Source organism: Castellaniella sp., assembly GCF_004321985.1.
In the GTDB taxonomy this organism is placed as follows: domain Bacteria; phylum Pseudomonadota; class Gammaproteobacteria; order Burkholderiales; family Burkholderiaceae_B; genus Castellaniella.
The window spans coordinates 170,594-211,619 of sequence record NZ_SCQN01000044.1 but is presented as its reverse complement, the minus strand read 5'-3'; the positions used below and the strand labels follow the sequence as shown (position 1 = coordinate 211,619).

Here is a 41,026-nt window from a genome sequence, read left to right as displayed (position 1 = left end):
TTTCCTGATTGTTGAGAGCAGCCATGACCTCGTCCAGCAAAAGGAGTTTGGGCCCTGTGCACAGTACCTGTGCCAATTCGACTCGCGCTTTTTCCGGGAAGGACAAGTCGCTGCTCTGTTTATCGGCGATCCCTGGGAGCCCGACCCTTTCCAGATTGCGAAGGGCCATGTCGCGGGCATCCTGTATTGACAATCGCAACAGGCCGCCGACCATTACATTCTCCAGGACAGTCATGTCAGGAAAAAGGCTGACGTTCTGGAATGTCTTGGTCATGCCATGCTCACAGACTGCATGGGGGCGCATCCCGGTTACGTCAACGTGATCAAACAAAATCTTTCCGCTATTAGGCCTGTGCAGACCGACCAACAAGTTGAACAATGTGGTCTTCCCCGCGCCGTTCGGGCCTATCAACCCCAGAATGTCGCCCGGTTGAACAGAAAAAGAGACTCCGTCCACGGCGACCAGTCCACCAAATCTCTTGACGACATTTTCGATACTTAACAGTTCACTCATATCGACGAGCACCTATCCGTGGGAACTTAGTTGCGCCTGTCGAGAATGCCGTACAGCGTCCCTGAACCGCGAACCCAACGCGACAACGCCGCGCGGCTCGACCAGCACGATGATCACGAGGATCAGGCCATAGAAAAGCTGCGCATAACCAGCTCCCGCTTGGCCTGTGAACAAGCTGTTCAGGACCTCCTCTGCGGGAAGGATCAGAAACGCCCCGATCAAAGGCCCCACCGCTGTTCCAAGGCCACCGATGATGCAGATGAGAGCGATGTTGATGGAGATGCCGATCAACGAAAATGCGCTGTCAGGGTCAAAAAAGAAATTGAACTGGGCGTAGAGCGTGCCACAGGCGCCGATCAAGCCTGCAGAGATGCAGGAAGCAACAACCTTCGTACGCGCCGTATCGACACCCACGACTTCGGCCACCTCGGGACTGGCTCTAAGCGCTCTTAGCCGATAGCCGAGTTTGGAACGGTTGATGGCGATAAACACCGCCGTCACGACAAGGAAGGCCACGAGGAAAATATAGTAGTACGGCGTCGATGAATCGAACTGCAGCATCGTGAGACTGTTGTCCATGACCGGGACGGAAATGCCAACCGGCCCACCAGTCAAAGAGCCCCAGCTGTTCGCCACGACACGCACGGCTTCGCCAAATGCCAGGGTGGCTAGCGCGAAATAGTGACCACGCAAGCGCATCGTGGGAATGCACAGCAAAGCACCGATGATTCCACTGAGGCCCATGGCACACAGCATGCCAATCCATGGCGAGATGCCGAACCGGATCAGCAGAAGTGTCGAGGTGTAGCAACCAACTCCGAAAAAAGCCGCATGCCCCAGAGATATCTGATTGCCCAGCCCACCCACGATATTCCACGTCTGGGACATCGCTGCAAACAGCATCGCCATCGCAATGACTCGCATCAGATAGGACTGATCACGCACCAGCGCAGGGAGAATCGCCGCCACAATGGTAAAGGCGGCCCACTTGGCGAGAGTTCGGTTCAGATTCATGGTTTATGCCCTCCTCTGCAACAGACCCTCAGGCCGTACAGCAAGGACGAGGATGAAAATGACGAACAGGACGAAGTTCTGCAGCTGTATGGGCAGTACCAGCGAGGATATGGACTGAATCAACCCCGCCACGATGCCACCCACAACCGCCCCCAGGATATTGCCGAGCCCTCCCAAGACGACGACCGTGAACATGAGCACGGCAAATTGGTTCCCAACAGTCGGAGACGTCGTCACGAAAGGCAGAATGATGGCGCCACCCAGGGCCGTCAGCCCAACCCCGAGCCCGAAGGCCGTCTGATAGATTCTGGATGTGGAAATACCCAGGAGCTGGGCAGCCATCGAATCCTGCGCGGTCGCGCGCACAGCGCGCCCCCACCACGTATTGTTCAACACCGCCCAGAGCAGGAACCCGACCAGTATGGAGATGATGAAAGCAAGAAGATAGGGCACGCTGAACAGCAGGCCGCCGAGGTGCAGCGCACTCGTCTGGTAAGAAGTGTGAACGGTACGGAAATCGGATCCAAAAACAATCAACGCAAGATTTTCCAGGACGATCAACAACCCAACCGTCAGGAAGATTTGCGCGACATCAGGCGCCCTGAGCACACGATTGATGACGAATCGCTGGATCATTACGCCCAGGACAAAAACCCCCGCAAAGGCCAGCAGAGATCCTGCGAGCGGATCCAGATCGAAATACCGCCAGCAATAGTAGGCGATGAACATCCCCACCATCATGAACTGAGCCTGCGCAAAATTCACGATCCCGATGACGCCGAACACCAGTGTCAGACCTATGGATATCACGGCATACACGCCACCCAGCAGGATCCCGTCGATGATTGCCTGTAGTAGTTGCACGGTGTTTTCCGGCGGAGATTTTCCATGCGCGACCCCCGAGGCGAGGTCGCGCGACCCTTGACGCTATACGTGACCCGAGACCTTGATTGCTCCTTTTGCCACGGCTTCCGGGTATACCGTAACCAGATTGTTGTTTTGCCACTGGACCAGGATGGGTGTCGCCTTCGCGTTCAGGCCATGCTCGTCGAACTGGACGGACCCCCCCGGCATGGCCGTTGCCCACCCGGTCGTGAAATGCGTGGCTGCCAGGGCGTCTCTGACCGCTTTGGGATCCACCGATTTGGCAATATCCACCGCCTGCGCCAGAACGTACATGCAAGCGGCATTTTCTATAGCCTCATGCGTGGCGAACACTCCGTATTTCTTGCGGTACACGTCCGTGTATTCCGGCTTTCCGTCATCATTCGAGGTGTCGATCGACAAGATGCCTTCGACGGTGTTGCCCAGGGCCTGCGCAAACGCGGGGATCACATAGCCCGCAGCACCACCAATCACCGGGGTGCTGATGCTCTGCTGCCGCATGGTGCGTATGATCAGTATGCTGTCGTTGAAGTACGAGACCGGAAATACCATCTCCGCCCCAGAGCCACGCAGTTTGTTGATGAGCGGGGTGGCATCGGATATCCCAGGCGAATAGGCCTCGTCCATGACGAGATCGACATTGGCTTTCTTGGCTGCGCTACGCAGGCCCTTTGCCTGCGAGGTGCCGTACGCTGTGTCCTCGTACATGATCGCTGCCTTCTTGATTGAAAGCTTCTCGATCTTGGACAACGCGGCCAGCGGGTAGTTGAACTGGGCTTCACCGATCACCGAGGCCTTTGGCACGATCTGGAAGACATATTTATAGCCGCTGCCCGTGATTTCATCAGAAAACGACATGGTCAACAGCGGCACCTTCCGACGCTCGGTCACCTGCATCACAGCGAGTGTCAGCGAGGACGCGTACGCCCCCAGGATTCCAACGCACCGATTCTCTGTGACCAGGCGCTGCGCGACCGTGGCTGCCGTGGTTGGTGTGGAGGTCGAGTCGGCAACGATCAGGTTGATTTTTGCCCCGCCCAGAGACTTGATGCCGCCCGCCGCGTTGATCTGATCGGCTACCAGCTGGATACCACGCTGAGAATTTTTTCCGAATTCAGCATTGGCTCCTGACAGAGGAACTACCACGCCAACGTTCACTTTTTCGGTCTTGCTCCACGCGAGGGAAGGAACTGAAATGACGGCAGTCGCCGCAACGGCCTGCCTCAGAAAATCCCGACGCTTTAGCCCCGCGCCAGATCGTGTGACGGCTTGGATCTTTTCTTGCATGGTCATGTCTCCTGAGAATTTTTTGCGGATCCGCCGATCGGAAACCACCTCCAAATACCCGATCCAACCGTTAACGATGCGGCGTTACTCCGATAACCACATGCGGGCCAAGGGCCGCCCGCGTGCCTGTCCCCACGCGTTTTAGCAGCGCGTGATGTACGTCAGTGGCGTCAAATATAGGTCACTGACATCCTTGTGTACAGCTTTAGTTGATACAATACGATTGTACGACAATCAGATCATGAAAAATATGTGGGAACAAACTCAAGATAGTCCAAAACCCATGGATAGCGGCGCACTTTCTATCTCTCGCGAAACCAGCTCTCTTCGCAACCAGGTCGCAAGCAGCATCCGGGAAGCCATCCTGAAAGGCCAGCTGCCACCAGGAGAAAAGCTGGTGGAACGTGATCTGTGCGAGACGCTCGGCGTTAGCCGCACATTGCTGCGCGAAGCCCTGCAACATCTGCGAGCCGAAGGTCTCCTGACAGGATCCTCCTATCGCAGCACCTCGGTCGCCGAACTCACGAAACAGGACGCCAAAGACATCTACAGGGTCCGGGAAGTCCTGGAAGGTCTAGCGGGTGAAGGCTTCGCCAGACATGCCAGCCCGGAACAAATGCAGCGACTGCGCGCCACGATCGAAAAACTGAGGCATATCGACCCTCTGGCTGCTACGGACGAGCTCTTGCAGGCAAAAAACCTCTTCTATGCCACTTTGGTCGAGGGGTGCGGCAACAGACTTGTCGGCCAGATACTGGTGCAGCTCAACAATCGAATCACGCTCCTCAGACGCATGTCGCTGGCGCAACCCGGTCGATTGCCGCAAACTCTCCAGGAGATGACCGAGATCATGGAAGCACTGGAATCAAGAGACGCCCGTAAGGCAAGGGCGCTCTGTTCCAATCACGTCCGCAAAGCTGCCAAGGCCGCCGAGAAAAGGTTCTTAAGAAAGTCTACCGATCACGCAGAGGTTTGAATTGAAGAAGCTTCGCACACAACCCAAGGCCGCACGCTCATGAAGCCGACCCCTACAACCTACGTCCTCGTCCACGGCGCCTGGCATGGCGGCTGGTGCTGGTCGCACGTGGCCGAGCGCCTGCGCGCAGCCGGTCACCACGTCTACACGCCCACGCTCACTGGTTTGGGCGAACGCAGTCACTTGCTATCGCCTGCCATTGGTCTGGATACCTTTGTCGAGGACGTCTGCAACGTGCTGACCTGGGAAGATTTGCGCGACGTGGTGCTGGTGGGCCACAGCTTCGGCGGCCTCGCAGTGGCCGGGGCTGCCGATCGAATGCCCGAGCGGATCCGGTGCCTGATCTTTCTGGACGCTTTTCTGCTCCCGCCGAATACGTCAGCCTTTGATACCCTGCCCGCGGAGCTGGTCGAAAAATTCGAGCACGGTGCGGCTGCAACGGGCGGGATCGCCCCGCCCCGTCCCACCAGTCTAGGACTGGCGGCACCCGAGGACATCGCGTTCGTGCAGGGCCGACTGACACCACACCCCATCGGCACCTACCGCGAGCCGCTGCGCCTGGCGCACCCCATGGGCAACGGCTTGCCAGTCAGCTACTGGCAATGCACCACACCGCCCTTTCCGGCCGTGCACGCGTCCAGGGACTGGGCGTGGCAGACATTCGGGGCCCAATGGGACTGGAAGGATCTGGCCTGTGGCCACGATGCCATGGTGGCTGCTCCCGGTCTGGTGGTCGATGCCCTGGTTCAATCTGCCCGATAGTTCGGGGCTTCCTTGGTGATCTGCACGTCATGGACGTGGGATTCACGCACGCCAGCCGCCGTGATTTCCACGAATTCCGCCTTCTCGTGCAGCTCGGCGATGGTGGCGCACCCGCAATAGCCCATGGATGCCCGAATCCCGCCGATCAGTTGGAAGATGATGGCGATCACACTGCCCTTATAGGGAACACGCGCCTCGATACCTTCGGGTACGAGCTTGTCCACGTTGTTGTTTGGATCCTGGAAATAGCGGTCGGCCGAGCCGGCAGCCATCGCACCCAGGCTGCCCATGCCGCGGTAGGACTTGTAGGACCGTCCCTGGAAAAGCACGACTTCGCCAGGCGCCTCTTCGGTGCCCGCGAACATGCTGCCCATCATGCAGGCTGCCGCACCAGCGGCCAGCGCCTTGGACACGTCGCCCGAATAGCGGATACCACCGTCCGCGATGAACGGCACGCCCGTGCCATGCAAGGCATCCGCCACATCTGATATGGCGGTCATCTGCGGCACACCCACACCGGCCACGATGCGAGTCGTGCAGATGGAGCCAGGACCGATCCCGACCTTTACGCCGTCGGCGCCGGCTTCCACCAACGCCAGCGCCGCCGCTGCGGTCGCGATGTTACCGCCAATGACCTGGATGTGCGGGTAGTGCTTCTTGACCCAATGGACGCGCTCGATCACCCCTGCGGAATGGCCGTGGGCGGTGTCCACCACGATCACGTCCACCCCTGCTGCGGCCAGCTTCTCGACGCGTTCATCGGTGCCTTCGCCCACTCCGACGGCCGCACCCACGCGCAACTGGCCCTGGGCGTCCTTGGAAGCCAGCGGGTGTTCAGTGTTCTTGACGATGTCCTTCACCGTTGCGAGCCCGCGCAACTGGAACTTGTCATTGACGATCAGCACGCGCTCCAGGCGGTGCCGGTGCATGAGCCTCTGGGCCTCTTCCAGCGTCGCGCCTTCGCGTAGGGTGACCAGACGATCCTGGGGAGTCATGACCTCGCGTAGCGACTCATCCAGCCGGTCTTCAAAACGCAGATCCCGGTTGGTGACGATACCGACCAGCTTGCCTGCCTCGACCACCGGCAGGCCAGAAATCCCATGCTGGCGCTGCAACGCAATGGCGTCGCGCACCTTCATGGTCGGGGTGACCGTGATGGGATCGATGACGATGCCGAATTCGTGGCGCTTGACGCGGGAAACTTCACGCGCCTGTTCGTCTGCGGAAAGGTTCTTGTGAATGATGCCGATACCGCCTTCCTGCGCCATCGCAATGGCCAGGCCGGATTCGGTGACCGTGTCCATCGCGGCGGACACCAGCGGGATATTGAGCTGGATGCCGCGTGTGAATTGGGTGGTCAGTTGGGCGTCACGGGGCAGGATTTTGGAATAGGCAGGGACCAGCAGAACATCGTCGAAGGTCAGTGCTTTTTTGATGAGCCGCATAAACAATTTTGCTCCGGGCAAAAATAGATTATACGGGTAACCCCCAGCACCGCGCAGACGACAATAGCGTCTTCCAGCCTCGCCCCTACCCTAACCAGACCCTGGCATTCCGGAACAACCGCATCCAGGGTGTGTAGCCACCATGCGCAGTGTCATTGCCTCCCCGATCCGCAGCCCCCCAGCGCTCGGGGCGCCACGACATCGCAGCATTGCGCGTGACCCGTTCCGGGTGCGGCATCATGGCCGTGAAACGGCCATCGGCTGTCGTGACTGCCGTCAGGCCGTCTGGGCTGCCGTTCGGATTGGCCGGATAGGTCTGGGTGCGAGCCCCATGATGGTCCACGAACGCCATCGTGGACACCACCTTCGCGGCATCTCCCTGGCGGCTGAAGTCCGCGAAACCTTCGCCATGCGCAACGGCGATAGGCACCCGCGTACCGGCCATCCCGGCGAACAGTATGGACGGCGAATCCAGGACCTCGACCAGAGACAATCGTGACTCGTACTGCTCAGAGCGATTGCGGGTGAAGCGTGGCCAGGCCTGAGCGCCTGGAATCATGTCCGCCAGGGCGGCCATCATCTGGCAGCCGTTGCACACGCCCAGCGCAAATACGTCAGGCCGGGCAAAGAATGCCGAAAACTGATCGGCCAGGCCGGTGTTGAACCGGATCGTCCGTGCCCAGCCCTCGCCCGCGCCGAGGACGTCGCCGTAGCTGAAGCCGCCCACCGCTACCAATCCCTGTACGTCGGACAAACGGGCCCGACCGGCCAACAGATCCGTCATATGAACGTCGACCGCCTGGAAACCGGCCACGTCAAACGCCCAGGCCATTTCTACTTGACTGTTGCAGCCCTGTTCCCGCAGCACGGCGATCCGTGGGCGCACACCGGTCGCAACGAACGGAGCCGCCACATCATCTTGCGGATCGAATGCTACATGCGAGGAGAGCCCCGGGTCTTCCGTGTCCAGCCAGGTATCGAATTCCGCCTGCGCACATTCGGGGTGATCCCGCCGGACCCGGATGCGGCGGGTGGTTTCGCTCCAGACCTGCCCCAGTTCGGCCAGCGGCCGTCGATAAATGACGGACCCATCCGAAAAAATCTGGAGTTCCTTCTTATCGTTGAGCATGCCCACGACATGAGAGCAGGTCGACAGGCCAGCCTGGCGCAGGGCATGCAACACGTCATCACGGCGTGCGCGCGGGATCTGCAGCAGCCAGCCGGCCTCTTCGTTGAATAGTGCCGTCAGACCACGCTCTCGGTGCTGGACCGCGACCTGGTCGATATGAATCTTATAGTCGCCGGCATCGGCAGTGTGAATGTCAAAGGTCAGCATGTCCAGATTCAAGGACACACCCGTGCGGCTTGCAAACGCCATTTCTGCGGCGGTCGCGAGCAGTCCGCCATCGGAGCGGTCGTGGCAAGCCAGCACCAGCCCCTGGTGCGCCAGATCCCGCACCGCCAGGAAGGCCGTACGCAACAGCGTGGCATCATGCATGTCGGGCGTCTCCGCACCGATGCTGCCGTAGACCTGGCCAAGCACTGAACCGCCCATCCGTTGGCGACCCTCGCCCAAATCGATCAGCAACAGAACGCTGTCGCCCACATCAGTGCGGAGCTGTGGCGTGAGCGTCTGACGGGCATCAGCCACCGGTGCAAAGGCCGTCACTACCAGCGATACAGGGGACACCACCTGGTGCTCGCCCTGATCATCTTGCCATGCCGTCCGCATGGACAGGGAATCCTTGCCGACCGGAATTGACAACCCCAGCGATTCACACCAGTCGCCGACAGCCGACACCGTATCGAACAGGGCGGCATCCTGCCCAGGAACACCGCAGGCCGCCATCCAGTTGGCAGACAACTTGACGTCCTCCAGCCGGGCGACATCCGCAGCGGCAAGATTGGTCAGCGCCTCGGTCACCGCCATCCGGCCAGAAGCAGCCGGGTTCAGAATCGCAAGCGGGGACCGCTCGCCCAGCGCCATGGCTTCGCCGGCGACACCCTCGTAGTCGCGTAAGGTCACCGCACAATCCGACACTGGGACCTGCCAGGGACCAACCATCTGATCACGCGCCGTCAGGCCACCCACCGTGCGGTCGCCCAAAGTGATGAGAAACGACTTGTTCGCCACCGTGGGATGGCGCAACACCCGATCCACGGCCTCGGACAAATCGATGTCGACCAGTTCCATCGGCCGGCCCTGCACGGAGCTTCGCCGGACATTGCGCTGCATGCGCGGAGGTTTGCCCAGGATGACCTCCAGCGGCACATCCACAGGCCGTAGCCCTGTGGGGGGCTGTCCGGCAGCGGGTTCGTCCAGGCCGGGCAGACCCTCGCCCATGGTGACACGCAGCCGGCGATCTTCGGTCGCCACGCCCACCACGGCGTATGGACAACGCTCGCGATCGGCGATGTCGGCAAACCGTTGGATGTCGTCCGGCAGAACGGCCAACACGTAGCGCTCCTGTGACTCGTTGCTCCAGATTTCTGCGGGCGAGAGGCCTGAAGCCTCCAGCGGAACCCTTTGCAGCTCGAAGTCGGCCCCCCGGCCGGCATCGTTGACGAGTTCCGGGAAGGCGTTCGAAAGCCCACCCGCCCCCACGTCATGGATGGCCAGGATGGGGTTGGACGGCCCCTGTTGCCAGCATCGGTCGATAACCTCCTGGGCGCGGCGCTGCATCTCTGGGTTGCCCCGCTGAACGGAATCGAAATCCAGCTCCGCCTGATTCACCCCGGCCCCCAGGCTGGAGGCTGCGCCTCCGCCCATGCCGATGCGCATGCCCGGCCCACCCAGTTGCACCAGCAGCGCGCCAGGCGGCAAGGGGTCTTTATGCACCAAGCGGGCATCGATCTGGCCCAGGCCACCCGCCAGCATGATCGGTTTGTGATAGCCCCAGTGCACGTCCCCAACCACCTGCTCGAAACTGCGGAAGTACCCCAGGAGATTGGGCCGGCCGAACTCGTTGTTGAAGGCGGCTGCCCCGACTGGCCCTTCGATCATGATGTCCAGCGGCGTGGCGATGCGGTCCGGCGCCATGGCGGCAGTCTCCCAGGGTTCCACCGCGTCATCGACCCGCAGGTTTGAGACGGTGAAGCCAGTCAGCCCCGCCTTGGGCTTTGAGCCACGACCCGTCGCACCCTCGTCGCGGATCTCGCCGCCCGCGCCGGTGGCCGCCCCCGGAAACGGCGCGATCGCCGTCGGGTGGTTGTGCGTCTCCACCTTCATCAGCGTGTGCAGGAGCCGGCTGCTGCGCGCATAGGCACGGTCGCCAGTGGCTGCCGCATGGAACAGCGAAGCCGAACCACCGGCCATCACGGCTGCGTTGTCTGAATACGCCATGATGGTGCCTTCGGGCTGGGCAGCATGCGTGGCACGGATCATGTCAAACAGTGTATGCGCCTGCGCCTGGCCGTCGATCGCCCAGTGCGCGTTGAAGATCTTGTGGCGGCAGTGTTCGCTGTTGGCTTGCGCGAACATCATGAGTTCAACGTCCGTCGGATCGCGCCCGAGGTCTTCGTAGGCCCGCACCAAGTAGTCGATTTCATCCGGGGACAGGGCCAGGCCCAACCGCTCGTTGCAGGCGCTGAGCGCGGCCCGGCCTTCGGCCATGATGGGTACTGGACGCACCGGTTCTCCGGACACCGCCGCAAACAGGGCCAGGCCGTCGAAGTCGGCTGCGACCACGGACTGCGTCATGCGATCATGGACAAGCGCCGCCACCGCATCGATCTGGCCAGCTTCCAGCTCCCGCGACGCCAGCAGGCGACGCTGCGGCACAACGGTATATCGAATGGCCCGCTCGATCCGAACGATCTGCGGCGATCCGCAATGGTGAGCAATGTCGGTCGCCTTGCTGGCCCACGGCGAAATCGTGCCAGGACGCGGAACCACCAGGAACGAGGCCGCATGCCGGTCGGATGGAGCTTTCGGCTCTGACCGGCCATCGTCCAGCAACGCTGTCAGCCTGTTCCGCTCTACTGCCGAAAGATCACCCTGCACGCCCACGAAATAGCAAGCGCGGGCCTGCACATCCGCAACCGGAAGCCCCTTCGCCTCCAGCATGTGCAGCAGGCGATCCCGACGGAAGTCGGACAGGGCGGACGAACCAGGGATGAGCAGGACAGTAGTCACGACGGTGCAGCCTAAATACGAACAGATTGAGAAGCGGCCATTTTAGCCGTGAACCAGGGCCGGATCAGGCCAGTAACAGTGGAATCAGTGCGGGTTACGGTTCCGGATAGCGGACTTCCAGGATGTCCAGTTCCTCCACGCCACCCGGGGTGCGTAAGCTGACGGTATCGCCTTCGTGCGCCTTGATCAGCGCTCGCGCGACAGGTGAAATCCAGCTGATTCGCCCGACAAGCGGCTCCGCCTCATCCACGCCGACAATGGTCACGGTGAATTCGTGTCCCTGGCTATCGCAGTAACTGACGGTCGCCCCGAAGAAGACCTGACCGCGATTGGGCTGCTGAGCAGGATCCACGACCTCGGCGCTCGCCAGCCGACGCGTCAGGAAACGCATCCGCCGATCGATCTCGCGCAGGCGCTTCTTGCCGTAGATGTAGTCGCCGTTCTCGGACCGATCGCCATTCGACGCGGCCCAGGACACGACCGACACGACCTCGGGGCGCTCGACGTTCATGAGCCGCATGAGTTCATCATTCAGCGCACGGTAGCCCTGCACCGTCATGTAGTTTTTGTTGCCAGCCGGAAGCGCCTTCGCGGGTTCCAGGTCATCATCGTCGTCCGACTCGTTTTCCTTGACGAAAGCCTTGTTCATATCAACCTCCCACCCAATCATGCCAGACGGGAACCAGGCCAGGCGGCAAATCAGGTAGGCCACCCAGATCGACCCGCCCGGCGCCCGGGGCGTGAAAGTCCGAGCCACGCGACGCTTCGAAGCCATATTCACGCGCCACGCGGGCGTACTGTCGGCACTGTTCCTGCGTGTGGCAGCCGGTGACGATCTCCATGCCCTGCCCACCCAGATCCTTGAAGGCCGAAAACAGCGACCGGCGCCGGGCAGGTTTATAGGGATATCGTCCCGGGTGAGCGATCACCGCCTTGCCACCCGCTCCCAGGATCCATGCCACTGCGTCTTCCAGACTGGCACCCTGCATGACGACACAGGCACGCTTGCCGTCTCCCAGGTATCGCTCGAACGCCTGCTGCATGGTGTCGCACACCCCCGCATCGACCAGGAAGCGGGCGAAATGAACCCGCCCGATCAGACTGGGATTGGTGGCATGGCGTAACGCGCCTTCAAAGCCGCCCTCGATCCCACAGGCCCGCAGGCGGTCACCGATTTGCCGGGCACGTTCGAGACGCGCGCTGCGGATATTGGCGAGTCCGGCCTGCAACCTGGCGTCTTGCGGGTCGATGTGAAGGCCCAGGATGTGAACGCTGACGCCCAGAAAATTGATCGAGATTTCGACGCTGGGCACAAACACCATCCCGAGCTCGCTGGCCGCGGCTGCAGCTTCCGCCAGCCCCGCAAGCGTGTCATGGTCGCTGAGCGCCCACCACTGGACCCCTCGGGCATGCGCCCGCCGGGCGACTTCAGCCGGCGGGATCGCGCCATCGGAGAAGGTGGAGTGACTGTGCAGATCGGCATTCAACATGATGACAACGAAGTCCTGGTGGGCGGTATCAGGCCGCCAACAGGAAATCCCGCACGGCCGCAATCTGGTCTGTACTCCGGAGGGTCGGCGCATGACCGACGCCGGCAAATTCCACACTGCTGACCCCGGAGTTGCGCGCCAGCATCTGTGTCAGTGCGGGCTTGGTGAGGATATCCGACTGGGCACCGCGCAGCACGAGTGCGGGGCAGGACAAGTGATCCCAGGCCTGCCACAGCAGCTGTTCGGCCATCGCCAGGGCCTCTGGTGTCTGGCCGATAAAGGGCTGCGCAATGCGCAGGTCATAGTGCTTGACCCATTGGCCATCCTGTTCATGAAAAACGAACCGTGTCAGGTCCTGCCAGCCGTCCGAATCGTGCGGCCCGAACCCCGCCGACACGGCCTGCACATAGGCCACCGCCGCCTGAAAACTTCCAAAATGCTGATCCTGCCCCACATAGCCGGCAATGCGCGCAAGACCGGGGCCATTCAATTGCGGACCGACGTCGTTGAAGACCATCCGGGTCAGGGGAACATCGGTGGAGTCGCCCAGCCCCCAGGGGCCGCGCGCGGGCCGCAGGGTCGGTGAGGCCGCCAGCGTCCCGGCCAGCGCCAGACCAATCAGCCCGCCCATCGACGTACCGACCCAGTCCAGGCGCTTTGGCTGCAGCCGGGCAATCAGCGTCACCATGTCCGCAACATACTGTGGAACGACGTAACCGGCGGAGTTGATGAGCCAATCGGACCGCCCTCTGCCAACCACGTCAGGACAGATGACTCGATAGTCCTGCTGCAGCGCCCGAGCCAGGGGGTCAAAGTCACGCCCTGTACGCGTAAGCCCGTGGACACAGAGCAGTATCCGGTCGTTGTCCGGGTCACCCCATTGCCAGTAGGCCATGCGGTGCAGGCCGACAGGATCAGCGCACGTCACATAGCACAAGTGCGGTACCTCGCCCGAAGCCTGGTCCGAAGACGGCAGAGAGGAAACAACGACAGACATGCAGCACCCCGAACAAAGACCACGGACCTTTCGATTGTAGTCGTTGCTGGAATTGCCGCCGACTGCCGTATCAGGCGCCAGCGGCGGTCGGCCGATCAGATGTGAATGGCCTCGCCCAAAGCCCGCAAAGCCGCCTCCTGGATGGCTTCGCCCTGCGTCGGGTGCGCATGGATGGTATGGGCTACGTCCTCGAGACGCGCGCCCATTTCGATGGACTGGGCAAACGCCGCAGCGAATTCAGAAACCCCGCGTCCCACGGCCTGCCAACCGACGATCAAGTGATTGTCACGCCGGGCCACCACGCGCACGAAGCCGTCCGTGGATTCCAGTGTCATCGCCCGGCCGTTGGCCGCTAGCGGGAACACCCCCTCGATCGCATCCATGCCGGCCTTTTCGGCCTGTGCGGGAGAGAGCCCTGCCGTCACGACCTCGGGGTCTGTGAAGCAGACAGCTGGAATCGCTTGCGGCACGAATTGCCGCATCTGGCCGGCAACCTGTTCCGCCACACACTCGCCTTGAGCCATAGCGCGATGCGCCAGCATCGGTTCACCCGTCAGGTCGCCGATGGCCCAGACTCCATTCATGGAGGTGCGGCAGCGATCATCCACGCGAACCGCCAGGCCGTTCATGTCCAGCATCAGCGAACTGAGCCCGAACCCCCGGCTGCGCGGCTTGCGGCCGACAGCCACCAGCACCTGATCGGCAGCCAGTACCCGCTCCTCGGACTTTGGCGGCTGAATGCGGATACCCTCCCCGTCTTCGGCAAGGCCCAGAACCTGGGTCTGCAGATGCAGCCCTACGCCCAAGGCTTTCAGGGATGCATGCACGGGCTTGACCAGTTCGGCGTCATAAGCGGGCAGAATGCGGTCCTGAGCTTCCACCACATCCACCTTGACCCCGAACTTGCGATAGACCACGCCCAATTCCAGGCCGATGTAGCCAGCGCCCACGATTGCGAGGGCCTTGGGCAATTCCCGGGGCGACAGAGCATCGGTGGAGGAAATGACCTTGCCGCCAAAAGGCATGAAAGGCAGGGCCACCGGCTCGGAACCCGTAGCCAGCAGCATGTGCTCGCAGCGAATGCGCTGCGGCGCGCCCGCCTTGCCTTTGGCGCCTTCGGATGTGACATCCACCGTCTTGCCGTCCACGATATGCGCCCAACCCTGAATCACCGTCACCTTGTGGCGCTTCAGCAGAGTCGCCACCCCACCTGTCAGGCGCTTCACGATGCCATCCTTCCAGGCCACGCTGCGCGCCAGATCCAGCTCGGGCGCCCGGGTGCGGATGCCCAGGGGCGAATCACCAGCATAGGCCTGAAGCGCATGAAATTGCTCAGCCACATGGATGAGCGCCTTCGAGGGAATGCAGCCGATGTTCAGGCAGGTGCCGCCAAGCGATGCGCCCTCGACCAGCACGGTGGGCACTCCCAGTTGCGCTGCCCGGATGGCCGCCACGTAGCCGCCGGGGCCGCCGCCGATGATGAGCAAAGTGGTATTCACGGAACCGGACATGCTTACTCCACAAACAAGAGTGCCGGGCATTCCAGATAACGCCGGATGCACTGGACGAATTCGGCGGCATCCATGCCGTCGACCACGCGATGGTCAAAGGATGAGGACAAGTTCATGAGCTTGCGCGCCACGATCTGGGTCCCCTGGAAGACCGGCCGCTCGACCACCCGATTGATGCCGATGATGGCAACCTCTGGCCAATTGATGACCGGCGTGGAGACGATCCCGCCTAGCGGCCCCAGGCTGGTGATCGTGATGGTGGAGCCGGTGAGCTCATCGCGGGCAGCCTTGCCTTGGCGCGTCGCCTCGGCAAGCCGGGAGATTTCCGCTGCGCAGGACCACAGGTCCAGTGTCTCGGCGTGGTGCACCACCGGCACCATGAGACCGGATGGCGTCTGCGCCGCAATCCCCAGGTGAACGGCGCCGTACCGGGTCACAACACCGGCATCGTCGTCAAAACGCGCATTGATCTGCGGGAAGTCGCGTAACGCCAGCACCAGCGCACGCACCAGGAACGGCAGCAGCGTGAGCTTGCCACGCTCGAGGCCGTAGCGGGCATTCAGGCGCGCACGCAGCGATTCGAGCTCGGTAACATCGGTCTCTTCGACATACGTGAAGTGTGGAATGTGACGCTTCGATTCCTGCATCTTCTGGGCGATCTTGCGCCGTAAGCCGATGACCGGAACCTGAGTTTCCTCGTTGTGGGCGTCGTAGAGCGATGCCGTGGTGCGGTGCGATGTTTCGTTGCGATCCCGCGCCAGCCATGCGTCCAGGTCCCCGTGGGTGACGCGCCCGGCAGGGCCCGTGCCGGGCACATACTGCAGTGTGACACCCAGATCCCATGCGCGGCGGCGCACGGCAGGCGAAGCCAGCGGGCGCTGCCCCTCGGTGCGCGCTGGTGTGTGGGAAGCCGAGTGCTGCACATGCCCGCTGCGCGGCGTAACCGGTACCACATCCGCCGAAGACGATTCTTCGTCAGCCGGGGCGGCCTGCATCTGTACCGGGGTGGCGGTGTGTGCGGGGCCTTCCGGTGCTGGTGCTGATGCCGGGGTCGCCGATGGCGATTCGACAGGCGACGCCGCACGCGCCGGCATGCCAGCCCGGGAGGCCGAAGCCGCCGCGACTGTATCCTCGTTGCCCGCGCCTTCGACCTCGAGACGGATGAGTTCAGTCCCCACGGCCATCACGTCGCCCGCCTTGCCGCCCAGCGCCACTACTCGCCCTTGGACTGGCGATGGGACCTGGACTGTGGCCTTGTCCGTCATCACGTCGGCGAGGACCTGATCCTCGACCACTGCATCGCCCACCTGGACGTGCCATTCCGCCAGTTCGACTTCCGCGATTCCTTCGCCGATATCCGGCATCTTGATGATGTGAATGCCCATTATGCCTCCCGAAATGCGCGCTTGAACGCCTCTGCGACTCGCTTCGGACCCGGAAAATAGGCCCACTCGTGCGAGTGCGGATAAGGCGTATCCCAACCGGTGATGCGTTCGATTGGGGCTTCGAGATGGTAGAAGCAGTGCTCCTGGACCAGCGCGGCCAGCTCGGCGCCAAAACCGCTGGTTCGCGTGGCTTCGTGCAGCACCACGCAACGCCCGGTCTTGCGCACCGACGCGGTGATGGTCTCCAGGTCCAGAGGCCATAGACTGCGCAGGTCGATAATGTCGGCCTCGATGCCGGCAGCGTGTGCGGCGACTTCGGCCACATACACCATCGTGCCGTAGGTCAGCACCGTCAGGTCCTTGCCTTCGCGATAAAGCGACGCGGAATCAAGCGGCACATGGTAATAGCCCTCCGGGACGTTGCCCAACGGATGCTTGGACCAAGGCACCACGGGCTGGTCATGGTGGCCGTCAAAGGGACCGTTGTACAGCCGCTTGGGCTCCAGGAAGATCACTGGATCGTCGCATTCGATGGCGCTGATCAACAGCCCCTTGGCATCGTAGGGATTGGACGGCATCACCGTCCGCAGCCCCGCGCAATGCGTGAATAGCGCCTCCGGGCTCTGGCTATGGGTCTGCCCACCAAAGATCCCCCCGCCGCATGGCATGCGGATGGTCAGAGGAGCAGTAAATCCACCGGCCGACCGGTAGCGCAGGCGTGCCGCCTCGGAGTAGATCTGGTCCGCCGCCGGATAGAAATAGTCAGCGAACTGGATTTCCACTACCGGCCGCAAGCCATAGGCTCCCATGCCGATGGCGGCCGCCACGATACCGCTTTCGGAAATCGGCGTATCAAACACACGGGAGACGCCATATTTTGCCTGCAGGCCCTCGGTACACCGAAAGACGCCGCCAAAATAGCCGACATCCTCGCCAAAGACCACGACGTCATCGTCGCGATCCAGCATGAGGTCCATCGCCGAACGAAGCGCCTGGATCATGGTCATGGGCTTGGTTCTGAGCTTTTCTTCCGCCATGATCAGACCCCCAATTCCTGACGCTGGTGACGCAGGTGCGCCGGCATTTCCTTGAAAACGTCCTCGAACATCGTTGCGACGCTGCTGGTACGACCCGTCGCCAGCGTGCCGTGCGCCTCTGCCTTTCTCTGTGCAGCAACGACTTCGGCCTCGCAGGCTTTCTGGGTCGCCTGATGTTCTTCTTCGGACCAGATGCCTCGCAGGATCATGTACTGCTTCAGGCGAGTGATGGGGTCACCGAGCGGGAACCGCGACCAGTCGTCGGCCGGCCGGTATTTCGAAGGATCATCCGAGGTAGAGTGCGGGCCGGCCCGGTAGCTGACCCATTCGATCAGGGTGGGACCATAGTTGTTTCGCGCCCGGTCCGCCGCCCACCGCGAGACCGCATACACGGCAAGGAAGTCATTGCCGTCTACCCGCAGCGACGCTACGCCCGAGCCTATGCCGCGCGCTGCAAGCGTGATGCCTTCGCCGCCCGCCACGCCCTGGAAGGTGGAGATGGCCCACTGATTGTTGATGACGTTCAAGATGACCGGAGCCCGATAGACGTGGGCGAACAGCAGAGCCGTCTGATAGTCCGATTCGGCCGTCGCGCCATCGCCCACCCAGGCGGCCGAGATCCGTGTGTCGCCCTTGATGGCCGACGCCATGGCCCAGCCGACTGCCTGCGGCATCTGGGTGCCCAGATTGCCAGACAAGGTGAAGAAATCCTTTTCGGGTACCGAATACAACACAGGGAGCTGGCGGCCCTTCAGCGGGTCCTTATCATTCGAAAAAATCTGGCACATCATGTCGAACAGCGAGTAATCGCGCACGACGAGCAATCCCTGTTGCCGGTAAGACGGAAAATGCATGTCGCCGGGCTGCATGGCCAGCGATTGCCCGATGCAGATGGCTTCCTCACCAAGGCACTGCATGTAGAAGGACGTCTTCTTCTGGCGCTGGGCGATCACCATGCGAGCATCCAGGATGCGCGTCTTGATCATCGCCAGCATGCCCTTGCGCAGCACGTCGTCGCTGGGCAGCGCATCCGCCCAAGGCCCGACGGCCTGGCCCTGATCATCCAGGATGCGGATCAGGCCCATGGCAAGATCGCGGGTATCGTAGGGAGCAATATCGATGGCGGGCCGGCGGGCCTCGCCTGCCGGCTGCAGGCGCAGATACGAGAAATCAGTGGCCTGACCGGGACGGCCCGAAGGTTCGGGCACATAGAATTTAAGTGGTGTCTGTGTCATGGTCGCAAAAAATCTTGTGGATTTTCGACAAACCCCATAGGGGAACAGCAATCGTCTTTTGGACGGCTGCCGCATCATCGCCGATCCCGCCATGTCGCGCAAGACCGCGTTAACCACTACGGGCGCCGCCCATGCCAGTATCGACGGGACGACTCGAGGATACTGTACATCGTCAGACCCTCGCCGCGCGAACGGGCGACGATTCCCCCCTGCCAATCGGTACGCCAGACGCGCGCGCCCGCATCGGCCCAGCGCGACAGCACATCGGCATCGGGGTGGCTGTGGCGGTTCCACCGGCCCACCTGCAGGATTACATGTCCCGGCGTGACGGCCTGGACGAACTCGGCTGAAGACGATGTCCGAGACCCATGGTGGGCTGCCACGACGACATCCGCAGGCGACAGGCCGCGCAACACCAGAGCCGCCTCGGCACGACGTTCAATGTCGCCCGTGAGCAACAGGCTGTGATACGCACCACGCACCCGCAGTACGCAGCTGCCGTCATTGGTTTCTTTGGATCGGCGGGTGTGCCGCACATCCATCGGCCACAGAAACTCGAAACTCACCCCATCGATGCTCCAGTGGGTGCCAAACTGACAGGGGCTGGCAGCCAGTGCAGCCGGTATCTGTGGTTCCCCCACCAGGCGAGCCTCCCTTCGCAGCCATGAGGCCAGATCGAAAGAACTGAAGGTCTGCTCCACGGGTACGCCGGCAAGCACGCTGCGGACTCCGCCCGCATGGTCCACGTCTGCGTGCGACACGATCAGGGCATCCAGCCGGCGAATGCCCTGGGCCCGCAAGGCGGGCACGATGGTCCGGCTGCCCTCATCCGAATCGCGGGAGTGCCGTGCGCCCGCGTCGAACAGTAGCGCATGGCTGGCGGTACGCAACAGCAGCGCGCTGCCCTGCCCCACATCCAGCGCGTGCAGTTCCCACTCGCCTTCAGCCGGGGTCGAAGGCGCCCAGAACACCATGGGCAAGAACGCCAGCCAGCCCCAGGCAGGATGCGGCAAACGCCAACCCCACGGCAGTGGACGGCACCGAGTGGGAAGACCGGGCCACAGCGCCACCACAGCGCCGGCGCAGGCCAGCAGATACAGCCAGACGGGACCGGCTGCAATTGGAATCGTCGGCAGGCGAGCCAGCCATTCGGTCGGCTGCATCATCAGATAGAGCACGCCATGCGCCAGCCATGCAAGACCCGAGGCCAATGTCTGCAACCCCGGAACAAGAGCAGTTGCAGCCAGCAGCAGCGATAACGGCGTCACCACCAACTCGATAAGCGGAATCGAATAAGCGTTGGCAATGGGAGATACCAGAGAGATCTCGTAAAACAGCCAGGCGAGCGCCGGGGCAAGCGCCCAGGTGACCGCCCACTGCAGGCGGGCTGCAAGGCGAATCGCCCGCCACCACCGCACACGGACACTATCGGCTGCCGGCACGTCCGGAACACCGGCGCTCGAGCGCTCTGTGATCGGCCCGGGGGACCGCTCGCTGGCTCCAACCGCAAGCAGCACGCAGACCGCCAGAAAGGACAGCCAGAAGCCACTGGTCAGCACGGCCCAGGGGTCCAGCGCCAGTACGGCCACCGCAGCCGCCGCGAGTACACGCGAACCGCTCAACCGCAGCTGCAAGGCCTGGGCGCCTGCCACCACGGCCAGCATCATGAAGGTACGCTGAGCGGGCACACCCCAACCCGCCAGCAGGCAATACAGCCAGGCCACCAATAGCGCCACACAGGCGGCAGCGCGCCGCGCCGGCCAGCGCTCGGCCAGCAGACGGCCGCGCCAGCGCAGGCGCCGCCACAATGCCGCAGCGGCCAACGCTGCAAACCCCGACAGCATCGTGATGTGGGAACCCGATATGGAGACCAGATGGGTCAGACCCGATCGGTTGAAGACCATCCAGTCTGCATCGTCCACCCCATCCTGGTCACCAATGGCCAGCGCCCGAAGGACCGAGCCGTAGCGCAAACCCTGCAGATAGGGGTCCATGGCCTTCCGCACCTCGTGGCGGGCACGCTCGGCCACAACGGACAGGCTGACCCAGCGATCGGTGCGCACCAACTCAGGCCGGCCTCGGACCGTCCCCTGTGCGCGGATTCCGCTCACGAACGAATGACGTTCATAGTCAAAGGCGTGAAGATTCCGGGCAGCCTGGATCGGCCGCAGCAACAAGGCCATTCTCCAGACCTGACCGGCATGGAGCTCTGGAAACGGCGGATCAGCGGGCACTGGCGCCGCATAGGGGCCGCGCCACCCGCCGGCGGGCCACGTCACCCGGATGCGTTCCGGCACACCCGGAGGATGCGCCCACAGGACAAGCGCCTCAAAGCTCGCCCGGTCCGGCAACAGTCTCGGCAGGTTTTCAATGCGGAGCTCGACCCGCGTCACGCGATCCACGTTTTGCGCCACCAGTACCTGCTCCAGCCGGTGATGCGCCCAGAACGCCGTCAGGCAAAACCCGACCCAACCTGCGGCCAGAGCGGACGCCAGCCAGCGAAGAACCCCACGACCGAGACGCCGCCCCCGCCATGCCAGCAGCGCGACCAGGAGAACGCCGGCGGTACCGACCCACAGGACGGGGGTGGTCGGCAAAGTGGGCAGCTGATGGACCACCACCACGCCCAGAACGCCCGCCGCCACCATCCCGCGCCCAAACATGGCAGCCTCCTGGATTTTCACCCTGCCACGGTAGTCCGGTCCGGCGCCAAAAGGACGATGGGTGTGCCCTTCCAGGCCACCCGGGAAACCCGGTGGTGACGAGAATGACTCAGCGGCTCAGGAAGGCGGCCAGACGGGGGAGGACCTCGCAGGCGTTCCGCAGGCACGCCTCGGAAATCGTATCCTGCGGCAACTGCCGCAGCCCGGCCAGCGCACGTGCGATGCCGGCAACTTCCGCAGGCTCATTGCGGGCGGATACCCTGCGTCCGCGCTCATCACGCCCCAGCCACGCAGGCGGGATGTCGGGCGCATCGGTTTCCAGCACTAATGCCGACAACGGCAACTGCGCAGCCAGACGCCGGATCTGAAGCGATCGCTCAAAAGTCATGGCGCCGCCCAGGCCCAGCGCGAAGCCAAGATCCAGAAACTGCTGCGCCTGCTGAAAGCTGCCGTTGAAGGCGTGCGCGATACCGCCGATACGTGAGCAACGCCGCAGGTGCTTCAGCAAGTCATCCTGCGACCGGCGCACGTGCAGCAGCACGGGCAGGTCATGCCGCTGCGCCAGTGTCAGCTGGCGGGTATAGAAATATTCCTGTCGTGCCCGCAGCTCCGGCGTGTTGACGTCCGGCACGAAATGGTCCAGGCCGATTTCTCCGATGGCTACCAGCTTTGGGTCGTCGTGCGACGCCTGCAGGCACACATCCAGCGCATCCAGATCGTCTTCCGAGGCCTGTGCCACATAAAGCGGATGGATCCCCAGCGCATAGACGGCTCCCGGAACGGTATGGGCCAGCCGACGCACCGTCTCGAAATTGGCGCGGCTTACCGACGGAATGACAATGCACCCCACGCCGGCATGTGTGGCACGCTGAATGACCCTATCCCGGTCATCGTCGAATTCGCTTGCATCCAGATGGCAGTGCGTGTCGATCAACATGTCGTCTCCCCCTCAGCAGCCGTCCACTGCGCTGCTGAGGCCCGACGCGGTTCAGGCGGCCGTCAATGCTCCCGCCAGCATGTTCAGACGGCGATGCGCCAGTGCGGCCAGCGCCGGGTCGTGCGTCACGATCACGAAGGCAGTTCCCAGCGTCTGATTGATGCGTCTCAGCAGCTCGAACATGGCATCGGCAGTATGCCGATCCAGGTTACCGGTCGGCTCGTCCGCCAGCACGCAGGACGGCTTCGTCACCAGCGCACGCGCCAGCGCCACGCGCTGGCGCTCGCCGCCCGAAAGCTGCCCCGGAAAGTGCGTCGCCCGATTGCCAAGCCCTACCTGCTCCAGCAAGTCCCGGGCCTGTTTGCGGGCCTCATCGCGCGCCAGCCGGCGTACGATGAGCGGCATGGCCACATTGTCCAGCGCCGAGAACTCCGGCAGCAAATGGTGGAACTGGTAAACAAAACCTAGCGCCCGATTGCGCAGGTGGCTGCGCTTGCGCTCGCCCAGATGGTCCGTAGGCTCGCCAGCGACCCAGAGGCGCCCTTGATCAGGCTGGTCCAGCAGCCCCAGCACATGCAGCAGAGTGCTCTTGCCGGAGCCGGAAGCCCCGACCACCGCGACCATCTCGTGCGCATTGACCGACAGACTGACGTCGCGCAGAACCTCGACCCGCCCGGCGCCTTCGTCATAAGTCTTCGCCAGGTGCTCCGCACGCAGCACTTCAATGACTCCTGGAGCGCGATCAGTCATGGCGCAGCACCTGTGCAGGCTGCAAGCGTGACGCCCGCCAGCTCGGATACAGAGTCGCCAGCAGCGACAGGATCAGCGACGTCACCCCAATGGTGACGATGTCGCCGACCTGTGGGCTGGAAGGCAGCTCGCTGATGAAGTAGATCTGTTGCGGCAAAAAGTGCACCCCCAGAAGCCGTTCGATCCAGGGCACGATCACGTCAATGTTGTAAGCGACCAGCGTACCGAACAAGACGCCGGCCGCCGTCCCGACCACGCCGATGAGCGCCCCCTGGACCAAGAAGATGCGGGCCACTTCCGTCGGCGTCGAGCCCAGGGTCCGCAAGATCGCCACATCCGACTGCTTGTCTTTGACCGCCATCACCAGCGACGACAGGAGATTGAACGCCGCCACCGCAACGATCAGCGTCAGGATCAGGAACATCATGCGCTTTTCAGTCTGCACGGCGGCGAACCAGGTGCGATTGTTCTGGGTCCAGTCGGTGGCCTGCACCCCCGGCGGCATCAGGCCGAGCAAGCGGTGGGCGACTTCAGGGGCACGCTGCATGTCGGCAATGCGCAGCCGTACCCCGCCCACTCCACTGTCGCGAAAGACACGCGCCGCGTCTTCGTCGTCCACGAACACGAGCGAGGCGTCATATTCGTAATAACCGGTTGAAAAGATTCCGGTCACCGTGAACTGGCGCATGCGCGGTGCAAAGCCCGCCGGTGAAATCGACCCCTGGGGTGCGAGCAACAGCACCGTATCGCCGACTGTCAGACCCAGCGACTGGGCGATCTGGCTACCCACGATCATGTGAAATGAGCCTGGAACCAGGCTATCCAGCCCACCCGACTGCATCTGTCCCGCGAGATCGGAAACATGCGGCTCCACCGAAGGGTCGATACCACGCACCTGCACGCCACTCAGGCCCTGACCGCGCGCCAGCATCCCCTGTGCCGCGACGAATGGCGCAGCCCCGCGCACTTCTGGATCGCGACGCGCATCCCGCGCCAAATCTTGCCAGTGGGCCAGCACCTGCTCATGATCAGCCCCTGGCACATAAACCTCGATGTGCGGCAGCACCGACAACATGCGATCGCGAACCTGTGTCTGGAAGCCATTCATGACTGACAACACGATGATGAGCGCAGCGACCCCCAACGCAATGCCAGCCATGGAACTCGCCGCCACGAACGACACGAAGCGGTCACCGCGGCGCCCACCCCGGCCGATATGCGCGAGTCCCGCGTAACGGGCTCCAATCCACCACTCGTAACTCATGTCAATTTATCGCCCCGTCCGAATGACTCTACAATTCCGCCATGCACATCGTACTGCCAGGGGCTCTGCCCGATCCCGAGGTTGCCGCCGAACTGGCACCCCACCTGACGCAACATGCGCCCACACTAGCCTGGTGGTTCCTGTACGCAACAGCAAAAGTCACGCCCAGCGCAGCGGCGGACACCTGGTGTACACCGCTGGAACACTGGCTGCTGCAGGCTCGCGGCTTTCAGCCTGCACAAGGCGAGCATATTAGCGCAGGTCTGGGACCGCTGCGCACGCAGGCACCGGACGATCAGCCGGTCTGGCTCGCTGAACTCATTCACATGGCGCCTTCGCGCGATGGCGCTGCACTGCTGCCGGCCGAGCAGCTATCCATTACTGAAGCACATGCGGCAGCACTGCTCGCCAGTGCCCGCGAACTCACGACCGGAAGCGGGATTGAACTCGACCGCGACTCTGCTACTTCCTGGCGGGTCCGTTCACCAGAGCTGACTGGACTCGCCTGCGCCAGCCCCGCACTGGTAGCGGTGAGTGCCGTCAACGACTGGTGGCCGCGAGACACCATCGCACGGCCCTGGCGGCGCCTGATCAACACGCTGCAGATGGCTTGGTTCGAGCACCCGGTCAACCTGGAGCGCACCCAAGCTGGCCTGGTACCCATCAACAGCCTCTGGCTGTATGGCGGCGCACGCATCAACCAGCTGACGCAACCTCTGCCGCCTGACACCGTCATTGAGCCGGCGCTGCTGGATGCGGCAACCCGCCAGGACTGGGGGGGGATGGATCCAGGCGCTGGACCAGCTGGAGCAAGATTGCTTCGCACCCCTGGCAAAGACCGCTCCCACGCTGGTGCTCACGAGCCGCGACCGATTCATCACCCTGACCGTTCCGCCCCATTGGTGGATGCGGCTGAAATCCCGCGACTGGAGACGCTGGTGGTGCAGCCGCTAATCCACTCACGCGAGCCGCACCCTGAGCGGACATCAGAGCTGATCGGCGCGGGTATCCATCCGCTACTGGCCAGGCTCTGGGCGGCGCGCGGCGTCAGTCAACCGGCATCCACCGAATGGGAAGGGCTGATACCGCCGAAGCGCCTGAGTCACGTCGACCTGGCCGCGGAACTGCTGGCCGATGCGATTACCGCCCGCAAGCGGCTGATGATCGTCGCGGACTACGACTGCGATGGCGCGACCGCTTGTGCAGTGGCGGTGCGGGGACTGCGCGATATGGGCGCCCAGGTCGATTTCCTGGTCCCCAATCGATTCGAGACGGGCTATGGGCTCTCACCGGCCGTGGTGGACCTCGCCCTACGACACCCCGCCGGCAAACCTGACCTGCTCATCACGGTGGACAACGGCATTGCCAGCATCGAGGGCGTGGCCGCAGCGCATGCAGCAGGCATGGAGGTGATCGTGACCGACCACCACCTGCCCGGTGCCGCGCTGCCGCAGGCCTTGGCTATCGTCAACCCCAACCAGGCGGGGTGCAGCTTCCCCTCCAAACACTTGGCGGGTGTGGGCGTGATCTTCTACGTATTGTTGGCGGTACGGGCGGTCCTGAGAGCGCGTGGCGCATTCCCGGACCGGCAGGGCCCAAGACTAGACCGTTATGCCGATTTGGTCGCCCTGGGAACCGTCGCGGATGTGGTGCGATTGGATGCCAACAACCGGCTGCTGGTGACCCAGGGTCTGCGGCGCATCCGCCAGGGTCGGATGCAGCCTGGCATTGCCGCTCTCTTCCAGGTCGCGGACCGGGATGCGCACGAGGCCACGACCAGCGACCTGGGTTTCGCACTGGGGCCACGCATCAATGCCGCCGGGCGCATGGCCGACATGAGCCTGGGCATTCACTGCCTGTTGGAAGACAACCCAGAGCGGGCCCGGTCGCTGGCCCAATCATTGGATGCCATCAACCGCGAACGCCGCGAACGGGAATCGACCATGCGCGACGAAGCGCTGGCCCAACTGGACGCTCAGCCGCCGACCCGGGCCGCAAGCGTCTGCGTCTGGCAGGCAGGCTGGCATCAGGGCATCATCGGCCTGGTTGCCTCGCGGCTGAAAGAAACCTATTGGCGGCCGGCCATCGCCTTTGCGCCCGATGCGCACGACACCCTGCGCGGCTCCGGGCGCTCCATTCCTGATGTGCATCTGCGCGACGCCTTGGATCTGGTCAGCAAGCGCCTGCCAGGCGCCATCCTGCAGTTCGGCGGGCACGCGATGGCGGCCGGCCTGACCCTGCACGCAGCGGCCTTCGAGGACTTCTCACGCCATTTCGATGAAGCCGTCTGCACGCTGAGCGGCTGCCAGGGATTCGACCAGACCATCCTGACCGACGGCTCGCTGGAGCCAGACTATCTGACGGCCGAAACGGCCGAACTCCTGCACGGGCAGATCTGGGGCGCAGGTTTCCCGATGCCATCGTTTCGGGACACCTTCCGGGTCGTGCACCAGCGGCTGCTGAAGGATCGCCACTTGAAATTGTTCCTGGAGCGCGACGGGCTGCGGATGGATGCCATCTGGTTCAACCACGCCGAACCGCTGCCTGAAACCATCGAGGCGGTCTACCGCCTGGAACGCAACACATGGGGTGGCCGGACCACGGTGCAACTCATGATCGAACACGCTGCGACGGCCATGCTGCCAACAGCAGGCCGATAAGCGCCAGTGTGAAGGCCAGGGCATGCTGGTAACCGAAGGGCTCACCCAACGCCATCACGCCGATACTGGCCGAGCCAACCGGGAGCATGACGGTGAATACGCCAGCCTGCGAGGCAGGGACGCTGCGCAGTCCTGTCATCCATAGCCAGACGGTCCAGACACTGGCCGCCATGGCGTAGAACAGCAGCAACAGCCAGCTCGAGAGCGCCACTGCGCTGAAGTCGAAACTCCAGGCGATCCAGGCACCCGCCGGCATCATCAGGACGAAACCCCACAGATTGACTAGCGCACTGATGCGCTTGGACGACAGAACGGCAGTCAACTGCTTTCCGATCACCACATAGCATGCTTCACACATGACGGTGGCGCTCAGCAACAGGTAGCCGATCCAGTCTCCTTGGGGACCCTGGGCATCCGTCGAGGGCTGCGCCAGTGCAAGCAGCGCGATCCCCGCAACGCCACAGACAATGGCGGCGATGACTCGGGGGCGGATCACCTCGTGCAAGACAATCCGGCTGAGGATGGCCACGGAGGCCGGGATGGCCGACAGGATGACGCCGGCCGCTACGGCGCCACTACGGCTGACGCCCAGCACCATGCAGATCGTGAAAAGGAAGCTGCCGATGAAGGAGCTCAGGAAGAGCAACCCCTTCAGACGCCAGCCCAGCCTGGGTTCGGCTGACGGCTTGCGCAGCCAGCGCAACGTCACCACGCCGGCAATGCCGAACCGCAGCCACCCGAGCAGAAACACGGGAAACGCCGCCGCCAGCGGCTTGCTCAAGGCCACGTAGATCCCGACCACGAACATGGCGCTGGCCAGGTATCCGTAAGGTATCAGCCCGGCGAGGCCTGATCCTCGAAATCCTGTTGTCTTCATACCCGCCCTGGACGCGAGGCCAGCACGATGCCACCCAGAATGAGTGCAAACGCCAGCACATGGTATTCATGCGGGCTTTCGTTCAGAAGACCCTGGGACAGCAGGGCCGCAAACAGCGGCGTGAGATTGAAGAAGAACCCCGCAACTGTTGGCCCTACCCGCCGCACCCCCACCCCCCAGCACCGGTAAGCCAGTACGGCAGGCCCGACAGCCACGAAAAGAATGGCCAACGCGATCGGCCAGTCCCAGACGATCACCGGTTCACCGACGCCCCACTCCAGTGCCGAAAGCAGCCCCGACCAGCCGACACCGTACACGATCTGGGCCAAGAGAAAATCGGCCCACGGCATGCTTGACGCAGCCTCTGCGGAGATCCGGGTCAGCTGCCAGCTGTAAAACGCCCAAAGGATGGTGGCCACGACCATGAGCAGGTCACCAAAGACGAAATGCAGGGCCAGCAGCTGCACCCAACGCCCCTGTGATAAAACCACTACGACACCGACCAGCGAAAGAACGGCTCCCACGATCTGCATTGCATTGATGCCAGCCCCATAAAAGACGCGCCCGACCAGCAGCATCCAGATCGGCATGCTGGCGGCAACCAGTGTGACATTTACGGCCGTGGAGGTATGCAGCGCGAGATACTGCAGTGAGTTATACAGACCGACCCCCAGCAGGCCCAGCAGGGCGTACCGACGCCACTCACGCCATATGACGCTGTCAGGCCGCAGCACCCGCCAACCCAGGGGCAGCAGCAACAACAACGCAACCATCCAGCGCAGGAAATTCAGGGTCAGCGGCGACACCAGGCTGGCCACGGCACGCCCGATGACGGCGTTGCCGGCCCACATCAGGGGTGGGATGAGCAGCAGCACCACCGTGCCGGCGGTCAACCGGTTGTTCATGAAAGGTTACGCTCCAGTGATCAGAGCGCATTCTAAACCGGATGGACCAGCCCCCAAATCGTCAGAATTATTGACATAATATGACCCCACCGGTTACCATGGAAACGATTGTCAGTCAGCGGTTTTCAGATCTGGCCCCGTCGGGCCAGCCAACGCAGACCCAGGTTCCTTGCCTGAGCTCTGTCTTCCGGGGCATCCGCCCTACCTGATTTTCGGTTGATCTCGCGCGATGCACATCAGTGCAGGTCACAATGCGTGCATGCCCGCTGACCCTGTTTGATTGAATGGAGTAAAAATGGCCAAAGAAGAACTACTCGAAATGCATGGGTCCGTCACCGAAGTGCTGCCTGACTCGCGCTTTCGCGTGACGCTGGACAATGGGCACCCGGTTATCGCCTATACCGGCGGCAAGATGCGCAAGCACCATATCCGCATCCTGGCCGGCGACCAGGTCACTCTGGAAATGTCCCCGTACGACCTGACCAAGGGCCGCATCACCTTCCGCCATCTGAACGGCCGTCCCCCGGCTGGTGCGAGCCCGACGAACCGCCGCCACTAGTGGCAGTCCGGAACCGCCTGGTCCAGATAAACCTCGAAGGCAATGTCGCGGGCCTGTTTACTGGCCGCAGCCTGCAGCGTCGCGGGGCCCGTCTGGCGGCTCAGCAAGGCGCGTTGTTCGGTGGGGAGATCACGCCGCGTCAGGCGGACCAGGTCCTGATGCCGGTAGGGCTCAAGAACCGCCGAAAACTTGTGCCACTCCGGGAATTTCAGCAGCTCTCGCAATAAGCTCTCGTCCTGCACCGTGGCATCGCACTGACCGGTGCGGAGCGCCAGCAGCGCATCCGTCGCTGAAGGATAAATCCGCTCGATCGCGTCATAGCGGGCGGCCAGCTCACCGCGATAGCGGCCGTCAGCCGCCAGGCAGACGGTATGGTCCTTCAGGTCCTCCCAGCGACGGATGGCCGTGTCGGACCGCATGATGGCCATGGGGCTGGCGGACCAGGCCAACGCCACACGCTGAACCCCTTCGGGCAATGCAGCATGCGGCGACAGCGCCCCCACCCAGACATCCAGTGTCCCTTGATGAATCCGGCCGACCGCTTGTTCGGCCACCACCGATTGTGGCTGTACACCACCGGTGGCCCGGATCAGCAGCGCCTCCAGCTGGACAGGCGTACGGACCTTGGCGCCAGGGGCCGGAGCCGGCGGGACTCGAGCGATTCCGATCCGCATCCCATGCCCATGCCCATGCCCAGGGGCGGCCTGGACGGGAACCCCTGCCAATCCCCACCACAGACCTGCGCAAATCGCGACTGCCACGCCGCGGCATGAATCAGACATATTGGTAGCGCAGCACCTTGCGCTTGATGTTTTCAAGCAAGACCTGATCGATCAGGGTGGCCAGGATGGCAATCGTCAGAATGTCCGCCATCACCCCTATCATGTCGGCGGTCTCGCCAGCGTAGGCCAGCGACCGCCCCAACCCCTGACCGAAGCCGATCAGCATTTCAGCCGAAATCAGCGCTCGCCAGGCATTCCCGAACGCCAGCTGCGCGCCTGTAATCAGCTCTGGCATCACGGCTGGCAGGTATACCCGCCGCAGCATGTCCCAGGGGCCGGCACCCATTACCCGCGCCGCAGACACATGAGTCTGCAGCACACTTTCGGTCGCATTCATGACGGACAATGCCGCCGGGAAGAAAGCGGCCAGCGCAATGACGACAATGATGGGGAGGTTTCCGAACCCCATCAGGATGAGGAACAGAGGGACCCAGGCGATGGACGGAATCGACTGCAGGACGATGATGGCCGATTTCAGGATCTCGCGGAAGAACGTCAGCAGCCCTCCCGCCAGACCAAACCCAATCCCGAACAGCAGTGCAAACCCATAGCCCACACCCAACCGGCCCATGCTACCGGCCAGGATGCTACGAAACTGCGTCGTCTGAATATCGTGCCAGATCCGCGCCAGCACCTTGGGAACTCCAGGCATCAGGAAGTCTGGAAGCGTCCAGGCTGCAAACTGCCAGAACAAAAGGATGGCCGCGATCGCAATCAGCATGGCCAATTTGCGCGCGGCGGGTGAAAGTCGTTGTTTTTTACTCATGATTCCCAACGTGCGGCGGCCGGGACACGCCCGGCCGCCATCAAACCAGACAGCGCGCTAGCAAGACATCGCAGCAATGCCGGTCACGGACGGGCCGTGCCGCGACAGCAGAGAGACCACGCTAGAGTTTGCGCGAATGCTGCCAGTCCAGATCCACGATCGCCTTGACATCGAACGGCTTGCCGTCACGCGTCTTGAGCGTGCCCTGGGCCTGCATGATATCGGCAACTTCCTGCATGCGTGACAAGTCCTTGGGCGTGAGTGCAGCGCTGTACGTCTGGGTCCGAATGGCATCCGCAATGATTTTCTCACGAGGCACGTCACCATGCTTGAGCGTCTTCAACGTGGGTTCGGAGATAAAGTAACCCGCGATCAGCTTGGCCGCTGCATCGGGCTTCTGTTGCAACAGTTCGATCGCCTGACGCTGCGCGTCCAGGGATTTCCAGACCAGATCCTTTTTCGTCTTCAGCGTTTCCCCGGATGTGATGGTCACCATGCACGGGAACGGCCAGACCTCGCCAATCTCATAGATCTGCTTGACCGGCGCGATCTGCTCGGCAATGCTGGCCTGCGGCTCAAACAGGAAGGCCGCATCGACACGCTTGCCGACCAGCGACTGCACGGCGACCTGGGGGCTCACCCCCAAAATCGACAGATCCTCGGGCTTGATGCCGGCGTCCTTCAGCACGACACCCTTCAGCACCACGTCGGCGGTGCTGCCCTCTTTCTGCGAGGCCAGTGTGTGGCCCTTCAGATCGGCCACCTTCTCGATGCCCGCGTCATCGCGTACCACCAGAGCGTGATAGCCGCGTTGTGCGCCGCTCACGACCTTCAGGTCCGCACCGCGCGACGACCATGACGCCGCATTGGTGAATCCCAACACGCCGGTGTCGAGTTGCCCGCCCACGATGGCCTTGATCAGGTCCGTGCCGGACTTGAATTCCACCAGTTGCACGTCCAGCCCCTGCTTTTCATAGAGCTTGCCCTCGTAGGCGGCAATCGCCTGCGCATCATCCATCACGCGGATATAGCCGACCTTGAAGGGTTCAGCGGCCAGCGCCTGGGATGCTACCGTCAGTGCAGCTAGAACAGGGATCAAGTAACGATTCAATTTCATGCTGCAAGTTCCTCGGCAATGGCAAGAGCGGGTTTTGTGTCTTCGGTCGTGATCCCCAACAGTCTCAGGATCTCGCGGCGCATGTCGGCAAAATTGGACAGGTCATGCGTCTTGTCCGTCGCCGACAGATGGAATTCCTTCAGGACACGCGAAGGGCGTGCGCTGAAGACCAGAATCCGGTCCGCCAGAAACAGCGCCTCCTCCACATCGTGCGTGACCAGCAGCACCGTGGGACGAGTCTCGCGAATCAGTGCGCGCAAGGCATCCTGCAGCGTCATCCGCGTCAGCGCATCCAGCGCTCCGAAGGGCTCGTCCAGCAGAAGGACCTCGGGGTGGGTAATGAAGGCGCGCGCCAAGGCGCAGCGCTGGCGCATGCCACCGGAGACCTGATGCGGAAAATAGTCTTCAAACCCCTTGAGCTGGACCTTCTCCAGCCAGACCAGCGCCTGCTTGCGAGCCTGGGCACGGCCCACTTTCTGCAACTCCAGCGCCATCGACACGTTCTGCACCAGCGTCAACCAGGGGTACAGGGCATTTTCCTGAAACATCAGCATGCGGCTGGGATCGGGACGCGAGACAGGTTTTCCATCCGCCAGGACCCGGCCATGGCTGGGATGCTCCAGCCCCGCCGCAATATGCAGAAGGGTCGACTTGCCGCAACCCGATGGGCCGACCAGCGCGACCAATTCGCCGGCCTGGACCTCGCGCTGGAATTCAGCCACCACAGACAGGTCGCCGAATTGTTTCTGAACATGCTCAAAGGAAAGGTTCATGGCCGTCGCGCCCCACCCGGGCGTCATATCTCAAAGTAATTTCAACGACTGAAACTTTAACGATTTTCTTAAATAATGAACAACGATATATTTACGATTTCCATATTTCTGAAAGAGATATAGGACCAGCGGACGCAGATTGACATACCATGAGTCATTTCAGTTGGGGATTGATCCATCATGGCTCATGTGGGCGCCACCGACCCGATCTCGGCGTTATTGCAAACGGATGCGACAACACTTGTTCACCTCAGGGCGCTGACATCCAGTGCTGGCGCGCCAGCCCACCTCGCCGCCCCGGTTCTGCACGCGGCCATCGCCTGGCTGGAGGGCCCGGCCCAGGCGCAGTGGCACATCCTGGAAGGCCAGGTGTTTCCGGCACTGGTGGAGTCCATGGCTGGTTCGGACGCGATATGCCTCAGGGACCTCACCACAGGCCTGACCCACGAGCGGGACCAGTTGGATAGCCGCTGGCGCGCCACGATTGGTCCACTGCTGAAAGCGGGCGTCCCCGCCACTCCAGAGCTACCAGCCTGGACGGCGGCCTTCGAAAGGCACCTGCAGCGGACCGACAATGAGCTGCTCCCCATGGTGCCGCGTCTTTTCGACGATGATGCGCTGGACTCGCTCAGCCGCGCTTGCGGGGACCTGCCGGGGACAGCCAGCCCCAGATGATCAGGGTGTGCGGGCGGGGGTCCTGCCCGACTGCGGTCGCAACCGGCGCTGTCGCACGGGCCGCAATGGCCGGAGCGGGCGGCGCAAATTGACGCGCAACTGACGTTGGGCATCGCGGCTTTCCTGCAGACGGTAGACATTCGCCTTGAACACGTCACCACGCGTGAGCATGCCAAGCAACCGACGCGGTTGCGTGCGGCTCATCACGAGTAACTGGCCCACGCTCGAATTGACCATCAGGTCACAGGCCTCACGCACGGAATAGTCCTCTGTGACCATGACCGGAGACCGAAGCACCAATTCGCCGATGGGAGTCTTGGGCTCGGCCGACGGATTGAAGAGCTCGCGCATGGTCAGCACACCCATGACTTCACCACCGGCCCCGACGACCGGGTAGCCGTGATGATGTGCACTGGATTCGCTCTGCAGCCATTCCTGCACCTGCGCCAGCGTGTCCTCTGCCCTCAGCGTCACCGCGTCGCGGGTGTACACCTGACCGACCGTCACGCGCTGGAGAAAATCCGCGGTGTATTCCAGTGGTACACGAACGCCCCGGCGCACAATCTTTTCGGTCATGATGGTGTTGCGCATGATGAGTGCGGACACGATGTATGCCGCAGAGCATCCCGCCAGCAACGGCAACAGCACGGCCGCCTGCCGGGTGGTTTCGAATGCAAACACGACCGCCGTCAGCAACGCACGCGATGAACCGGCGAAGATCGCCGCCATGCCCACCAGCGCTGCAATGCGCGGGTCTATCCCAAGCTGGGGAAGAATGTGGTCCGCACCCAGCCCCAGCAAGGCACCAAAGGAACCGCCGATGATGAACAAGGGGGCCAGTGTCCCCCCCGACGTGCCGCTGCCAAGCGCGATCGACCACGCAGCGAATTTCAGGACGCACATCGCAATCAGCATCTTGACGCCAAAGCTGCCCGATATGATCGCGTCGATATTGTCGTAGCCCACCCCCATGGTGCGCGGTTCGATCCAGCCGATGACCCCAGCCACGATGCCGCCGAGCGCAGGCCACCATACCCAGTGGATGGGCAACTTCGCAAACGCGTCCTCGATCCCATACACCGCCTTGGTCACCAGTACGCTGAGCACCCCGACGATGGCTCCCAGAAGGATGAAGCTGACAAGAGCCGAGAGGCCTGGTTCCAGAACCGTCGGCATCGAAAACACCGCGCCTGCGCCATAGGTTGCGTAGCGTACGCCGGTCGCCGACACCGCCGCCAGTGCGACGGGAATGAGCGAGCGCGGCCGCAATTCGAAGAGCAGCAACTCCACCGCTAGGGTCAGGGAGGACAAGGGTGCACCGAACACGGCCGCCATACCCGCGGCGGCCCCCGCCGCAAGCAGTGTCTTGCGCTCTGTGGCCGTCACCGACAGCAGTTGCCCGAGCAGGGATCCCAGCGCCCCACCCGTGGAGATGATGGGTCCTTCGGCACCGAAAGGTCCGCCGGTACCAATGGCAAACGCCGACGAAACAGGCTTCAGCCAGGTTACCCTGGGCGGAATGTTCGCGTCGTTCTTGAGAATCTGTTCCATCGCCTCAGGGATGCCATGGCCCTGAATCGCGCGCGAGCCCCAGCGCGCCATGGCACCCGCGATCAGGCCGCCAATGGCCGGCATCAGGATCACCCATGCACCCAGGCGGTTGTCGGCGGGTGACAAGACAAATGAGCCGGTATGCTTGACGCCGACGACGTCCGACACGCGGCCATAAAAGGTGATGTCCGTGATGACGTTGATCATGAACATCAGCAGTTGCGCGATCTCTGCTGCAACTACGCCCAGCACGATGGCCAGCAGGCCGATCCAGACCGTCCGGTGGCTCATCAGGGTCGACTTGCGCGCCACACGGGCATCGTCCATCGTGGCGTCAAGCGCCGGCGCAATCGGTACCGCGCCTGGGCTGCCTGACGTAATGACCGATGCTGTCGGGTTTCCAGACGTGTGTTTCGCCATTCCAAGATTCCAGGGTCCGGACGGTCGTCAGATCCCGTTCGGAAAAGTAGTCAAAAGTTCATTGCGCAGTGGGGCGGATCAAGCCGCGGACGGATCCTGACGATGGCCTCGTCCGGCCTTTCGGCCAAACGACGACGCTGTGCAGCCCGCCATTATAATCCGCGCCCCCGGCCGCTTCGCATGATGTCCTCCCGCCGCGTTAGAATGCTGGATTATCTTGAAAGATTGAAGTGGATCACACCATGGAAGCCGAACGCCAAAACCATATCAGCGCCTGCATCGACGATTATCAGGAACGCCAGGCGGCTCTACGGAGGTATCTTTGACTACGATGCCAAAGCCGAACGCTTGCTCGTCGTCAACGCCGAACTCGAGAACCCCGACATTTGGAACGATCCCCAGCACGCCCAGGAACTGGGCCGGGAAAAGAAGTCCCTGGAAACTGTCGTCCACACGCTGAGCGACCTGGAGCGGGGCCTGGCCGACGCGCACGACCTGTTTGAGCTGGCCAGCGAAGACGACGACGACGCCACGCTTGCTGCCATCGAGCAGGACTGCGCCGCGCTGGGTGAGCGCCTTGAGGCACTGGAATTCCGGCGCATGTTCTCCAACCCTGCTGATCCGCTGAACTGTTTCGTCGACATTCAGGCGGGCGCTGGCGGAACCGAGGCCCAGGACTGGGCGTCGATGCTGTTACGCCAGTACCTGCACTACGGGGAACGCAAAGACTTCAAGACCGAGGTGCTGGAAATCTCCGAAGGCGAAGTTGCCGGCATCAAATCCGCGACGATCAAATTCGAGGGTGAATACGCTTACGGCCTGCTGCGGACCGAAACGGGCGTGCACCGCCTGGTGCGCAAGAGCCCCTTTGATTCGTCCAACGGCCGGCACACGTCATTCGCCAGCGTTTTCGTATACCCCGAAATCGACGACTCGTTCGAAATCGAGATCAACCCGGCCGATCTGCGCATCGACACCTACCGCGCCAGTGGCGCCGGCGGCCAGCACATCAACAAGACGGATTCGGCTGTCCGCATCACCCACATGCCTACCGGAATCGTGGTGCAGTGCCAGAACGACCGTTCTCAACACCGCAACCGCGCGGAAGCCATGCAAATGCTGAAGTCCCGCCTGTATGAACTCGAGATGCGCAAGCGCATGGCCGAACAACAGAAGCTCGAGGACACCAAGAGCGATGTGGGCTGGGGCCACCAGATCCGGTCCTATGTCCTGGATCAGAGCCGCATCAAGGACTTGCGCACCGGCGTTGAAATCTCCAACACACAGAAAGTACTGGATGGCGATCTGGACGCCTTCATCACGGCCAGCCTGAAGCAGACCGACTGATCCCTGGCCCCCTACCCTCGACGACATGACTGCTCAAAACGATTCACAAGCCCCGGACGAGAACCGCCTCATCGCCGAACGGCGCGGCAAGCTGGACGCCCTGCGCGCGGCGGGCCCGGCATACCCCAACGACTTTCGTCCCGACAGCCACGCGGCAACCCTGCACCAGGACTGCGGCACGCTTGACGACGACGCCCTTCAAGCCCTGAACCGCCATGCGAAGGTAGCCGGACGCATGGTGCTCAAGCGTGTCATGGGCAGGGCCAGCTTTGCAACACTGCAGGACACCAGCGGGCGCCTGCAACTCTACCTGGACCGCAGCGTCCTGGGGGACGAAGCCTACGCGGCCTTCAAGTCCTGGGACATCGGCGATATCATCGGTGCCGAAGGAGAGGTCTTCAAGACCCACAAGGGCGAGCTGTCGCTGCGCGTCCAGTCGCTGCGTCTGCTGGCGAAGTCGTTGCGGCCGCTGCCGGACAAATTCCACGGTATGGCAGATCAGGAGCTGCGCTACCGGCGCCGCTATGTGGATCTCATCGTCAGCGAGGAAACGCGACAGACCTTTCTGGCCCGCAGCCGCATCGTGGCGACCATCCGCCAGTTCATGTCGGACGCCAACTTCCTGGAAGTCGAAACGCCCATGCTGCACCCGATTCCGGGGGGCGCTTCGGCCAAGCCTTTCATCACGCACCACAACGCGCTGGACATGGATATGTACCTGCGCATCGCGCCCGAACTGTATCTGAAGCGCTTGATCGTAGGCGGATTCGAGCGTGTCTTCGAGATCAACCGCAACTTCCGCAACGAAGGCGTGAGTCCGCGTCACAACCCCGAATTCACGATGATGGAGTTCTACGCGGCCTATACCGACTATCAATGGCTGATGGACTACACGGAGTCATTGATCCGGGATACCGCGCTGAGCGCCTGCGGCACGACGGACCTGATCTACCAGAGCAAACCCCTGGACCTTGGCCGCGCTTTCGACAGGCTCACCATTACCCAGGCCATCCGCAAATACGCGCCGGTCTATACCGACAGCCAGCTCTTGGACGCCGGCTACCTGAGGACCGAGCTGCTCCGGCTGGGCGCCGAGGTCGATGGTCCGGCGCTCTCTCACGCCGGCCTGGGTGCCCTGCAGCTGGCGCTCTTTGAGGAAACCACCGAAACCCAGCTTTGGCACCCGACCTACATCATTGACTACCCGGTTGAAGTCTCACCGCTGGCCCGGGCCTCGGATACGCAGGCCGACATCACGGAGCGGTTCGAACTTTTCGCCTGCGGGCGCGAGATTGCCAACGGATTCTCGGAGCTGAACGACCCCGAGGACCAGGCGGCGCGGTTCCGGGCGCAGGTAGCTGCGAAAGACGCAGGCGACGAGGAAGCCATGTATTACGACGCCGACTACGTCCGAGCACTGGAGTACGGCATGCCGCCCACGGGCGGATGCGGAATCGGCATCGACCGGCTGGTCATGATGCTGACCGACAGCCCCAACATCCGGGACGTGATTCTCTTTCCGCACATGCGTCGCGAAGACTGACGACGCCAGGCGGCCAAAGCAGCAGGGCCCGGGACTTCGAATCGAGTCCCGGGCCCTGCCGTTTTCCGGTAAGCCTCAGACTGTGAACGAATCCCCACACCCACAAGCCGCCTTTTCATTCGGGTTGTGGAAGCGAAACCCCTCGTTCAGGCCCTCACGCGCATAGTCGAGTTCGGTTCCCTGCAGATACGGCAGGCTGTCGGGCGCGACGTAGACCCGCGCGCCGAACTGCTCGAACACCTGATCTTCAGCGGTTGGATCGTCCACATACTCCAGTTGGTAAGACAGACCGGAACAGCCAGCCGGCTTCACGCCCAGGCGCAGCCCCAGGCCCTTGCCCCGCTTTTCCAGATTGCGCTGGATATGCTCGGCTGCTTGCGATGTCAATGTAATTCCCATGATGCAACTCACTTGAGGGGGTTATTGAGAGTGTTTTTGCGTGTAATCAGCTACTGCGGCCCGGATGGCATCTTCGGCGAGCAACGCCGAATGCATCTTCACAGGCGGAAGGTTCAGGGCACTCATGATGTCCTGACTGCGGATGCCCAGCGCATGGTTCAGACTTTGGCCCTGTAGTTGTTCGGTCAGCCACGAACCCGCGGCAATCGCCGAACCACCACCAAACGCGCGAAAGCGAGCCTGGGTGATGGTTCCGTCCTGCAGGAAGATCTGGAGCTTGAGTACCTCGCCCAGGACCGGAGATCCGACCAGTGCAGACCCCACACGCGCATCCGCCGGATCCAGAGACCCTACGTTGCGCGGATGCAGATAGTGATCCAGAACCAGCGGCCCGTACGGCAGACCAGCCATCAGCAGGTCTCCATCCAGGCGCCCAGAGTACCTCGTTCACGCATTTCCCAGAGCGGCGAGAGCTCGCGCAGGCGTTGAATCTGCGTCCGCAGCACGCGAATCGCCAGATCCACATCCGTATCGGACGTATAGCGGCCTATCGTCATGCGCAGGGAACTGTGTGCGAGCAGATCGCTGCGCCCTAGCGCGCGCAGGACGTGCGACGGTTCCAGGCTGGCCGACGTGCAGGCTGAACCAGACGAAACCGCCAGTTCCGGGACGGACATGAGCAGTGCCTCGCCTTCGACATGCGCCACGCTGATGTTCAGGTTGTGGACAACGCGCCGAGCTGGATCGCCATTGAGATAGACGTCGGGCAGATCGCGCAAGCCTTCCCAGAGACGGTCGCGCAATGCGCCGATCCTGGGAAGCTCCGTCGCCATGAGTTGCCCGGCCAGCTCGAATGAAGCACCCATGCCGACGATCTGATGCGTGGGCAGCGTCCCGGAGCGCAAGCCCCGCTCGTGCCCACCTCCGTGCATCTGTGCTTCCAGACGCACACGAGGCTTGCGGCGCACGTAAAGCGCACCGATTCCCTTGGGCCCGTAGGTCTTGTGTGCCGACAGCGACATCAAGTCCACGTCCATCCCAGCCGCGTCGACGGGAATCTTCCCGGTGGCCTGCGCCGCATCGGTATGAAACAGTACGCCCCGCTGATGACACACGGCCGCCAGCGCAGCGACGTCCTGGATGACCCCTATTTCATTATTCACCAGCATCACGGACGCCAGAATGGTGTCCGGGCGCAAGGCGGCCGCCAAAGCCTCGGGCGTCACCAGCCCGCCAGCGTCCACATCCAGATAGGTGACCTCGAACCCGCCCTGCTCCAGCGCATGACAGGTGTCGAGGACAGCCTTGTGTTCGGTGCGAACCGTCACGATGTGACGCCCGCGCCCACCATGGAATTGCGCCACGCCCTTGATCGCCAGATTGTCGGACTCGGTCGCACCGGATGTCCAGATGATCTCGCGTGGATCGGCATGGATCAGTCCTGCAACTTGAGCACGAGCCTGCTCGACAGCCTCGCTGGCATCCCAGCCCCAGGCGTGGCTGGTGGAAGCCGCGTTGCCGAAGCGTTCGCCGAGCCACGGCAGCATCGCCTGGACCACCCGCTCGTCCACCGGCGTGGTGGCGGAGTAATCCAGATACACGGGGGGCGACAACGACATTCAGACTCCTTGGGCCGGACCAATCAGGCCGAGACGGTCTCCTCCAGAGGTTCCGCCTGGCGCGCTGGAACCTTGCGGCCGGTGGACTTCAGGCCCGCTCGCAGCTGGCCGGATTCCTGCCATTCACGCAGGCGCTGCTGATCCACCAGATCTTGCAGCGAGACCGAATCCAGATACTCTACCATCTTTCGGCTCAGCGTCGCCCACAGATCATGGGTCATGCACTTTCCAGTATGCCCATTGCGGCCGATGTTGCAATTTTCTTTGCCGCCGCAGCTCGTTGCGTCGAGCGGCTCGTCCACCGCGAAAATGACGCCGGCCACGGAGATGTCGCGTGCATGACGCGCCAGCGTATAGCCACCGCCAGGCCCGCGAACGCTGTCGACCAACTCATGACGACGCAACTTGCCAAAAAGCTGCTCCAGATAGGACAGCGAGATGTTCTGCCGTTCGCTGATGGCGGCCAGCGTCACCGGTCCGCTATGAGCCCGCAAAGCCAGATCGATCATCGCAGTTACTGCAAATCGTCCCTTGGTCGTCAAACGCATGATAGGCCTCACTATTCGATGCTAGTCATTGGGCATATCTGATACCCGACTAATTGAGTCAAGTATATCAATGCGGATGCACGAATCGGGCGAGCTCCAGGCCCTGTCGGAAGGGAAACTTGACGTAGATCAAGCCGACAGGATTTCACGCAGCCGAGGGGCAATGAAAAGGCGCCGGGAGGCGCCTTTGGGTCATGC

The 41,026-nt window shown here is 62.6% G+C and carries 35 protein-coding genes; 7 read left to right on the top strand and 28 right to left on the bottom strand.

Annotated elements, in window-relative coordinates:
- The 4 genes from EPN31_RS10785 to EPN31_RS10770 all read right to left on the bottom strand — a co-directional run.
- A partial coding sequence (locus EPN31_RS10785; RefSeq protein WP_291773006.1) for an ABC transporter ATP-binding protein occupies positions 1-514 on the bottom strand: 514 nt, incomplete at its 3' end.
- Between the two features lie 12 nt (positions 515-526).
- Complete coding sequence (locus tag EPN31_RS10780; protein ID WP_291773004.1) at positions 527-1,528, bottom strand: branched-chain amino acid ABC transporter permease; 1,002 nt, start codon at positions 1,526-1,528, stop codon at positions 527-529.
- Positions 1,529-1,531: 3 nt separating this feature from the next.
- Positions 1,532-2,392, bottom strand: coding sequence for a branched-chain amino acid ABC transporter permease (locus EPN31_RS10775; RefSeq protein ID WP_291773002.1), 861 nt, complete (start codon positions 2,390-2,392; stop codon positions 1,532-1,534).
- Between the two features lie 63 nt (positions 2,393-2,455).
- A complete protein-coding gene (locus EPN31_RS10770) occupies positions 2,456-3,700 on the bottom strand; it encodes an ABC transporter substrate-binding protein (protein WP_291773000.1) in 1,245 nt (414 codons plus the stop codon).
- Between the two features lie 223 nt (positions 3,701-3,923).
- Between EPN31_RS10770 and EPN31_RS10765 the strand changes: the two genes are divergently transcribed.
- Together EPN31_RS10765 and EPN31_RS10760 are read left to right on the top strand one after the other, a co-directional pair.
- Positions 3,924-4,676, top strand: coding sequence for a GntR family transcriptional regulator (locus tag EPN31_RS10765; RefSeq protein ID WP_291772999.1), 753 nt, complete (start codon positions 3,924-3,926; stop codon positions 4,674-4,676).
- 39 nt (positions 4,677-4,715) lie between these two features.
- Positions 4,716-5,438: an alpha/beta fold hydrolase gene (locus EPN31_RS10760; RefSeq protein WP_291772998.1), complete on the top strand. Its 723-nt coding sequence runs from the start codon at positions 4,716-4,718 to the stop codon at positions 5,436-5,438.
- Here the strand turns inward: EPN31_RS10760 and guaB are convergent.
- The 13 genes from guaB to EPN31_RS10695 all read right to left on the bottom strand — a co-directional run bounded on the left by guaB (position 5,423) and on the right by EPN31_RS10695 (position 24,287).
- The gene (guaB, locus tag EPN31_RS10755) at positions 5,423-6,883 is read right to left on the bottom strand and encodes an IMP dehydrogenase (protein ID WP_291772996.1); all 1,461 of its coding nucleotides are present in this window, start codon (positions 6,881-6,883) and stop codon (positions 5,423-5,425) included. The genes EPN31_RS10760 and guaB overlap by 16 nt on opposite strands.
- 85 nt (positions 6,884-6,968) lie before the next feature.
- Complete coding sequence (purL, locus tag EPN31_RS10750; RefSeq protein WP_291772994.1) at positions 6,969-11,018, bottom strand: phosphoribosylformylglycinamidine synthase; 4,050 nt, start codon at positions 11,016-11,018, stop codon at positions 6,969-6,971.
- A gap of 94 nt (positions 11,019-11,112) precedes the next feature.
- Positions 11,113-11,667, bottom strand: coding sequence for a transcription elongation factor GreB (gene greB, locus EPN31_RS10745; RefSeq protein WP_291772992.1), 555 nt, complete (start codon positions 11,665-11,667; stop codon positions 11,113-11,115).
- Between the two features lies 1 nt (position 11,668).
- A complete protein-coding gene (locus EPN31_RS10740; RefSeq protein WP_291772990.1) occupies positions 11,669-12,508 on the bottom strand; it encodes a PHP domain-containing protein in 840 nt (279 codons plus the stop codon).
- Between the two features lie 28 nt (positions 12,509-12,536).
- Complete coding sequence (locus tag EPN31_RS10735; RefSeq protein ID WP_291772989.1) at positions 12,537-13,505, bottom strand: alpha/beta hydrolase; 969 nt, start codon at positions 13,503-13,505, stop codon at positions 12,537-12,539.
- Between the two features lie 95 nt (positions 13,506-13,600).
- Positions 13,601-15,016 carry a dihydrolipoyl dehydrogenase gene (gene lpdA, locus EPN31_RS10730; protein ID WP_291772987.1) on the bottom strand — a complete coding sequence of 472 codons (1,416 nt, stop codon included), beginning with the start codon at positions 15,014-15,016 and terminating at the stop codon, positions 13,601-13,603.
- A gap of 2 nt (positions 15,017-15,018) precedes the next feature.
- A complete protein-coding gene (locus tag EPN31_RS10725) occupies positions 15,019-16,401 on the bottom strand; it encodes a dihydrolipoamide acetyltransferase family protein (RefSeq protein WP_291772985.1) in 1,383 nt (460 codons plus the stop codon).
- A complete protein-coding gene (locus tag EPN31_RS10720) occupies positions 16,401-17,438 on the bottom strand; it encodes an alpha-ketoacid dehydrogenase subunit beta (RefSeq protein WP_291772984.1) in 1,038 nt (345 codons plus the stop codon). The genes EPN31_RS10725 and EPN31_RS10720 overlap by 1 nt, the downstream gene beginning before the upstream one ends.
- A gap of 2 nt (positions 17,439-17,440) precedes the next feature.
- Complete coding sequence (locus EPN31_RS10715) at positions 17,441-18,673, bottom strand: 3-methyl-2-oxobutanoate dehydrogenase (2-methylpropanoyl-transferring) subunit alpha (RefSeq protein WP_291772982.1); 1,233 nt, start codon at positions 18,671-18,673, stop codon at positions 17,441-17,443.
- Between the two features lie 116 nt (positions 18,674-18,789).
- Positions 18,790-21,336: a DNA internalization-related competence protein ComEC/Rec2 gene (locus tag EPN31_RS10710; RefSeq protein ID WP_291772979.1), complete on the bottom strand. Its 2,547-nt coding sequence runs from the start codon at positions 21,334-21,336 to the stop codon at positions 18,790-18,792.
- A 109-nt stretch (positions 21,337-21,445) separates the two neighbouring features.
- Entirely contained in the window at positions 21,446-22,273 is an 828-nt protein-coding gene (locus tag EPN31_RS10705; protein ID WP_291772977.1) for a TatD family hydrolase, read from the bottom strand.
- 51 nt (positions 22,274-22,324) lie between these two features.
- Positions 22,325-23,023 carry an ABC transporter ATP-binding protein gene (locus tag EPN31_RS10700; protein ID WP_291772975.1) on the bottom strand — a complete coding sequence of 233 codons (699 nt, stop codon included), beginning with the start codon at positions 23,021-23,023 and terminating at the stop codon, positions 22,325-22,327.
- Positions 23,016-24,287 (bottom strand): lipoprotein-releasing ABC transporter permease subunit, encoded by a 1,272-nt coding sequence (locus EPN31_RS10695; RefSeq protein ID WP_291772973.1) that lies wholly within the window; start codon positions 24,285-24,287, stop codon positions 23,016-23,018. Before EPN31_RS10695 ends, EPN31_RS10700 begins: the two co-directional genes overlap by 8 nt.
- A 941-nt stretch (positions 24,288-25,228) precedes the next feature.
- Here EPN31_RS10695 and recJ point away from each other — a divergent pair.
- Positions 25,229-26,947, top strand: coding sequence for a single-stranded-DNA-specific exonuclease RecJ (gene recJ, locus EPN31_RS10690; protein WP_291773022.1), 1,719 nt, complete (start codon positions 25,229-25,231; stop codon positions 26,945-26,947).
- On the opposite strand, the gene EPN31_RS10685 is transcribed toward recJ, so the two are convergent.
- Complete coding sequence (locus tag EPN31_RS10685; RefSeq protein WP_291772971.1) at positions 26,898-27,824, bottom strand: DMT family transporter; 927 nt, start codon at positions 27,822-27,824, stop codon at positions 26,898-26,900. The genes recJ and EPN31_RS10685 overlap by 50 nt on opposite strands.
- Positions 27,821-28,729: a DMT family transporter gene (locus EPN31_RS10680; protein WP_291772969.1), complete on the bottom strand. Its 909-nt coding sequence runs from the start codon at positions 28,727-28,729 to the stop codon at positions 27,821-27,823. Before EPN31_RS10680 ends, EPN31_RS10685 begins: the two co-directional genes overlap by 4 nt.
- Before the next feature lie 295 nt (positions 28,730-29,024).
- Between EPN31_RS10680 and infA the strand changes: the two genes are divergently transcribed.
- Positions 29,025-29,288 (top strand): translation initiation factor IF-1, encoded by a 264-nt coding sequence (gene infA / locus EPN31_RS10675; protein WP_291772966.1) that lies wholly within the window; start codon positions 29,025-29,027, stop codon positions 29,286-29,288.
- On the opposite strand, the gene EPN31_RS10670 is transcribed toward infA, so the two are convergent.
- The 4 genes from EPN31_RS10670 to EPN31_RS10655 form a co-directional block, all read right to left on the bottom strand.
- Positions 29,285-29,962, bottom strand: a complete 678-nt coding sequence (locus tag EPN31_RS10670) for a transporter substrate-binding domain-containing protein (RefSeq protein ID WP_291772965.1) — start codon at positions 29,960-29,962, stop codon at positions 29,285-29,287. The genes infA and EPN31_RS10670 overlap by 4 nt on opposite strands.
- A gap of 100 nt (positions 29,963-30,062) precedes the next feature.
- Positions 30,063-30,836, bottom strand: coding sequence for an ABC transporter permease (locus EPN31_RS10665; RefSeq protein ID WP_291772963.1), 774 nt, complete (start codon positions 30,834-30,836; stop codon positions 30,063-30,065).
- Between the two features lie 121 nt (positions 30,837-30,957).
- On the bottom strand, positions 30,958-31,953 hold the full coding sequence (locus EPN31_RS10660) for an ABC transporter substrate-binding protein (protein WP_291772961.1): 996 nt from the start codon (positions 31,951-31,953) through the stop codon (positions 30,958-30,960).
- On the bottom strand, positions 31,950-32,726 hold the full coding sequence (locus tag EPN31_RS10655) for an ABC transporter ATP-binding protein (RefSeq protein ID WP_291772959.1): 777 nt from the start codon (positions 32,724-32,726) through the stop codon (positions 31,950-31,952). Before EPN31_RS10655 ends, EPN31_RS10660 begins: the two co-directional genes overlap by 4 nt.
- Positions 32,727-32,906: 180 nt before the next feature.
- On the opposite strand from EPN31_RS10655, the gene EPN31_RS10650 reads away from it, so the two are divergent.
- Positions 32,907-33,401 carry a hemerythrin domain-containing protein gene (locus EPN31_RS10650; protein ID WP_291772957.1) on the top strand — a complete coding sequence of 165 codons (495 nt, stop codon included), beginning with the start codon at positions 32,907-32,909 and terminating at the stop codon, positions 33,399-33,401.
- Here the strand turns inward: EPN31_RS10650 and EPN31_RS10645 are convergent, their stop codons facing one another.
- Positions 33,402-35,372 carry a chloride channel protein gene (locus EPN31_RS10645; protein WP_291772955.1) on the bottom strand — a complete coding sequence of 657 codons (1,971 nt, stop codon included), beginning with the start codon at positions 35,370-35,372 and terminating at the stop codon, positions 33,402-33,404.
- 242 nt (positions 35,373-35,614) lie between these two features.
- Between EPN31_RS10645 and prfB the strand changes: the two genes are divergently transcribed.
- Both prfB and lysS read left to right on the top strand, forming a co-directional pair.
- Positions 35,615-36,719, top strand: a protein-coding gene (gene prfB, locus EPN31_RS10640; protein WP_291772953.1) for a peptide chain release factor 2 whose coding sequence is annotated in 2 segments (ribosomal slippage) — positions 35,615-35,695 and positions 35,697-36,719 — 1,104 coding nt in all. Because the reading frame shifts where the segments join, the coding sequence is not laid out codon by codon here.
- Between the two features lie 25 nt (positions 36,720-36,744).
- The gene (lysS, locus tag EPN31_RS10635; RefSeq protein WP_291772951.1) at positions 36,745-38,262 is read left to right on the top strand and encodes a lysine--tRNA ligase; all 1,518 of its coding nucleotides are present in this window, start codon (positions 36,745-36,747) and stop codon (positions 38,260-38,262) included.
- 75 nt (positions 38,263-38,337) lie between these two features.
- Here lysS and iscA read toward each other — a convergent pair whose 3' ends face one another.
- From iscA to iscR, 4 genes are read right to left on the bottom strand one after another with little or no spacing between them, the layout of a single operon-like run.
- The gene (iscA, locus tag EPN31_RS10630) at positions 38,338-38,661 is read right to left on the bottom strand and encodes an iron-sulfur cluster assembly protein IscA (protein WP_291772949.1); all 324 of its coding nucleotides are present in this window, start codon (positions 38,659-38,661) and stop codon (positions 38,338-38,340) included.
- Positions 38,662-38,682: 21 nt separating this feature from the next.
- Complete coding sequence (locus EPN31_RS10625) at positions 38,683-39,072, bottom strand: iron-sulfur cluster assembly scaffold protein (RefSeq protein ID WP_291772947.1); 390 nt, start codon at positions 39,070-39,072, stop codon at positions 38,683-38,685.
- Positions 39,072-40,280 carry an IscS subfamily cysteine desulfurase gene (locus EPN31_RS10620; RefSeq protein ID WP_291772945.1) on the bottom strand — a complete coding sequence of 403 codons (1,209 nt, stop codon included), beginning with the start codon at positions 40,278-40,280 and terminating at the stop codon, positions 39,072-39,074. The genes EPN31_RS10625 and EPN31_RS10620 overlap by 1 nt, the downstream gene beginning before the upstream one ends.
- A gap of 23 nt (positions 40,281-40,303) precedes the next feature.
- A complete protein-coding gene (iscR, locus tag EPN31_RS10615) occupies positions 40,304-40,828 on the bottom strand; it encodes a Fe-S cluster assembly transcriptional regulator IscR (protein WP_291772943.1) in 525 nt (174 codons plus the stop codon).
- Positions 40,829-41,026: the final 198 nt, after the last annotated feature.

Coding starts and splice junctions, on each gene's coding strand:
- EPN31_RS10625 (WP_291772947.1), bottom strand. CDS start 39,072: ATGGCTGGTCTGCCGTACGGGCCGCTGGTTCTGGATCACTATCTGCAT.
- EPN31_RS10670 (WP_291772965.1), bottom strand. CDS start 29,962: ATGCGGATCGGAATCGCTCGAGTCCCGCCGGCTCCGGCCCCTGGCGCC.
- lpdA (WP_291772987.1), bottom strand. CDS start 15,016: ATGTCCGGTTCCGTGAATACCACTTTGCTCATCATCGGCGGCGGCCCC.
- EPN31_RS10710 (WP_291772979.1), bottom strand. CDS start 21,336: ATGTTTGGGCGCGGGATGGTGGCGGCGGGCGTTCTGGGCGTGGTGGTG.
- guaB (WP_291772996.1), bottom strand. CDS start 6,883: ATGCGGCTCATCAAAAAAGCACTGACCTTCGACGATGTTCTGCTGGTC.
- EPN31_RS10685 (WP_291772971.1), bottom strand. CDS start 27,824: ATGAAGACAACAGGATTTCGAGGATCAGGCCTCGCCGGGCTGATACCT.
- EPN31_RS10720 (WP_291772984.1), bottom strand. CDS start 17,438: ATGGCGGAAGAAAAGCTCAGAACCAAGCCCATGACCATGATCCAGGCG.
- EPN31_RS10645 (WP_291772955.1), bottom strand. CDS start 35,372: ATGGCGAAACACACGTCTGGAAACCCGACAGCATCGGTCATTACGTCA.
- EPN31_RS10780 (WP_291773004.1), bottom strand. CDS start 1,528: ATGAATCTGAACCGAACTCTCGCCAAGTGGGCCGCCTTTACCATTGTG.
- EPN31_RS10665 (WP_291772963.1), bottom strand. CDS start 30,836: ATGAGTAAAAAACAACGACTTTCACCCGCCGCGCGCAAATTGGCCATG.
- EPN31_RS10695 (WP_291772973.1), bottom strand. CDS start 24,287: ATGAGTTACGAGTGGTGGATTGGAGCCCGTTACGCGGGACTCGCGCAT.
- infA (WP_291772966.1), top strand. CDS start 29,025: ATGGCCAAAGAAGAACTACTCGAAATGCATGGGTCCGTCACCGAAGTG.
- EPN31_RS10655 (WP_291772959.1), bottom strand. CDS start 32,726: ATGAACCTTTCCTTTGAGCATGTTCAGAAACAATTCGGCGACCTGTCT.
- EPN31_RS10700 (WP_291772975.1), bottom strand. CDS start 23,023: ATGACTGATCGCGCTCCAGGAGTCATTGAAGTGCTGCGTGCGGAGCAC.
- EPN31_RS10740 (WP_291772990.1), bottom strand. CDS start 12,508: ATGTTGAATGCCGATCTGCACAGTCACTCCACCTTCTCCGATGGCGCG.
- EPN31_RS10715 (WP_291772982.1), bottom strand. CDS start 18,673: ATGACACAGACACCACTTAAATTCTATGTGCCCGAACCTTCGGGCCGT.
- EPN31_RS10705 (WP_291772977.1), bottom strand. CDS start 22,273: ATGTTGATCGACACGCACTGCCATCTGGATGCAAGCGAATTCGACGAT.
- greB (WP_291772992.1), bottom strand. CDS start 11,667: ATGAACAAGGCTTTCGTCAAGGAAAACGAGTCGGACGACGATGATGAC.
- EPN31_RS10660 (WP_291772961.1), bottom strand. CDS start 31,953: ATGAAATTGAATCGTTACTTGATCCCTGTTCTAGCTGCACTGACGGTA.
- EPN31_RS10735 (WP_291772989.1), bottom strand. CDS start 13,505: ATGTCTGTCGTTGTTTCCTCTCTGCCGTCTTCGGACCAGGCTTCGGGC.
- EPN31_RS10760 (WP_291772998.1), top strand. CDS start 4,716: ATGAAGCCGACCCCTACAACCTACGTCCTCGTCCACGGCGCCTGGCAT.
- EPN31_RS10650 (WP_291772957.1), top strand. CDS start 32,907: ATGGCTCATGTGGGCGCCACCGACCCGATCTCGGCGTTATTGCAAACG.
- EPN31_RS10770 (WP_291773000.1), bottom strand. CDS start 3,700: ATGCAAGAAAAGATCCAAGCCGTCACACGATCTGGCGCGGGGCTAAAG.
- iscA (WP_291772949.1), bottom strand. CDS start 38,661: ATGGGAATTACATTGACATCGCAAGCAGCCGAGCATATCCAGCGCAAT.
- lysS (WP_291772951.1), top strand. CDS start 36,745: ATGACTGCTCAAAACGATTCACAAGCCCCGGACGAGAACCGCCTCATC.
- EPN31_RS10680 (WP_291772969.1), bottom strand. CDS start 28,729: ATGAACAACCGGTTGACCGCCGGCACGGTGGTGCTGCTGCTCATCCCA.
- EPN31_RS10725 (WP_291772985.1), bottom strand. CDS start 16,401: ATGGGCATTCACATCATCAAGATGCCGGATATCGGCGAAGGAATCGCG.
- iscR (WP_291772943.1), bottom strand. CDS start 40,828: ATGCGTTTGACGACCAAGGGACGATTTGCAGTAACTGCGATGATCGAT.
- EPN31_RS10620 (WP_291772945.1), bottom strand. CDS start 40,280: ATGTCGTTGTCGCCCCCCGTGTATCTGGATTACTCCGCCACCACGCCG.